Raw genomic sequence first — 57,262 nt, forward strand, 5'->3', positions numbered from 1 at the left:
GTACGGGCTCCTGACACACGTCCGGGCTCACTCGGTGGACGCGCCCAGAATCGTGCCGACCGCGTACGTCACACCCATGGCGATGGCGCCGCCCACCACGTTGCGCAGTACCGCCCGGCGCGGATCCGCGTCACCCAGCCGGGCGCTCTTCCAGCCCGTGAACACCAGCGCGGCCAGCACCGCCACCACGGTGATCCAGATCCGGTACGAGGGCGGCGGCAGCACGATCGCCAGCAGCGGCAGCAGCGCACCCACCGTGAACGCCGCGAAGGACGCCCACGCGGCGTGCCACGGATTGGTCAACTCGTTCGGGTCGATGCCGAGTTCGGCCTCCGCGTGGGCGCCGAGCGCATCGTGCGCGGTGAGCTGCACCGCCACCTGGTGCGCCAGCTGCGGATCCAGGCCCTTCGCCTCGTACAGGCCGGCCAGCTCCACCAGCTCGGCCTCCGGCGTGTGCCGCAGCTCGTGCCGCTCCTTCGTCAGCGCCGCCTGCTCGGTGTCCCGCTGGGTGCTCACCGACACGTACTCGCCCGCAGCCATCGACAGCGAACCCGCCAGCAGGCCCGCCAGACCTGCCGTCAGCAGCTGCGTCGAGGTGGCGTTCGCGCCGGCCACGCCCACCACCAGGCCAGCCGTCGACAGCACACCGTCGTTCGCGCCGAGCACCGCCGCGCGCAGCCAGTTCAGCCGCCCGCCCAGCCCCGGGTCGTGCGCCTCGTCGTGATCGGCCGGGCCGAGCCCGTGAGAAGCGGTCATGCCCCCAGTCTGCCCGCCGATCCCCGGGCGGACCCGTAGCGGCGGCCGGACAGCGGAGAACGCGTCGCCGGCGGGCGGCTCAGGCGGTGGCCGGGCGGAGGCTCAGGCGGTGGCCAGGCGGCGGGTCAGCTCGCGGTGCACCTGCCGGGAGGTCAGGCCCAGCGTGTGCAGGGCGATCCGGCCCGGGCCCTGGTGGTCCTGCTCCAGGACGCTCAGCAGCAGCCGCTCCGTCAGCAGACCCGCCCCGGCCGACGGGTCGGTGAGCCGGCGGTACACCCCCTCCGTACTCGAGGCGAACGGCGGGAACTCGCCGTCCGGCACCGGGAACCGCCACCACTTGTGGCCCTCCCACGCCTGCGCGATCGCCGACTCCAGGGCCTCCTGCGAGACCCCCAGCCCCGCGAGCACCGCCGCCGCCGTGTCGTCCACGGCCGTCAGCGCCAGCAGCAGGTGGCCGGTGTTGGTCTCCCGGTGCCCCAGCTGCCGGGCCCGTTGCAGGGCCCCGTCCAGCAGCGCGTCCGATTCGTCCTCCGCCGCCTGCGCCTCCTCGCAGCCGGCCTCGGTCGGGTCCGCCGCCGCGAGGTAGTGCTCCACCAGGCGGTGGCCCAGCTCGGTCAACTGCCTTGCCAGGCGCTGTGCGTGCGCGATCCGCTGCATGTCCCCGGCGCCCGCCGTCTCGGCGTCGACCCGGGCCACCCACCCCGCAAGATCCAGATCTGTCATGTCCACCAGGCTGCCCGGGGCCCGCCGCCCGGTCAAATCCGCCCGAGGAATGGTCAACGGCGCCCGAGAGCCGTGCTGTTGGAGGTCAGAGCGTGGTCGGGTCCGGGTGGCCCTGCGGGCTGCCGGTCCACCAGTTCCCCGGCGCCTCGGGGTCGCGGCTGCTCCAGTACTCGACGATCGCGGTGACGAACTCCTCGGCGGACAGGGCGCCGTCGCCGTCCCGGTCCAGATGCGCGAACGCGGAGTCCGCGTCGATGCGCCGCAGCTGCGGGAAGTGGCCGTGCTGGAAGGCGAAGAACTCGTCCGCGTCCAGCCGCCCGTCGCCGTCCGCGTCAGCGATCGCCAGGAACGCCCGCGCCAGGCCGCCGAGCACCGCCTCGGCCGCCGCCGGATCGTCCGCCAGCGCCGCCGTGGACTCCAGGAACTGCGCCCGCCCGATCGCTCTTACGCCGGCGGGCAGTTGGGGCAGATGAACCTCGCGCCAGATCGCCAGGTACGCGTCCATGATCCGCTGCTCCTGCGGCGATCCGGCCGGGTGCCCGAGCGAACGTGCCACCGACCGGCCCATCAGGACGTGGTCCTGCTCGGTCAGCAGGCCGTCGCCGTCCGCGTCGAGGTGGTCGAAACCGTGGGCGATCTTGGCGATGAGCAGGTCTTCGGACATTGATGACCCTCCGCTGGCCGGAAATTGACGGAGAGTCAGTTTAGGTGATGGGGTGGGGGCGGGGCTTGACCTCAAGCGCGCTTGAACTTTTAGGGTCGGACGTACCGCAGTGATCGACGAGACGGGGAGGGCCCGGCCATGGAGTACTCGCACAGCGACGCCGAACTGATCAAGCAGCCCATCGGCTACTGGAGTTGGGCGGCCTACAATGCGGTCGTCAGCCGCACCCGGGGCGCGCTGGCCGAACTCGGGCTCACCCAGCCGCAGTGGTGGGTGCTCGCCCAGCTGAACAACCCCGACGGGCCGCGCGTCCGCACCGAGGTGACCGACCTGCTGCACGGCTACCTCGACGCCGGACGGGAGGTCATGGAGGCCGAGATCGAGGGGACCGTCGAACGCGGCTGGACCACCGAGTCCGACGGCCGGCTCGCCCTGACCCCCGAAGGCCTGGCCGTGTTCACCAAGGGCGCCGCCCGCCAGGACGAACTGTGGGCGGAGCGCCACGCCGGTATCTCCGACGAGGAGTACCTGACCACGATCAAGGCCCTGCAGCGGTTCATCCACAACACCGGCGGCCAGGCCTGGCACCACTGACCGGCCGGCTCCCGCGCCGTTCCGGCACCCTGGCGGTAGGCTCGGCCGAACGAGGGTGCCGGACGGGGGAGTTGTCGATGCGTGACGCAGAGGATCCGGCGACGGACGCGCGGATCAGGGCCTACGGGACGGCCGCCACCGCGCTCGCGCTGCTCGGCGACCGGCAGCTCGGCGAACTGCTCGCCGCCGCAGGGGAGTCGGCGCCCGGTGGGTCCGGAGTCGGCGGGCGGACCGGCGCGCTGGAGATCGACGGGATCCGGGTGTTCGTCAAACGGGTGCCGCTCACCGACCTGGAACTCGCGGCGGGCAACGTCCGCAGCACCGCCAACCACTTCGAACTGCCCGGGTTCTACCAGTACGGCATCGGCTCCACCGGCTTCGGCGCCTGGCGCGAACTCGCCGCGCACACCCTCACCACCCACTGGGTGCTCGACCGCGCCCACGAAGGCTTCCCGCTGATGTACCACTGGCGTGTCCTGCCCGACACCCCGGCCGACGGCTTCCTGGACCAGTTCGGCGGACTCGACGCAACTGTTGCCCACTGGGACGGGCACCCGGCCGTGCGCAGGCGGCTGGAGGCGCTCGCCGGCGCCACGCACAGCCTGGTGCTCTTCCTCGAACACTTCCCGCACACCCTCGCCGACTGGCTGCACCACCACCCCGACCGCACCGGCGCCCCGCACCACTGGGCGGCGGGCGAACTCGCCCGCGGCGCACGGTTCATGAACGAACGCGGCTTCCTGCACTTCGACGCGCACTTCACGAACGTGCTCACCGACGGCCGCCTGATCGCCTTCGCCGACTTCGGCCTCGCGCTCAGCGAACGCTTCGACCTCACCCCCGCCGAGCGCCGCTTCCTCGCCGACCACCGCGGCTACGACCGCCACTACACCGCCAACCACCTGCTCCAGCACCACCTGCTGGACCGCTACCGCGGCGACACCGCCCGGACCGACTTCCTGCGCGAGTGGCTCGCCGGACGCCGCCCCGCCACCGTCCCCGCACCCGCCGCCGACCTGCTCGACCGGCACGCCCCGACTGCCGTGGTGCTGGACGGCTTTCACCGCCGCCTGCGGGCCGAGAGCAAACTGACGCCCTACCCGCTCGCCGAACTGGAGCGGGCCTACACCCCCTGACGCGCGTCAAGAAGCAATCGCGGCAGCCGACTTGTCCCAGTTGTCGTGCAGCCGGTCCAGGTACGACCGGGCCTCCGGGCCCGGGTGCGCGCCGCGCGCGAACGCCAGCATGTTGCCGGCGCCCGTGTTGTAGCCGAGCGCCATCAACTCGTTCCGGTTGTACGACGCCGACCACTTCGCGGGCAGCTGCGCCGAGAGGTCGTGCAGGTGCCAGGCGGCCGCCCGGACCGCCAGCGCCGGGTCGTCCGGCAGGTCCTCCCACGGCCGGTCGGCGAACGGGCGGCCCTGGCGGGTGTCCTCGTACGCGGCGCGGTGCATGTTGGCGACGCCGAACGAGGCCTCCGGCTTCATCTTCTGCCAGGCCCGCTCGACGTCCGGCCCGTGCGGCTTGTACGACTCGTTGAACAGGATCGCCATCAGCAACTGGGGGTCGACGCCCGCCTCGGCGGCGTACTTGCGCACCTCCGGGGCGAACCGCGGCGGCGCGTAGTCGGCCGAACCCCGCGGTGTGGACGAGGACTCCGGCGAGGGGTCCTGCGAGGCCGGGCCACTGGCCGAGGCCGCGGGCGGGGTGGCGGACGGGGACGCGGAGTCGTCGCCGCGTTCGTACACCCAGATCGCGAGGACCGCCAGGGCCAGCACCGCCCACGGCCATTTCGCGCCGCGCTCCGCCACCGCCGGGCCTCCTTCTGTTCCGGGCCGCTGCCCGGCCGCCGGTCCGTCGCCGACCGGCGACCGTGTCCTGCCGACGGCCTGCCGCGTTCTGCCAGGTGTCGCTCACGGCGGGTGGCCCGCCGCGACGACCTGGGGGTGAGCTTACGTACCCGGACGGGATTTGTATGCTTCGCTCCAACCTCTACATGCGTGTAGAGGAACCGAACGGCGTCCGGTGCGCGTCTGTCAGGCCGAACCGGCCGAACGTCGCGCCGACGACGCGGCAGTGGACAAGGGGTGACCATGACGGGGCGAAGGCCAGCGGGCTCGCGCAGCGGAACGCCGCTGTGGCGGGACGAGAACGGGCAGCGGGCGGCTGCGCCGACCCCCGAACCGAGCGGGCGCCGGGCGAGCGAGCGTCCGGTACCGGGCCAGCGTGCCGTGCGGCGCACCGCGGAGCAGCGGCGTACTGCGGAGCAGCGGCGCCCGGCCGGCGGACGACCGGCCGGCGGGCGCGGGGCGGCCTCCCGGCGGGCCGACGGCCGCCGGGAGACGGCCGCCGCGCCGAACCGGATGCCCGCGGTGCTGCCGGCGCTCGGCCTGCCCGTACTCGGGGCGCTCGCCGACGAGATGTTCGGCGACGGCCTCGGCTGGCTGTACGCGACGTGCGCGGTGGTCGGTGCGGCGATGGCCGCGCTGGTCGCGACCCGGCGCGGCTGGTGGTGGATCGTCAGCGGGGCGCCGGTCGTCACGCTCACGGTGGCCTGCGCCGTCGACTACCTGGCGCACGGCGACCACTACCAGGGCGCCGGACTCGCCACCCAGGGCCTGAAGCTGGTCAGCGGCCAGTTCTGGCCGATGATCGCCGCCCTGGTCGCGGCGCTGCTGGCCGCCGCCGTCCGCACCCGCCGCACCCGGAAGGTCCACCATGGCTGAGCAGCGCAGCACCCGCCTGTCCCGCACCGCCCCGCTGGTGATCGCCGGCCGCACCGTCGCCTGCGGCGTCTCGCTGGCCGTGCTCGCCGTCAGCGGCTTCGCCTGGTACACCGTCAACAACCTGAACGGCGTCACGCGCTCGCACGCGCTCGACGAGGCGAAGAAGGACGCCCCCAAGCACCTCGACAAGTCCATCAACATCCTGCTGATCGGCCTGGACAGCCGGAAGGACATGGACGGCAACGACCTGCCTAAGGAGTTCGTCCAGGACGAACTGCACGCCGGCTCCAGCGAGATCGGCGGCTACAACACCAACTCGCTGATCGTGCTGCACATCCCGCCCAGCGGAAAGGTTCAGGCGGTGTCCATCCCGCGCGACGACTGGGTGCAGACCTACGGCGCCGACGGCAAGATGCACAAGGTCAAGGAGGCGTACGGGTACGCCAAGGACGCCGCCGAGCAGAAGCTGCGCGCCAAGGGCGTCAAGGGCGCCGACCTGGAGCACCAGAGCCGGGAGGCCGGGCGCTCCGCCACCATCCAGACCGTGCAGAAGCTGCTCGACGTCCCGATCGACCACTTCGCCGAGGTCAACCTGCTCGGCTTCTACGACATCGCCAAGGCACTCCAGCCGATCACCGTCTGCCTGAACAAGCCCGTCAACGACCCGATCGTCTCCCGGGTCACCGACAGCAAGGGCAACGTGATCAAGCCCGGCGGCGGCACCGGCCTGCAACTGCCCGCCGGCGAGAGCCAGTTGGACGCCGCCCAGGCGCTGTCCTTCGTCCGCCAGCGGCACAACCTCACCAACGGCGACCTCGACCGCACCCACCGCCAGCAGGCGTTCATCGCCTCCGTCGAATACAAGCTCAAGCAGCAGGGCGTGATGGACGATCTGGGCAAGATGCAGTCGCTGCTCGACGTGGTCAAGAAGGACATCGTGATAGACGACGACTGGCAGATCCTCGACTTCGCCCAGCAAGCCCCCAACCTCACCGGCGGGAACGTCGAGTTCAACACCCTGCCGATCGACAAGTTCGCGAACATCGGCGGCCAGGAGGTCAACCAGGTCGACCCGGTCAAGCTGCGGCGCATCGTCAAGCAGCTGTTCGGCCAGGCCACCGACCCCGCGCCCGCACCCGCCGCCACCAGCGACGCGCCCACCACCGCGCCGCCCGCCGACGCCGCCAACACCACCGTGGACGTCCTCAACGCCTCGTCCGTCACCGGCGCGGCGGGGGACGAGTCCAAGGCGCTGGTCGCGCTCGGCTACCGGGCCGGGAAGGCCGCCACCGCCGACGCCAAGCCCAAGACCACCACCGTCAAGTACGGCGCCGGGTCCAAGGACGCCGCCGAACAGATCGCCGCCCGCTACGGCGTCACCGCCACCGCCGGGACCGGCGTCGCCGCCGGCCACGTCCAGGTCACCCTCGGCACCGAGTACACCGCCCCCGGCGGAACGGCCACCCCTGCCGACCCCAGCCCCAGCGCGACGCTCCAGATGCAGGGCCCGCCGGTCAAGGCCGGGGGAGTGCCCTGCGTGGACTGACACCCCACCCGAACAGAAGAACGGCCCCCGCCAAGTGGCGGGGGCCGTTCTCGCAGGTCGACCGCCGTCTACCAGGGCGTGGCGGCCTTCACCAGGAGGAGCAGGGCCACCGCCGCGTTCAGGGCGAAGACCGCCGAGGCGGCCGTTCCCGCCGCCGCGACCATCGCGGCCAGCCCGGCCGGGCTGGCCGGCGGCGGCCAGGACAGGCCGAGCGCCGGGCTCAGCAGCGCCGTCACCCGGCGCGGGACCGGGCCCGGCGCGGCAAAGGCCGCGAACGACGGCGACGGACCGGCGGACCGGGTGACGAGGGCCGCCCGGGCCACCGCGCGGGCCGTCAGCCGGCGGTCACCCACCGAACCCGCCGCCTCCTCGTCCGCCCACCGCTCCGTCGCATAGCTGATCGCCTTCTGCAACGGACGCAGGAACGGATTCACACAACTCGCCAACTGCGCCGCCAGAAGGTAGCGGTGATGCCGGTTCGCCAGGTGCGAGCGCTCGTGCGCCAGCAGCGCCCGCTGCTCGTCCAGGTCCAGCGAATCCATCATCGCCGTCGACACCACCACCCGGCCGGGCACCCCCGGCACCGCGTACGCGTACGGCTCGGCGTCCGGCAGCACCACCAGATCCGAATCCAGCGGCATCGGCGCCAGCGCCCGCTGAGCCCGCGCCCGGATCCGCAGATGACGGCGCAGCGAACGCGAACACGCCGTCAACACCGTCACCAGACCGACCACCGCGGCCGTACCCACCTCCTCGTGGAACGGCACCGCCGTACGGATCTCAGGATCCGACCAGTTGTCCGGCAGCGGGTTGCCCGGAATCTGCGCGGTGCCCACCACGAACAGCAACCCCAGCGCCAGCGTGCTGCACACCGCCATCGACACGCCGATCCAGCTCAGCAGCCGCACCGCGTTGCGCGGATGCAGATGATGCTCGGCCAGCCGCGCGATCGGCCACGACGTCAACGGCAGCACCAGCGGAAGGAAGACGAAGAAGCCCATCGATCACCGCCCGCTGCCCGGGCCCGCGCCGTCCTGCGGCGGGTCCGTCGCGTTCAGCAGCGAGCGCAGCAGCTGCTCGTCCTCCGGCGTCAGCGCCGTCACGAAACTCGCCAGCACCGCGTCCCGGTCCGGCTCGGTGTCGAGCAGCCGGCGCATCCGCCGGGCCGTCAGCCCCGCCGCGTCCGCCGCCGCCGACCACACGTACGCCCGGCCCACCCGGCTGCGCGACACCGCCTGCTTCGCCAGCAGCCGCGACAGGATCGTCATCACCGTGGTGTACGCCAGCTCGCCGCCCAGCTGCTCCTGCACCCAGGACGCCGTCACCGGCCCCGGCGCGCCGTGCAGCACCGTCAGCACCTCGGTCGCCAGCTCGCCCTGCCCGCGGCGCCGACGGCCGCCCTCCTCGCCGTCACCGGACTCGCCGCTGTCCGGATCGAGGCCCGCCAACTCCATCGGAGACTCCCTCCGCCGCGGCCGCCCCGCGCTCGACATGGACTTCATCACCCCCATCCTAGGGGCCGCCCGTTCCCGCCCGGGGTTGGGAAAGGATTGGGAAAGCGTTTACCGGCGACCGGTTAGGGTGTGCGCCACCCGTGGTGATCGTTTACCGCCGCGCCCCACCCCCCACCCCGTTCCACCAGGAGAGATCCCGTGTCGCACCGCCGCGCCCGCACCTCACCCCGCCGCCCCCGCGGCCGACGCGCTGTCCTGCTCTCCGCCGCCACCGTCCTGGTGATCGGCAGCGGCGTCGCCGTCCTCGCCGCCACCAGCAAGGACCACCCCGCCCCGCACGCCGCCGAACCCGCCGCGAGCACCCCCACCGGCACCGACACCACGCCCGCGCCCGGCGACAGCGCCTCCGCCTCCGCCTCGGCGTCCGCGTCCGCGTCCGGATCGGCCTCCCCCTCGGCCTCGGCCTCACCGGCGCCCTCCGGATCCGCCGCGGCCTCCGCCGGCGGCTCCGCCCCCGCGCCCACCCGCAACGCCGCACCCGCCGCCAAGCCCGGCACCGCACCCGCCACCTTCACCGGACTCGCCTTCGACACCTGCACCGCCCCCGCCCTCGCCACCATGACCGCCTGGCACGGCACCTCCCCGTACGGCGCCGCCGCCGTCTACATCGGCGGAAAGAACCGCGGCTGCGCCCAGCCCCAGCTCACCGCCGGCTGGGTCAGCTCGGTCAACTCCATCGGCTGGAAGCTCGTCCCGCTGTACGTCGGCGCACAGCCCCCGTGCCAGACCGGCAGCAGCCCCGAGAAGATCACCGCCGACACCGCCACCACACTCGGCGCCAGCGACGGCAACGACGCCGTGGCCAAGGCCGCCGCCCTCGGCATGCGGGCCGGCAGCACCCTCTACCTCGACATCGAGGCGTACAACACCGCCGACACCGGCTGCGCCGACGCCGTCCTCGCCTACACCCAGTCCTGGAACCGCGCCGTGCACAACTCCGGCTACTGGGCCGGGTTCTACGGCTTCGCCTCGTCCAGCGCCGCCGGCATCGCGCAGGCCGCCGGCGCCCCCGACCTGCCCGACGCCCTCTGGTACGCCCGCTACGACGGCGCCGCCGACACCACCGGCAGCTTCCCGTTCGCCGCCGGCCTCTACACCGGCCACCGCCGCGCCCACCAGTACCAGGTCAACCAGAAGGAGAGCTACGGCGGCGCCGCCCTCACCGTGGACCGCAACGCCTGGGACGCGCCCGTCGCCGTCGTCGGATGAGCCTGCGGGGACGGTGAGTTGACGGCACGTCCGGCGCCGTGGACTACCGTCCCCGTATGCACAGTGACACCACGGACCCCGGCCTGCGGGCGATGGCCAGCACCGCCGGATACGCCGACGCCGCCGAAGCCCTGGTCGAACAGTACGAGAGCGTGAGCTTCGCGGAAGTCCACCGCGAAACGCTCCACCTGTACCCGGCCGGGCCCGCCGCCGTCCTCGACATCGGAGCCGGCAGCGGACGCGACGCCGCCGCCCTTGCCGCCGCCGGCCACCGCGTCACCGCCGTCGAACCCACCGCCCCCATGCGCGAACTCGGCCGGGCCCGGCACGACCGGCACCCCATCGACTGGGTCGACGACGCCCTCCCGCACCTGCCCGGCCTCACCGCCCGCGCCGACCGCTACGACCTGATCCTGCTCACCGCCGTCTGGATGCACCTCGACGCCGAACAGCGCGCCACCGCCATGGCCACCCTGGCCGGCCTGCTCGCCGACGACGGCCGGATCGTCCTGTCGCTGCGCCACGGCCCCGTCCCGCCCGGCCGCCGGATGTTCCCGATCGACGCGTCCGAGACCGTCGCCCTCGCCCGCGCGAACGGGCTCGCGCCGCTGCACCTCGCCCGGCGCGAGGACCCGCACGCCAGGGCGGGCGTCAGCTGGACGTACCTCGCGCTGCACGCCGACCGGACGTCAAGTGCCGCCCCCGGGAGGCAGGGTGCGCCGGGCCTGGACGAGGACGGTGTCAGCAGGTCGTAAGGTGGAGACGCCCGGCGCCCGGCGGGTCGGCCGCGCGGCGTCGGCACCCATCACCGGCACGGCCACAACGGCCGAGCACCGAGGGAAGGACGACCTGCGCCATGGCAGCTGACATCCGGGTGGAGTTCCTGGGGGACCGCGAGTACCTGGTCCGGGTCGAGGAGGGGGCGGCCCAGGCCTCCACCCAGATCCGGGTCACCGACACCGTGCTCGAGCGGACCGGACTCCCCGAGGCCGACGAGCGCCGGGTGGTGCACGAGACCGTGGCGTTCCTGATCGAGCGCCAGCCCGTCATCGACATCCCCCCGATGATCGACCTGGACGACCTCGCCGACGCCTACGGCGACAGCTACCTGGAGGAGCTGGAGCGCCGCCTCGGCCGCTGACCGGGAGGAGAGGGCGGCCGGAGCCTTTTGGCCCGGCCGTCCGACTTGGGCGGGTATCCGACGAAGCGTCGGAAAATGGTTCGACAGGGGGCCGGGCGGGCTGGCAGGCTGCGGGCCATGAGCTACCGAATCGAGCCTTCCGTTACCCGGTGAGCGCCACCGACCAGCGCCCGCCGGCCGTCCTTCACGACCACGCCCGGCTGCTGCTGAGCGACGCCCTCCCACCCCGGGGCGGCTACGCCCTGCCCGGCCCCGCGGCCGACAACGACCGGTCGCGGCTCACCAGGGACGAGGCCGAGCACGCCGTCCGCGCCGCCCTCACCCCGCTGCCGGGCGATGCCGGCACCGTGCACCACCGCCTCGCCGAGCTCCGGCTCGCCGCCCGTCACTTGCCCGCCATCATGACGGTCGTCGACCAGCTGGTGTTCGACGATGCGGCGGCAGCCCGTGAGCTGGGGCGGCAACTGGTGCGCACCGCCACGAGCGTGCCCGCAGCCGCCGTCGGCATCACTCTGCTCGGCCGCCTCGGCGACGCCACGGACGTGTCCGGCGTGCGCGCGCTCGGCACCCTCCGCCCGCTCGGCGGTCCGGCCGTCCGCGCCCTCGACCGGCTCGACCGCCCCACCGCCGCCGCTCTCTCGCTCGCCCTCGACAAGCACCCGGAGGACGTGCAGCCGCTGGTCGACGCGCTCTGGACGGGCGACCGACCCGCCGTCCGCACCGCCCTCCGCGCCCTGCCCGCCACCGTCCCGCTCTCCGCCGGCACCGCCCGCCGGATCACCGAAGCCACCCACCTGCCCGACCTGCTCGACCGTCACCCCGACGACAGCGAACTGCTGGCCGTCGCCGCTCACCTGCTGGTCCGGCTCGCCCACTCGCACGACGACCCCACCGAACTGCTCGCCCACCCCGACGCGCCGCGCCTCTACGAAACCGTCATCGCCCGCGCCGCCCAGCTGCCGCACACCCTCGACACCGCGGCCACCCTGCTCTCCCTCGCCCTCGACCTGTCCAGCGGCACCGCCGTCCTGCTCGACTGGTCCCCCGGCCGGCGCGCCGAACTGCTCACCGCACTCGACGCGTTGACCGCCGCGTCCGCCCACGTCGCGTACCGCCGGGAGCGCGACCGCGTACAGCGGCGGCGCGCCATGTGGATCCGCCGCACCGGCCGCCACCCGTTCGAACACCCCGCCGCCCCCGAGCCGATCCGGATCGAAGTGGTGGCCACCGACCCGGTCGAACGGCTGAGCCTCGAGACCCGGGTGCTCATCGACGGCCGCCCGATCGTCCCCGCCCTGTTCCGGGACGGCCCCGCGCTCACCCCCGCCCTGCTGCTCGACGAGGGCCGCCTGCGCGCCCGACCCGAGCCGCACGAAGTCCAACTCGCCGAAGCCACCTGCACCGGAGGCTGCTGCGGCGAACTCTTCGTCACCATCCGGCGGGACGGCGAGCAGGTGGTGTGGGAGAACTGGCGCCGCACCATGGGCGGCCGGGCGGCCTTCGACCCGCCCACCCACCGCTTCAACGCCGCCACCTACGACGCGGCGATCGCCCGGGCCGAGGCCGACGCGTCCTGGATGTGGCACGCCCGCGACATCGCCCGGCTGATCAAGGCCGCCCTGATCTCACGGCCTGAGCTGATGCGCCGCTGGGACGCCGAACGCGGCTGGATCGGCACCAGCCCCGACGAGCCCGACACCGTGGAGATCCTGTTCTGGTACGTCCCCGGGCAGGGCAGCGGAAACCCCGACCGGCCCGACCGCCCGCTGGGATTCCGCTGGACCGTCAAGGACGACGGCTCCCCGCCCGAGTCCCAGGCCGCGACCGTCCTGCGGCGGCTGGCGGCGGAGGACCCGAAGCGCTACGCCAAGGTGGTCGCCGGGAGCAAGGGACGCGCCGAGGAGCTCGGATACGCCTGGCCGTATCCCAATTGACTTTCCGTCAGGGATTCCTGTCCCAGGCATCGGATGAAGTGTCCGGCTCCACCGGGATTGCGGGATTTGCGCAGGTGAGGGCAGGTCCCGCAGGCTCTACACATGAGCACACCCGTGTACCGGGGCCCCGCCCTGCTGCTGGCCGACGGACTGGAGATCCCGGTCCAGGCCGACCTGACCGGAAACGTCCCCGAACTCGGCCTGCCCGGCTGGACCGGCATGCTGGAGAGCGCGGACACCCGGTTCAGCGCGGGCAACGTCCGGTCCGGGCGACTGCGACTGCCCGGCGGCTGGGAAGGCGGCTTCGCGGTGATGCGCCGGCTGCTCGGCGTCTCCACGGTGTGGATCCGGGGCAACGACGTCGAGGCGTCACCGGCGGACTGGCCCACCGCCTGACAGCGCATCGACGGCGTGGCGGCGTGGCGGGGGCGCTCGGGAGGCGCGGGGCGCGCGCGGGCGGCGCACGGCGTGCAAGGCCGGTGCACTGCAAATCCGAGTGGACCAACGGCGAATCGCTGTCGCTCACCGGGGTCGGCACGCTACGGTCTGTGCTCTGGAGGTGGCCGATGACTGAGCAGCAGACCTGCCCGGGCTGCGCCGGGGCTCGCGGCACGGAGAAGACCGAACACTCCGTGGAGACCGACGGACAAGGGTGGCAGCAGCCCGTGCAGCGCACCTTCTGGTCGCCGTGCACGGTGTGTGCGGGCTCGGGGGTGGTGCACCGATGAGGCTGGTCTTCGTCTGCCAGAGCTGCGGCTGCCACTACCTGGTGCCACCCGCCCTGCACTACCCGGACGGCGGCCGGGCCAGCGCCGTCTGGTGCTCCGTCTGCCAGCTCGCCGCGGCCCGCCGCGGCGCCAGCGAACCCACCGAACTCGCCGCCGTTGCCGTCCTCTTGGCCGTCCGCGCCTTCAAGGCCGCACTCGCCGCCCGCCCCACCCGCGACCAGCCCCGCCCCGACCGCCGCCCCACCCGCCCCAGCACAAGCTCCCGCGGCCGCACCCGCCCCACCACCCGCACCCGCCTGGCCTGAACAGGGGCCGGGGAGCGGGAAACCGCTTGGGACGGGCGGAACGTGACGCGTACGCTCTCGGAGCATGTGCTACCACGCGTTCAACGGCGCCTTCCGGCACTACGTGTGCGTCACGTGCCGGCTGGCCTTCAAGGGGAGCACGTGGCCGATCAGGGAACGGGTCTGTCCCGGCTGCCGGGGGCAACTCGTCTTCGCCGGTTACGACTTCGCCGCGCCCCGGCGGCGTGACACGAAAGCCTGGTCCGTCGTGGCGGCCGTGCTCGCGGAGGGGCTGACGTACGACCACCGGCCGGGGTGCGGCTGCTCGCGGCTTCCGTCGTTCCGGCCCCGGACCAGGGCCCAACTGCGGGTCCGGCGGCGCGCGGCCGCGCGGCTCGGGGTGCCGCTCGCGGTGACGCTCGCGCGACGCGACGCGTTCACGCCGGAGGCCCGCGACGAACAGCCGCCGGTGGCGGCGGCCGAGCGCGAGATGCCCTGAGCGGGTCGTGCAGCAAGGCAGCGTCGCGTCATGGTCGGCCGCCGAGCCCCAGTTTCCGCACTCCGAACGGCGAGAAGGTCATGTGGGCGGCCCAGCCGTGCACGATGAGCGCGATCTGCGAAGGCACCGGCGTTACCGGGTAGACGACTCTGCCCCGCGACCAATTCGCCAGCAGGCCCTCGGTGGTGTCGACGGCGGTGACCACCATGGTGACCCGGACATCCTCGTCGCCCCAGGTGTTCCACAGAGCCCAGCCCTCGGTCCTGGCCTCGACGCCGAGGCGGGCGCACGCCTGCTCGTAGGTCTCCGTCATGCCCAGGGGCATCGCCCCGGGGCGCAGCAGGAGGACGCCCGCGACTTTCAGCCCGGGGCGGTCCTCCTCGTCGAGGCAGCCGTCCCCGGGGAAGTGGTAGTGACGACGCGCTCGGGCCAGTGCGTTCACCGCGCGCTGCAGGCGAGTCGCCTCTTCTGCTTCGGGTTCGAAGGACAGCCAGCCTTCGGCCGACGCGGCGTTCGTCACTGCGGCGGCGAGACGCTCGATCTCCCGTAGGTGTTCGAGTTCGGAGAGTTCGGGTCGTGGCACGGTGGTGAGTGTCGCAGCGGCGCACGGCCCTCGCACTCCAATTTCTCCGGACAGGGCAGGAGGTCAGGCCCGGCAGCCGGCAGCCGCCGCCTCGGTGACGAACCGGTCGAGGAGCGCGGTGACGCCGTCGAGCGCGGGCGCCCAGGTCGTCGGGTCGTCGAGGTCGAAGCGGACGTCGCCGCCGGTGCGGGACGCGGTGCGGACGGGCAGGCCGTCGGCGGACAGGCGGCGGGCGATGCGGCGGTCGGTGGTGCCGGTGCCGCCGAGAACCAGGACGTTCTTCATACCCTCAGCCAACCCGGCCGGTGCCGGACGATTTATGGGAGATCGTCGCGAAAACCTTTGTGATCGTCTAACGTGACGTCACATGGACGTCCTGAGCGACCTGCTGCACCGCGCCCGCGTCACCAACGCCCAGGTCCGGCAATTGGTCCGGCGGGCCCCGTGGTCGATGACCTTCGCCGATGCCCCGCCGCTCACCGTCGTCGCCACCCTCGGTGGCCGGGCCGCGGTGCGGCTCGACGACGACCCGCAGGCCGGGCACGTCCAGTTGGCCGCCGGAGACGTCGCGCTGATCAGCGGCACCGCGCAGTACACCATCGCCGACTCGCCGGAGACGCCGCCGCAGGTCGTCGTCCGCGACGCCGATGCCCCCGCTCGGCATCCGCTCGCGCCGCGCACCCGCGGCGACGGGCTGCCCGGCGCCACCACGCTGCTGCGCGGCGCCTACGAACTCCATGGCGACGTCGCCGAACGCCTGCTGGGCACCCTCACCCCGCTCGCCGTCGTCCCCGCCGGGCCGCGCACCCGCGCCGTCCTCGACCTGCTGGCCGCCGAGACCGCGCACGAGGCACCCGGCCAGGACGCCGTGCTCGAACGGATGCTGGACCTCGTCCTGGTGCTCGCCCTGCGCGAGTGGTGCGCCCGCCAGGACACCCGAGTGCCGTCCTGGCACCGGGCGCTGGCCGTCCCCGCGATCGGCGACGCGCTGCGCCTGCTGCACGAGAACCCCGCCCGCCGCTGGACGGTGGCCGAACTCGCCGCGAAGGTCGGCCAGTCCCGGGCCACCTTCGCCGCGCACTTCACCGCCGCCGTCGGCGAACCCCCGCTCGGCTACCTCACCGGCTGGCGGATGACCCTCGCCGCCGACCAACTGCGCGACACCGACCGCACCGTGGCCGCCGTCGCCCGCGACGTCGGCTACGAGGACGCGTTCGCCTTCAGCACCGCCTTCAAACGCGCCCGCGGCGCGAGCCCCGCCAACTGGCGCCGCGCCCAGCGCTCCTCCTGACCGCCGGCTACATGTTCGGCCGGCGGACGGTGCGCGGGCCCAGGGGAGTGGCGCCCAGAGCGGTGACGCGCTCGCGCAGGCCCCGATCGGCGGTGACCACCAGGCAGCGGCGGGACGGCTCCTCGGCGACCAGGTCGACGATCCGGTCGTCACCGCTGCCGGGAGCGGACTCCACCCGCACGCCGGGCACCGACTCCACCCCGCGGGCGGCACCCTCCACCACCAGAACGACCGTCAGCGGGCCCGGCAGCTCCGGCAGCCCGTCGCGGGCGACCATCACCAGTGAGTCGCGCAGCCGCTCCGCCGCCCCGCGCCGATCGCGCCACCAGCCGTCCGGGACCGAGCCGACCACGTTCGCGCCGTCCACGATCAGCAGGGGCGGCGGCTCGGTCTCGTTGTTGTTCTTCACGAGCGTCAAGAGTGCCACGGCGCGGGCAGATGGAGGAGTGGTGCGATCGGGGAAAAGGCGGAGTGAAGGGGCATTTGACTGCTGGTGCGGACCTGTAGTTACCAGGAGGTATTGTCTGTGCGGCAATCCCGCACCAGCATTTCGTTTTTTTGATCGGACCCCCCTCTCATGAATCACGGCACCATGGCCCACCTCGACGGTTTTCAGTACGGGTGGGTGAACCCGGTCGTCGCGTATGTCATCGCGTGCGTGGGCGCCGCCATCGGACTGCGGTGCACGGCCCGGGCCATGACGCTGCCACAGAAGAAGCGGGCCGGCTGGCTGGCGCTGGCGGCCGGTGCGTTCGGGTGCGGAATCTGGTCGATGCACTTCATCGCGATGCTCGGATTCATGGTCGACGCCTCGACACTGGTGTACGACATTCCGCTGACGCTGCTGAGCCTGCTGGTCGCGGTGGTCGTGGTCGGCCTCGGCATCGGCTACGTCGGCTACCGGGGCAGCGGCACCGGCACCCTGCTGATCAGCGGCGTGCTGACGGGGTGCGGCGTCGCGGTGATGCACTACCTCGGCATGGCCGCCATGCAGGTCGAGGGCAAGGTCTCCTACGACACCCTGCTGGTCGTCGCCTCGGTCGCGATCGCGATCGCCGCCGCCACCGCCGCGCTGTGGATGACCCTGCACATCAAGGGCCTGACGGCGGCACTCGGCGCGGCGCTGATCGCCGGCATCGCCGTGGTCGCGATGCACTACACCGCGATGGCCGCCGTCACCGTCACCCTGGACGGCCGGGCCGGCGGCGCCGGCGTCCCCGCCTCGCAGTTCGCCCTGCCCGTGGCCGTCGGCATCGTGGTGGTGCTCGCCGTGGCCGGCCTGGCGATCGCCTTCTCCCCGCAGGACCCCGAGCCCGGTACCGGCCCGGCCGCCGAGCCGATCCGGGTCGACCTGTTCGGCCAGGAGCGCCGCTGAGACGTGCCCTACGGGCGGTCGCGACAGGCTCCGCGACTGCAACGGGGTGCCGCCCCCCGCCTCAACGCCGCCCCGCCTCAACGCCCCCCCGCCTCAACGCCGCCCGCTCCGGGCGGCGTTCGGCGTTCACGTGGTCAGGGCCTTCCAGTCACCGTCCACCGGTCGCCCGGCCGGGCCTCGATCAGCCCCTCGGCCGCCAATGCGCGCAGAACGGCCACGACCGTCGGCCGGGCCGCGCCGTACGTCTCGGCGATGTCGCGCACACGCGGCAACTCCGTCATCGTCGGGTCGGCGGCGATCTCCGCCCGAAGCACATCGCCAAGGACGACCAACACCCCGCTTCGAACTTCCTCCGACATGTCGTCACTCCATTCATCGGCCGGCTCCGGCTGAACCGAACGATGCACTGCCGTGCAGGCCCGCGTCCAGAGCCGCACCGGGGTCGGCAGCGTCTGGTCCGCCGGCGTTCGCCCGCCGCCGTCGGCGACGCGTTCGGGGTGGTGGAGCTCAGCTCGAAGTGACGGACGGCGCGGGCGAGTCGATGGCGACGGTGCTCGCGGTGCCCAGCCGGGCCGCGCTGAAGTGGCGCTGTGCGTACGCGGCGACGGTGGTGGCGGCGCCCAGGGCGAGCCAGCCGAGGGGGCCGGTCGCGAGGACCGCGCCGGTCAGGAGGAGGGGGCCGGCCGCCTTTTCGGTGGACTGGGCCATGCCGGCCACGCCGAGGTATTCGGGGCGGGCCCGTTCCGGGGCCAGGGCCACCGAAAGCTCCCAGGAGACCACCGAGCGGATCAGTTCGGCGAAGGTCACCAGCACCGCCGCGACCAGCAGCAGCGCCGAGGCGAGGACCGGCCCCGTCCCGTACGCCGCGGCGGCCGCCGCGCAGCAGCCGAGCAGCGTGAAGCCGTACACCGGCACCGCGCGCACCGCCTGGCGGGGCGTCCGGACGGCGGCCGAGACGCGGAGTTGGGCAGCCACCACCAGCACGGTGTTGATCGCCAGGAAGGCCGGGACGAGTGCGTGCGGCGCGTGGGTGGCGTGGATCAGCCACAGCGGCAGGCCGACGTTCAGGATCGCGTCGTCGATGGTGAGTGCGCAATCCAGGGCGACGAAGCGCAGGTAGCCGCCGTCGCGCCACGGGCTCGGGCGGGGCCCGGTGCCGGCGTCCGGGGTGGGGTGCCCGGATCCGGCGACCACCCGGCCCTCGTGGCGCGGTTCCCGGATGCCCGCCACCAGGCCGGCCGACAGCAGGAAGGAGAGCACGTCCGCGAGCAGCAGCGCCCGGTACGCGGCCGGGGTGCCGACCGCGAGGCCGATCGCGGCCAGGCCCGCGCCCGCCGCGTAGCCGGCGTTCATCGCCGTCCGGGACAGCGCCCGGTACACCGAACGCCGGTCGCCCGCCGCGTCGGTGGCGAACAGCATCTCCATCGCGCGGGCCGCCCGGTCGCCCAGCGCGGTCACCGCGACCAGGGCCAGCAGCGCGCCGAACGAGGAGCAGAGCAGTATCGCCGCGAGCGCCACCGACCGCAGCAGGTGGCACCCGATCAGCACCGGCCGGCTCCCGAGGCTCGCGGCCAGCCGCCCGGCGAGCGGCGAGCCGGCGATCCCGGCCACCGAGGCGACGCCGAGCAGCAGCCCGACCTGGCCGGCCGTCAGCCGCTCCACCTCGGTGAAGTACAGCACGCAGGCCGCTGCCCACACCCCCGACCCGGTCCGGTCGGTGAACACCGTCAGCAGCATGGTCCGCCCGGCCGCGCCCCCTGGCGGGTTGCGCAACTGGGCCAGCAACCCCGCCCCGCCGTCCCTGCTTCCCGTCGCCATCGCCGCCACCCCGTCCACGCCGTCGTTCTTCCGTACCGGGAGCACTCTGCCGGAGAAGTCTCTCGATATCAAGATGCTTGATGTCGAGATGTTGTGCGACGGGGGTGCGGCGGAAGTGTGGCATTGACGGTGTGTGATGCCTGGGGCGTTCACCCACGCGTGGACCCGCAGGGCGTCGAGGTGGCCCGTTCGGTTCGACGCACCGAGTAGTCGCGCCGGTGCCCCGGACCCGATCGGGTCCGGGGCACCGTATGCGGAGGGTCACTCGGGGAGCAGGTTGTACTCGCTCAGCAGCTCGCCGATCTCCGAGGTCTCCAGCCGCTTGTTCAGCCGCTTGCGCAGCGCGTGCGGGCCGGGCAGTGCCACCGGCTTGCCGTCGCGCAGCCGGCTCGCCGCGTTCAGCAGCGCCCGCACGTCGTACGTCGAGTTGAACACCTCGGGGATGCCGCGCTCCACGCCGAGCAGGCGGTACGCGGCCTCCATGCCGGTGCGCACCGAGTACTCGGTGGTGAAGATGCAGTCCCGGTCGCCGGCCTCCGCGAACTGGCCGATGAAGGCGAAGTTCACCGCGCCCGGCGGCACCACGTCCGGCCGGTCGCCGGCCTGGCGGGGCATGAAGAACGACGTCACGTACGGCATCATCACCGGCACGCACTTGGCCGCCTCCGCCGCCAGCTTGTCGATGTGCTCCACCGGAACGCCCAGGTGGTACAGCCACTCGCGGGTGATCTCCTCGCCGGTGCACTCCTGCATCGGCTTCTTCACGTAGTCGCCGGGCACGTCCACGAACAGCGAGTACAGCCACACCACGATCTGGTCCTTCGGCTGCTGCTTGAAGTGCGGCTGCCGGTTGACCGTCCAGCTCAGCAGCCAGGACGAGTCGCGGGCGGTGACGATGCCGCCGGTCACCACCCGGCCCGAGAACGGGTCGCGCTTGCAGACCTTCTGGATGTACTCCGGGATCCGGTGGTCCAGCGTGGTGACCGTCGCCGACTCCCACTTGGTCTGCGGGACGTGCGCGCCGAACACGTCCGGACGGCCGAAGTCCGGGTGCTTCGCCGCGATCCGCCGCCACAGGTCCCAGGCCGGCGCCGGGCCCTCCTTCAGCTTCGCCGGGGTGTGCTGGTCGCCGTTGTCGGAGTTCTCGGTCAGCGAGCCGATGGTGGTGAACAGCAGGTCGTCGGCGGTCAGTTGAACCCCGCCCGGCTCACCGCCGGAGACCCAGTGCAGCGCCGTCGCCTGCTTCCGGCCGTCCGTGAAGGAGAAGTCGACGTCGGTGACCTCGGTGTCGTACTGGAACACCACACCCTGGTCCATCAGCCACCGCACCAGCGGCAGCACCAGCGATTCGTACTGGTTGTACTTGGTGAACTTCAGCGCCGAGAAGTCTGGCAGACCGCCGATGTGGTGCACGAAACGGTGCAGGTAGAGCTTCATCTCCAGCGCCGAGTGCCACTGCTCGAAGGCGAACATGGTCCGCCAGTACAGCCAGAAGTTCGACGACAGGAAGTCCTCGCCGAACACCTCGTCGATCCGCTTGCCCTCCATCTCCTGACGCGTCGCCAGGAACACCTTCAGCAGGTCCCGCTGCGCCCGGTCATTGAGCGCGAACAGGCCGTTGGTGCCGGCGTCGCGGCCCTGCTGGTGGGTGACGCGCTGGAGGGAGAAGTTCGGGTCGTCCTTGTTCAGCCAGTAGAACTCGTCGAGGACACTGGCCCCCTCGATCTCGATCGACGGGATCGAGCGGAACAGGTCCCACAGGCACTCGAAGTGGTTCTCCATCTCGCGGCCGCCGCGGACCACGAACCCGCGCTCCGGCTCCTTGATGCCGTCCAGCGCGCCGCCCGGAATCCGCTGCTGCTCCAGGATGGTGATCCGCTCGCCCGCCAGTTGTCCGTCCCGGACCAGGAACGCCGCGCCCGCCAACGACGCCAGCCCCGAGCCGACGAACCACGCCCGCTTGCCGTCCACTCCCGCGGGCTTGCGCGGCCGGGCGAACGCCTCGTAGTTGCCGCTGCTGTAGTACATCGACGCACTCCCTCATCCGTTCCACGGGCCGACCAAGATCGCTGGCCCCAGGTCCCACCCAACCCGTCCTTACATCCGCGCGCACGGCGGGTTGCCCGCATTGCGCCGTCTGGGTGAATTTGGCTGCCGCAGGGTTCCGGCGGATCCCGCACCGGGCATTGGCATGCGCCGCACCGCTGCCTAGGGTCGAAGGCAGCCGCACGCGGACAGGGGGACACCGTGACCGGACACCACGACCTCAGCGAACCCATCGGCCACTACCTGCGCCGGACCGCCCTCACCAGCAGCCACGGCGCCCTCTACTTCACCGACCGGCACGGCCACCCGTTCCACCTGCGCTCTGCCCACGACCCCGACCGCTGGCAACTGCCCGGCGGCGACACCCGAACCGGCGAAACCCCCTGGCAGAGCGCCCGGTCGAGGGCCCGCGAGCAACTCGGAATCGACGTCGAAACCGAACGCCGCCTGCTCGCCGTCCTGCACCACGCACCCACCGCCCAGCGGCCACTCGCCGCCACCGACTACGTCTTCGACGGCGGCACCCTCGACGACGACCAACTGCACCGCATCCGCCTCACCACCGCCCACACCGACTGGGCCGTCGACACCCTCTGGCGCTGGCGCAACCGGATGCGACCCCAGGACCACCGCCGGCTGATGCTCGTCGACCGCGCCCGCCGCGCCCGCACCACCCTGTACGCCGAGGACACCGACCCCGGCGCCGACGCCTTCGAAGGCGTCCTCGTCCTCGTCACCACCCCCGCCCGCGACCGCGTCCTGCTCAACCTCCGCGACGACCACCCCGGCATCGCCTGGCCCGGCCACTGGGCCCCCATCGGCGGCTGGCGCGAAGGCCACGAGAACGCCCACGACTGCGCCACCCGCGAAATTCGCGAAGAAGCCGGCATCACCGTCACCGCGCTGCGCCCACTCGACGCGCCGCGCCACCCGCTGATCGCCGACACCACCACCGTCCTGCACGCCGTCTACGACGGACCCGAGGGCGCCCTCGTCCTCGGCGAGGGCCAGGCCGTCCGGCTGGTGCGCCGGGAGGAGATACCCGCCCTGCGCACCCCGCCGTACCTGGCGCACTACCTGGCCCACCTCTGACGCGCCACTACACCTCCTGGACGACCACGCCGTCCGCGTCGCACAACCGGATCCCCAGGCCGAACTCCTCGCGCAGCGCCGCCGCCTGGGCCGGGGTGGCCAGCAGGTGGAGGTCGTCCCCGCAGGTTTCGTCGGCGGGGACGGGGTGGAAGACCCGGGGGTCCGCACCGCCCGGCTCGAGGTCGCCGATGCCCAACTCGATGGCCCCCAGGTCGAGGTAGTCGTCGGACGGCTGGTCGATCCACCACGACTTCGCCACGCCGTTGACCTTGAAACGGAGCTCCCGGGTGTCGCCGATCCCGCCGACCAGTTCCACCCCGGTGACGGTGACCGCGCCGCCGATGATCCGTGCCGCGTTCCTGAGGACGGACTCGTAGGCGCCCTCCGCGAAGTCGACGTCCTCGCCGTGCGCCCGCACCGCGACGCCGCACTCGTCCAGCACCCCGGCCAACTCCTGGGCGCGCCGCTCCGGTCGGGGCTCGCCCCAGGCCGCGGTCGACGCGACCTGCTCGTCCGCCGTCTGACGGTCGATCATGCCGAGTTCGTGCAGGCGCACGACCAGGCGCTGGTAGGTGTTCATCCCCGTGTTGTTCTCCATGCTCGGGATCCTGACATCCCGTTAGGACAGGGCAGGCACATGTTCCGTGGTGGATACGGGAGTTGGCGAAATGTCAATAGTCGGTATCCGGATGTTTGGTGTGATTGGTGCGCCAGGTGGATAGGCTTGCGGGCAGCACGGCCGGAACGGCCGCTTCACCGAGGGGGAATCCACACCGAAATGTCGTACCTGCGCACCTTCCTGCCCTGGATCGTCTTCGCGGTGATCCCGTCCGCCCAGTGGCAGTGGGCCGCCCTGGCCGGTCTGGTCGTCGCCTCGGCCGTCATCCTCCAGCAGCGCAGGGCCGGAGCCGCCTGGGACGCGCTGATCATCGAACTCGGCTCCGCGCTGTACTTCGCCGCGCTCGCCGCACTCGCCTTCGCCGACCCGCACTCCGGCATCCGCGGCTACTCCGCGACGCTCTCCTCCGCCTGCCTCGCCGTCATCGCCGGCACCTCGCTGCTGATCGGCAAGCCGTTCACGCTCGGCATCGCCAAGCGCAGCACCCCGCCCGAGATCTGGCCGCTCAAGCCGTTCATCCGGGTCAACGTGATCATCACCTCGGTGTGGACGGCCGCGTTCGCGATCACCGCCGTCGTCCTGGGCGTGCTCGCCCACGCGGGCCACGGCCACTCGCTGGCCTCGCTGCTGGTCCAGCTAGCCGGGTTCGCCGTGCCGATGGTCTTCACCGTCCGCTACGTCGCCCTGGTGCAGTCACGCCGGCCCGACGGCCCGTCGGGTCAGCCGCAGTCCGGGCGGTAGCCGACGGCAGGCAGCAGCCGCGACCACTCGTCGCGGGGGAGTGGAGCCCGCAGCACCGCGCAGGCCCGCGCCACCGCGGCGTCCGGCGACAGGCTCCACAGCGGGGCGGTGCCGTCGTCGCCGCCGACCAGGGCCCGGCCGTCGGGCAGGAACGCGAGACCGTTCAGCGACTGCGCCGGGCCGGTGAGGGTGGTGGCCGGGGCGTCCGGGTGCGCGGTGTCCCAGCGGCGCAGCCGGCCCTCGCGGCCGACCGCCGCCAGCGCCCGGCCGTCCCGGGCGAACGCCAGCGCCAGCACCGTGTCGTCCAACGAGCGCCGGACGGTGTCCAGTCGCGCACCGGTGCGGGTGTCCCACACATTCACCAGCCGGTCGTTCCCGGCGGTCGCCAGGTAGCGGCCGTCCGGGCTGACGGCCAGCCGGCGCACCTGATCGGCGTGCCCGTAGGCGCTGGCGCGGACCGGCCGCCCCGGATCGGCGACGGTGAGCAGGCGGACGAACTGCGAGTCACCGGCGAACGCCAGCTCGGCGCCGTCACCGAGGAACACCAGGGCGTGGACGCGGTCGTCGTTCGCGGGCCGGCGCTCCTGCAACGGCGAGCCGTCCGGCGGGCCGAGCAGCAGCCGGCCGGATCTGGTGCCCACCGCCAGCTGCGACCCGTCGGGGCTCAGCGCGACCGCCGACACCCGGCCCGTCACCCGCAGCGAGGCCCGCACCGCGCCGTCCGCCGCACCGCGGACCTGCACCGCGCCGCTGTCGGTGCCGCTCGCCAGGGCGCGGCCGCCCCGGTCGAAGGCCAGCGCGGTGACCGCACTGCCCGACGGACCCGTGACATCGATCGGACGCGGCACCGGCCCGCCCACGTCCCACAGCGCGAGCCGGCCGTCGGCTGTGCCGACCGCCGCCCGGTCCCCGGCCGCGGCGACGGCCGTGACCTGTGGATGCTCCGGCCACGGCGCCAGATCCGTGCCCCGCCGCAGATCCCAGACCAGCACACTGCCCGGCGGTGAACCGAACGCGGCCGAGGTGACGACGGTACGGCCGTCCCGGCCGATCGCCGCGCCCAGCACGAACGTCGGATGGCCGTGCAGCTCGGCCGCCACCCGGCCGGTCGCCACGTCCCACACCCGGGCGGCGCCGTCGTCGCCCGCGGACACCAGGGTGGCGCCGTCCGGCGTCAGGTCCAGCGCGTTCACCGAACCGACATGACCGGGCGGCAGGTCAGTGGCCGGCCACTGCTGCGGCCCGGTGTCCGGGGCCGCCGGACGCCACAACCGGATCCCGCCCTGCTCGTCGCCGACCGCCAGCAGCCCGCCGCCCGCCGCGAACGCCAACGACCGGGGCGACGGCGAGCGGCCCGCGAACACCACCGGCGCACCGCCGTCCCGCCGCGGCGGCGCGTCCACGTCCCGCACCAGCACCGCGCCGCCGACATCCGCCGAGGCCAACTGGTGGCCGGCGCCGAACGCCAACCCCTGGATCGCGCCCGCATGGTCCGCCAGCGTCCGCACCGGCGGCGCCGCACCCGCGTCCGTGCGCCACACCCACACCTGGCCCAGCAGCGCCTTGTCGCCGGAGCCCGCCGCCAGCAGCGCGCCGTCCCGGCTGAACGCCAGCCGCTTGGCCTTCGCCGGCCTGCCCTCGCCGTTCACGGGCATCACCGGGGCGGGCAACGGCGTCCGGTCGGCCACCCGCCACAGCAGGATCCGGCGCCGCTCGTCGCCCGTGAGCGCGGCGGCCAGCACCGACCCGTCCGGGCCGAACTCCAGATCCTGCACCGGATGCCCGACCTCCCCCTGGAGCTCGGCGACCCGCGCGGTGGTCGCGGAATCCCACAGCGTCACCCGGCCCTGCGCGTCACCCGTGGCGACCAGCTTCCCGTCCGGGCTCAGCGCCAGCCCGTTCACCCCGTATTCGAAACCCGGGATCCGCCCCGCCAGGTACTGGCCCTGGGTGCTCAGCACCGCGTCGTCCGCCTCCCGGCGCAGCTCCGGAACGCCCGCCTCGGCGATCCGGCGCGCCGCCACCGACTGCCACAGCGCCGCGTACGGGTCACGGGACGAACTGCGCTGCGCCTCGGAGAGCAGCACCAGTGCGCTGCGGCCGCCCGTCGCCGCTTCCGCCCGCTCGTGCTCCTGCCGCAGCAGGTCGCCGGCGAGCGCCGCCGCGACCAGCAACAGGGCCAGGATGCCCGCAAGTTGACGGCGGGTCCGGACCCGGCGGCGCTCCGCCCGGCGCTCCTGGTCGGCGCGGTGCGCGGCGGCGGCCAGGAAGTCCCGCTCCACCGGCGCCAGGCCGCGCCCGCCGTCGGACGCCGCCCAGGCCCGGACCACCTCCAGCCTGCTGCCCCGGGGCAGCAGGGCCTCCTCGCGGCCCGACGCCGCCCAGTTCTCGGCGTCCTGGGTCAGCTGCTGATGCAGTCTCAACTCGTCCCGGCTGTCCTCGATCCAGCCGCGCAGCCGCGGCCAGGCCCGCAGCAGCGCCTCGTGGGAGAGCGTCGCGCCGGCCGCGTCCAGGGTGATCAGCCGGTCGTCCGCGAACGACGCCAGCACCTGCGCCACCTGGCCCGGCTCGGCGTCGGCCGCCGCCAGCTGCGACAGTTCGGCGCGCCGCCGCGACACCTGACCGTCCGGCCCGAGGTGGACCAGCCGCAGCAGCACCCGGCGGGCCGCCACCCGGGCCGGACCGTCCAGCCGCGACCAGGCCCGCTCCGCCGTCAGCGCCACCGAACCGTGCAGGCCGCCGATCGCCCGGTAGCCGGACAGCGACAGCGCCCGCCCGCAGCGCTGCTGCCACACCGCGCGCAGCGCGTGCGCGAGCAGCGGCAGCGCCCCCGGGTCGTAGGCGCCGCCGTCCGGGGCGCCGGACGCGGCGCCGTCCAGGCCCAGATCGGCCAGCAGCACCTCCAGCAGGCCCGGCTCCAGCTCCAGCCGGGCCGTGCGGGCCGGTGCGGTGATCGCCCGGCTCAACTCCTCGGCGCTCATCGGCCCCAGCGCGAGCTGACCGTGGCGCACCGCCGCCAACACGCCCTGGTGCGCCAGCGCGTGCCCGTACAGGTCGGCCCGCAGGCCCAGCACCACCAGCCGGTTGCCGTCCGGTCCGGCCTCCTCGCACAGCCGGTCCAGGAACGCCCGCCGCTCACCCGGATCGGCGCACAGCGTGAACAACTCCTCGGCCTGGTCGACGATCCAGACCGGGCAGGCGCCCCGGGCGAGCGCGTTCAGCCGCGCCATCGGTTCGGCAGTGGGGGAGAAGACCTCGGCGTCGACCGCCCCCAGCGCCGGCAGCGCGCCGCGCCGCAGGGACGGCACCAGCCCCGCCCGCAACAGCGAGGACTTGCCCGCACCCGACGGGCCCACCACCGCGACCGGGCCACCCCGGTCCGCCAGCCGCTCGCCCAGCAGCGCCAGCAACTCCGCGCGCGCCCGGTCCCGCCCGTGGAACCAGCGCTCGTCCTCCGCCCCGAAACTCGCCAGCCCCGGGTACGGGCACTGACCGCGCACCGCCAGCTCCAGCAGCGCGCCACCCGTCCGCAACGCCTGGTCGCAGGCCCGCGCGAACGCCGCCGTGGGTGGCTTGTCGCCGCTCTCCACCTTGCTGATGTGGCTCTTGTCGTAGTGCACCTGACGGGCCAGCTTCTCCTGCGAGAGCCCGGCCGACTGCCGCCGCTCCCGCAGCACCGCCCCGAACCCGGCCCCGCGCCCACCCTGCCCGGGCACCCGCCCGCGATCGCCCTCGGTGCTCACCGCGACCCCGCCTCCCTCGACTCCACCCCACCCAACGAGCCCGCCCGACCCCGGACACGGGGCGCCGCGCCACCCGGGAGGCCGTCAGGAAACGGGCAGGTGGGAGGGGTTGTCGAGGTGCCGGGCCCGGACGACAACCGGCAACCGGTGCGCGGGCGGCATCCGGCGGGCAACGCTGTCACCGGGGCCGCAGCAATCACCGCCGCACTGACGCTCCGTCACCACCGCACCCAGGAGGACCTGCCCATGACGCCCACCCGTCGCGCCGCCTGCTTGCTGGCGCTCGCAGCATTCGGACCGGCCACCCCCGCCGACGCCGCCGACGCCGCCGGCGGCCCGCAGACCTACACCGTCCGCGGCTTCGACAGCTCGCACCACAACCACGAGACCAGGAACGGAGAGAAGGCCTACGACTGGCCCGCGATCGCCCACGACGGCCAGCAGTTCGTCTGGCTCAAGGCCACCGAAGGCACCGGCACCGTCGACAACTGGTTCACCCGGGATCTGGCCGGAGCCCGCTCCGCCAACCTGATCCACGGCGCCTACCACTACTTCCGCCCCGACCAGGACGGCGCCGCCCAGGCCGACCACTTCCTCGCAACCCTCCGCGGCGCCGGCCACACCGGCACCAAGCCGGGCGAACTGCCACCCGCCGTGGACGTCGAGGCGTGCACCCGTGACGGCCACCGGCTGCAACTCGCCCAGCTGGGGGCCTTCCTCCGGCGCGTCGAACACGCCACCGGCAGCGCACCGGCCGTCTACACCCGCCGCGACATCGTCGACGACTGCCTCGGCGGAACGAAGGACCTGGCCGGCCACCCCAGCTGGCTCGCCCGCTACGGCACCACCGAACCCCGCCCGCTGCCCGGCGCCACCACCTGGGACTTCTGGCAGCACAGCGACCACGCCCAACTGCCCGGCACCGCCGGCCTCCCGATGGACGCCGACGTCTTCCACGGCGACCGCGCCGCCCTGCGCCGCCTCGCCCACCTCGGCTGACCGAACCTCAACCCCCCACCCCGAAAAGGAAACACCACCATGAACCGCACCCACCGCCGCAGCATCACCGCCCTCGTCCTGCTCGGCACCCTGGCCCTCGGCACCCCCACCCTCGCCACCGCCGCGGACACCGTCACCACCACCCGGGCCGCCGACGCCCCGAAGACCACCCGCGCCGAGGAGATCCGCCGCGCCAAGGCCTGGCTGACCGCCGACCACGGCAAGCCCGTCCCCTACAGCCAGCACAAGACCTGGTCGGACGGCTACCGCCAGGACTGCTCCGGCTACGCCTCGATGACGCTGCGCCTGCCCAAGTCCGGCCCGAACACCGTCGCGCTGAAGAACGACGGCTGGACCAGGGCGATCAAGATGTCCGAACTGCGGCAGGGCGACCTGGTCATCAAGGCCAACAGCAGCGACCCCGACCACCGCCACGTGGTCATCTTCGACAGCTGGGACAACAGCAAGCACACCTCCTACCACGCCTACGAGCAGGCGGGCGGCGTCGGCACCCGCTACACCACGCACACCTACGGCCTCAAGGACGGCGACGGCTACCACGCCCACCGCCCCGCCAACCTGACGGACTGACAACCCACCGGCCGGGCTTCTTCACTGCGACCGGAATTCAAAAACCTCGCAAAGGGGCGGTACTGAATTCCACCCGAACAGCCAAGAACAGGGATGCCAACTTGAAAACTGTTGACGCCGCCGGAGGGTGAAGCCCCGCACCGGCACGCGTCTCCACCTGCGTGAACAAGGTTCCTGAGTTTTCCCTTAACCGGGTCCATTGACTGTCCATCGGCAGCTCTGCTTTGCTTCAGGCCGCAGACGGACGACCGGCCCCGTACGAGGCTCCGTCAATTCGCCTGCCGCCACCGGAAATACGGAATGCCGCGTATTTCCGTGGGCGGCAATCGTTCCCGGTCGTGCCCCACCGTCCGCTCCCGCCCCCAGGTTTATCGGCCGCACTGCGCCCCACCGAGGTACGGGCGGCCGGAGGAGAGAGGCTCCCCACCCATGGGTATGACCCCCACCGCCATGCGTTCGAGGATGGCGGCGCTGACCGCCGCCGCCTCGCTCGCGCTCGCCGCCGCCGGCCTCGCCGCCACCGCGGCCCCGGCGAACGCCGCCACCCCCGAGCCGGCCGCCGTGCCGTCGGTCTCCGGCCAGGCGCACCACGGCTCCGCCGGAACCGGAGGCGTCTCCAACGAGTTCAACCCGTTCGCCCCGGCGCAGACCAACAGCACCGTCCCGGGCGTCAAGCAGCACGCCAAGCAGAAGCAGGACCAGATAGCCCACCAGCTGCAGGCCGCGGCCACCGGCCAGCAGACCCTGTCCTACGGCGGCGGCGTCGACGGCATCGGCGTGCAGAGCGGCCACTCCAAGGTCTACCTGGTGTTCTACGGCAACCAGTGGGGTTCCCAGGGAACCGACGCCAACGGCAACCTGACGTTCTCCAACGACGCCGCGGGCGCCGCGCAGGCCGCGCAGAACATGTTCAAGGGCATCGGCACCAACGGCGAGACCTGGTCCGCCGACCTCACCCAGTGGTGCGACGGCCCGAACGTCGCCTCCGGCGCGGTCTCCTGCCCGTCGAACGCCGCGTTCATCCCCTACCAGACCGGCGGCGTGCTCTCCGGCGTCTGGTACGACAACGCGGGTGCCTCCCCGGCCTCCTCCACCGGCCACCAGCTCGGCGTGGAAGCCGTCAACGCGGCCGCCCACTTCGGCAACACCACCGCCGCGGCCAACCGCGACGCGTACTACGTGGTGCTGTCGCCGAAGGGCACCAACCCGGACAACTACCAGAGCCCGACCCAGGGTTACTGCGCCTGGCACGACTACAACGGCGACACCACCCTCACCGGCGGCGCCGTCACCTCCAACTACGGCGACATCGCGTTCTCCAACCAGCCGTACAACATCGACATGGGCTCCTCCTGCGGCGTCGGCTTCGTCAACTCGCCCGGAACCCTGGACGGTTGGACGATGACCCTCGGCCACGAGTGGCACGAGATGATGTCCGACCAGAACCCGGCCGGCGGCTGGACCAACCACGTCTCCGGCTCCTCGTACAACGGCCAGGAGAACTCCGACGAGTGCGCCTGGCTCCAGCCCGGCACCGCCGGCGGCGCCGCCAACGTCAGCTTCGGCTCGTACGGCACCTTCGCCGAGCAGGCCAGCTGGTCGAACGACACCAACTCCTGCGCCATCACGCACGCCATCCTCACCCACGGCGGCGGCACCACCAACACCGTCACGGTGACCAACCCCGGCACCCAGAGCGGCACCGTCGGCACCGCCGCCAGCCTGCAGATCCACGCCACCGACTCGGCGTCCGGCCAGACCCTGACCTACGCGGCCACCGGCCTGCCGGCCGGCCTGTCGATCAACTCCTCGACCGGCCTGATCTCCGGCACCCCGACCGCCGCGGGTACCTCCTCGGTGACCGTCAGCGCCACCGACACCACCGGCGCGGCCGGCTCCACCAGCTTCAGCTGGAGCGAGGCCGGCACCGGCGGCGGCACCTGCACCGCCGGCCAGCTGCTCGGCAACGCCGGCTTCGAGACCGGCACCGCCGCGCCGTGGACCACCAGCGCCGGCGTGGTCGACAACTCCACCTCCCAGCCCGCCCACAGCGGCTCCTGGAAGGCCTGGCTGGACGGCTACGGCTCCGCCCACACCGACACCGTCGCCCAGACGGTGACCATCCCGGCCGGCTGCAAGGCCACCTTCAGCTTCTGGCTGCACATCGACACCGCCGAGACCGGCACCACCGCCTACGACAAGCTGACCGTCCAGGCCAACTCCACCACCCTGGCGACCTACTCCAACGTGAACGCCGCCACCGGGTACGTGCAGAAGTCCTTCGACCTGTCCTCCTACGCGGGTCAGAGCGTCACCCTGAAGTTCACCGGCACCGAGGACTCCTCGCAGCAGACCAGCTTCGTGATCGACGACACCGCGCTCAACGTCTCCTGACGCGGTAACAGCCTCCCCCAGGGGGCGCCGGGGCGGGCCCACCACGGGCCCGCCCCGGCGCCGTTGCGCAGGGGATCCAGTAGGGCCGCCGCCGCGTCCCATCACTGCACGCCCGCCGGCCCGACCCGTTCAGAGAGACGAAGCCATGACCCCGAAGCTGATCAAGACCGCCGCAGCCGCCCTGCTCGCCCTCGCCGCACTGAGCGGCTGCGGGTCCGCCACCACCACCGCCACGACCACCGCCGCAGGCCCGACGATCGGCTCCACCGGCGCCACCGCCTCCACCGGCCCCGTCGTGCTCGACGAATCCGCCGACCGCACCCACATCACCGTCGCGCCCGGCACCATCGTCCGCACCGAGCTCCACAGCACCTACTGGTCGCCCGCCACCAGCACCGACCCCGGCCTGCTCGCCCCCACCGGCGAACCCTCCACCACCGCCGCGCCCTCCTGCCGCCCCGGCAGCGGCTGCGGCACCGTCACCACCGCCTTCACCGCCCGCACCGCCGGCACGGTCCGGCTGACCGCCCACCGCAGCAGCTGCGGCGAGGCCAAGCCCTGCCCGCCCGGCCAGCAGGACTTCACCGTCGACGTGGACATCACCCGCTGACGGTTCCTCAGGCCCCGCCCCCGCGCGCGTCGTACGCCGCCCGGGCGGCGGCGATCTCCCGCTGGTGCGCCTCCGTCCAGGTGACCAGCGAACGGATGGTGGAGGCGTTCCGCGCGGCGCTGCTGGTGCCGGTCGCCGCGACGGTGCTCGGCGCCCTGGTCGCCGCCGTCGGCGCGGTGCGACGCCGCGCCTGACGCCCCCACGGCCCCGGCGGGTTGCGGCCCGCCGGGGCCCGGAGATTGCCTCAGAACACCGGGTCGACGGGGGCGAGGATGCCGAGCCGGTCCTCGATCTGCTGGGCGGCGGCGAGGCACAGGTCCTCGCGGAACGGCCGGCCGACGAGCTGGACGCCCGTCGGCAGGCCGCCGCCCACGCCGGTGGGCACCGCGACGGCGGGGACGCCGACGAAACTGGTCACCGAACTCAGCGCCATGGCGGCCGCGACCCGGTCCCGGCCCGCCTGGTCGCGCGACTCCAGGCCGGGCTCGACCGGCGGCTCGGTGAAGACCGGGCCGAGCAGCAGCGGGTACTCCGTCATGAACTCCGCCCAGGACCGGCGGATGTTCGTCCAGGTGCCCATCAGCGCGATCAGCCGGGCGGCGTCGACCGGCGGCACCTTGCGCATCGCGAAGCCGATGTAGCGGTCGCCGCCCTCGCCGAGCACCTGCCGGACGGCGGGCCAGGCGGGCGCGAACTCGGTGTTGGTGAGCTGCTGGTAGGCCTCGAACGCCTCGGCCATCCGGGGCGCGTCGGGCACCTCGCGCACGTCGTACCCCGCGTCCGCCAGCGCCCCGGCGGCCCGCTCGACGGCCCGGCGGACGGTCGGGTGGACACCGAGCCCGCCCGGGTCGGTGACCACGGCGACCTTCGGCGGAGCGTCGAACGGACGGCCGTACAGCGGCGCCGGAACGGCACGCGGATCGCGCGGGTCGGGCCCGGACAGCGCCTCGTACGCGATCCGCAGGTCGGCCACCGTCCGGGCCAACGGGCCGTCGTGGACCAGCAGTTGGGAGGCCGGCCCCGGGTCGTCCGGGCCCAGCGTGCGCTGGTCGGCGGCGAACCGCCCGGCGGACGGCTTGAGCGCCGCGACGCCGCAGAACACGGCGGGGATGCGGACCGAGCCGCCGGAGTCGTTGCCGAGCCCCAGCGCGGCCATCCCGGTGGCCACCGCCACCCCGTCCCCGCCGCTGGTGCCGCCGGGCGTGCGCCCCGGGTCCCACGGGTTGAGGGTCTCGCCGTACAGCTCGCTGCGCGGGTGCATGCCGGACAGGATCAGCGTCGGCATGTTGCTGTGGCCGAGCGGGATCGCCCCGGCCGCCCGCAGCCGGGCCACCGAGATCGCGTCCTCCGGGGCGATCATGTGGGCGAAGCGGGGCGTGCCGAACGTGGTCGCCACCCCCTCGATCCGGATGCACTCCTTGACCGTGAACGGCACCCCGGCCAATGGACCGAGTTCCTCGCCGGCGGCCCGGCGCCGGTCGAGCAGGCGGGCCTCGGCACGGGCCCGGTCGGCGAGCAGCTGGGTGATGGCATTGACCCGCGGGTTCACCTCGGCGATCCGGTCGAGATGGGCGTCCACCACGTCGAGCGCGGACGCCTCGCCGCTGCGGACGGCAGCGGCGAGCTCGGCGGCGGAAAGTTTCCACATGGATCCGGTCCTCCTGGGTTTCTCGGTTGGTTCCGATGCGGTTGCATCGGAACCGAGCCGCACTCTAGCCCGCGAACCGATACACTCGCATCGAATAAAATCGACGGGAGGCCCCAACAGATGCCCAAACAGGTCGACCACGAGGAACGCCGCCGTCAGATCGCCGACGCCGTCTGCGCCCTGATCGACGAACAGGGCATCGAAGCCGCCACCCTCCGCGACGTCGCCGCCCGCGCCCAGGTCTCCATGGGCGCCGTCCAGCGCTGCTTCCGCACCAAGGACGAGATGCTGCACTTCGCTCTCGCCCACATCGGCCACCAGGTCACCGCCCGCGCCCACGCCAGCCTGCTCGCCGCCCCCGCCCAGTCCCCGGCCAGCACCGTCGGCCACCTCGCCCGCGAGATCGCCCTGCTCCAGACCCGGCACCGCGCCCAGGCCCGCACCTGGATCGCCTTCCTCGCCGCCGCCGCCGTCCACCCCACCCTCGCTGCCGCGCTGCGCACCAGCTACACCGACCTGGAGACCTTGCTCACCGGACTCATCGCCGCCGCCGGAGACCACCCCGATCCCGCCCACGAGGCCCGCACCCTGCTCGCCCTCACTGACGGCCTCACCGCCCACGTCCTGATCGGCCACCGCACCCCCGAGGAGGCCGAACACCTCCTGCACGCCCATCTCGCCCGCCTCTGGGACCGCCCCGCCGATTGACGCGGGCTCCTCACCGCCCCGCCGATTGACGCGGGCTCCTCGCCGCCCCGCCGATTGACGCGGGCTCCTCACCGCCGCACCGGAAAACCCGGTGACACCCGCGCGCCGCCCCCACGACACTGTCCGCGGACCCACCGCCCCCCGAAGTCGAAAGGCGCCACCATGGCACTCGCCAAGAAAGGCACCCGCCGCATCGTCGTCGACGGCGCCGAATACCGCTGGCACGCCAGCCGACGACACCTCTGCTGCGACTACGAAGGCGGCACCCTCGGCTACGTCGCCGAGGACGCGAACCGCCCCGGAACCACCCTCGTCGTCGAAACCGGCCGCCGGGCCCGCCTCGAGCCCGACCTCACCCCGACCGACCTGGTCCTGCCGCGCGAAGTCGCCCACGGCATCCGCACCGCCCGCGCCCAGGGCTGGAACCCCACCGCGAACGGCTCACCCTTCATGCTGAGCCTCTCCGCCACGGAGCCGGATCAGGGTTCCTGATACACCGTCAGGACGACAGGCGGCGAACGGCACTCCTCCTCGGAGGCGACGGCCGCCCCTTCTTGGAGGCGACGGAAACCCGCAGAGCCGCATGGTCTTCTGGAGCGGACCGGCACTCCGCCCCGCTCAAGGAGACACCTCGTGAACTCGCCACCCCCGCACCGCCGTTACGCCTTCGCCGTTGCCACCGCGGCCCTCCTGCTCGGCGGACTCGCCCCGTCCGCCCACGCCGCGCCCGCCGAGGCCATGGCGCCCGCCGAGGCCAACGCGGCCGACGTCGTCCAGCAGCGGCTCGACGCGCTGGTCACCGGCGACCACGTGCCCGGCGCGCTGGCGGCCGTCCGGGGCCGGGACGGCCGCACCCGCGACTACACCGCGGGCGTCGGCGACCTGGCGACCGGCGCGAAGGTCCCCGCCGACGGGCAGGTCCGGGTCGGCAGCAACACCAAGACCTTCGTCGCGGTCGTCGTCCTCCAGCTGGTGGCGGAGGGCAAGGTGGACCTGGACGCCTCCCTCGACACCTACCTGCCCGGCCTGATCCACGGCGACGGCATCGACGGGCGGCGCATAACGGTCCGCCAAGTCCTCCAGCACACCAGCGGGTTGGCGAACTACACCGAATTCCTGGAGTTCTCCCGGGCCGACCAGTACCTGGAGCCGCGCGAACTGCTCGACATCGCCCTCGCGCACCGGCCGGACTTCGCCCCCGGCGCCGGCTGGAAGTACAGCAACACCGGATACCTGGTGGCCGGACTGATCGTCCAGAAGGTCACCGGGCGCCCGGTGGGGGAGGAGATCACCAAGCGGGTGATCGACCGCGTCGGCCTGCGCCACACGTACTTCCCCGCCCCGGGCGAGCTGACCATCCGTGAGCGCCACCCCCACGGCTACGTGGTCGAGGAACCCGGCACCCCGCCCCTCGACATCACCGAGATGGACTCGTCCTGGGCCTGGGCGGCCGGCGCGATGATCTCTACCAACACCGACCTGAACCGCTTCTTCTCCGCCCTGATCGGCGGTCGACTGCTGCCACCGGCCCAGCTCGCGCAGATGCGGACCACCGTCCCGGCCGAGTACATGGGCCCCGGCGCACGATACGGCCTGGGCCTAGCCAGCCGCCCGCTGCCCTGCGGCGGCCTGTCCTGGGGCCACGGCGGTAGCCTCCCCGGCTACGTCACCCGCGGCGGCGTCACCGAGGACGGCCGCGCGGCGAACGTCACGGTGACCGAGGCCCCGTCGCCGGAGGTCCAGCAGCGCGTGGCCGACGCCGTCGACGCGGCGCTCTGCCGCTGAGCCGTCCCGGCCCTCCGCGGCCGGGGGGCGCTGCGTTGCTGAGCCGTCCCGGCTGCTGCCCCGGAACACGCATCGACCCGCGGTCGCTCGGCCACGGAGGCCGGGACGCGCGGGTCGATGAGTGTGGGGCGGGCGGTTGTCCGGCGGGCGGGGGCGCGCCCGCCGGACACCTGGCCCGGCTTCTAGAAGTGGGCGCCGGACTCGATGAAGGAGCCGGAGACACCGTGGTCGTCCGCCCAGATCCACCGCTTGCCGTGCTCGACCCCGTCCGGGCCGACGAAGGAGAACGCCTCCGCGAAGCCGGCCCCTTCCTCGTTGGCGATGAACTGGGACTTGCTCCAGTGGGCGCCCGGACCCTCGTGAGGACCCTCGTGGGCGGACGCGAGCCCGGCGCAGCCGATCACGAGGGGGGCGGTGAGAGCGCCGATGGCCAGGACACGCTTGAGAGCACGCATGAAAGTTCTCCTCCGAGAAGTTCGACGGCCGGCGGGGCGCGATGGTGGGCCCTGCCGATTCCAGAACGACATGGGACGCGCGGGCCCGCAATGCGGCCGTGCGTCCATGTGGTCGCTAAGGCGAGCACTCGGTCCTGCGCCCGCAAGGGGAGGGACGGAACGAAGGTTCACCCCTGGGTGCTCGCCCGCGCAGGCGAATGACGCCCGTACCCCCAGCAGTTTCCTTTCTGCTGAACAATCACCGGCGGTCTGCCTCACCATGTCTGACGTCAAGTCAGTCCGAGCTCCTCGGAGAGCCTGACACCAAGTCAGGGTGCTGCCGTTTCCGGCGGCATCCGCTGCTCGAGCATCCGAGCGATTCGATAGGTCCACTGATAGTACAAAGCGATAACTGCGAGTAGTGGCTGCACATAGTCAAGGGCATGACGAGACTCTTCCGCGGACCGGGTCGGCTCAGATCCCGAACGGCCCGCTTCATCAGTGCCGCAGCCACCCTGGGCCTGATCAGCGCAGGCCTGGCCGGCTCATGGGCCCAGGCAGCAGCGCCAACCCGCCACCACGCCGCGCCACCGGAGCGTCTCCGGGCCCTCGGCTCCGCGCTGCTGAACGAGGACTTCACCGGCGCCACCGCGGACTCGAGGTTCGTCGCAGTCGGCGCGGCCTGCCTCACCGGCGGACCCGTCACGAACCCCCTTCCGGGGGGCGGCCACCAGCTGACGGGCTGTCCGACCCCGGAGATCGGGCCGGTGCCGCCGCTGGACGGCTCGCCGTTCGGCTACCTGCGGATCACCGACTCCGCCAACGACGAGAGCGGCGCGGTGCTGTTCGACCAGGCGCTGCCGGCCAACGCCGGTCTGGACGTGCACTTCGACCAGTGGCAGTACGGCAGCACCACGCCCGCCACCCCGGCCGACGGCATCTCGTTCTTCCTGGTCAACGGTGACGTCACACTCACCCACCCGGGAGCGTTCGGTGGCAGCCTCGGCTACGCGCAGAAGCTGCCCGGCGACAATCCGGCCGAACCGTTCCTGCCGGGCGTCGACAGCGGCTACCTGGGCGTCGGACTCGACGTGCTCGGCAACTACTTCGGCGACTGGGAGCACCGCGGCAACGGTTGCCCGCCCGGCGAGCGCTCCCCCTCCGGCACCGGCTTCTACATCCCGGCGCCGGGCGCCAACATGGTCACCGTCCGCGGGCCCGGCGACGGCGTCGAGGGCTACTGCTTCCTGACCGCGACGACCAGCAACTTCACCACCAGCGGCCCGTGGCCGTCCACCCTGCCGGGCACCCTGCAGGGCCCGCTGACCTTCCTCCCGCCGGATGTGACGCCGCCGCAGGCCCAGACGCTGCTCGAGCCGTCCCGCCGCCGGGTGCACGTCCACCTGACCCCGTCGCCGAACCCGCTCCTGACCATCGGAGTCGACTTCAACGACGGCACGGGCGAGCACCAGGTGCTGAGCACCCCCGCACCGCAACCCGTCCCCTCCACCTACAAGTTCGGCTTCGCCGGCTCCACGGGCCTGTTCACCGACGTGCACCTGATCCGCAACGTGGTGATCGCCACCGAGGAGCCGCTGCCGGAACTCAACCTGGTCAAGCAGGCCCACCGGCCGCTGCCCGCCGACCTGACCGTCGGCACCCCGGTCCCGTACGACTTCGTCGTCACCAACTCCGGGAACGTGGACATCGACAACCTGGTGGTCACCGACCCGAAGATCGGCGGAATCACCTGCCCGGTGAGCACGCTGGCGGCCGGCCAGACAGTCACCTGCACAGCGGTCTACGTGGTCACACCCGAAGACGGGGCCGCCGGCCACATCCCCAACACCGCGCAGGCCAGCGGAACCACATCCGGCGGCCCGGTGACCTCGCCACCCTCCTCCGAGGACATCCCGGTGGTGGAACCGCCGGGCCTCGAGGTCATCAAGCAGGTGGACACCCCCGGGCCGTTCAACGTGGGCGACACCATCCCCTACACGTACGTCGTGAACAACACCGGCGGCACCGAGATCACCGACCTCTTCCTGCAGGACGACCGGGTCACCAACATCACCTGTGACTTCACCACCCTCGCCCCACGCGGCAGCCCCGGGGACGTGACCAAGTGTCATGGAACCTACGTGGTCACGCCGGAGGACGCGGACCTGGGAGAAGTCACCAACCACGTGACGGCGCACGGCACAGCCAACGGCGAGCCGGTCGACTCCCCGGAGACAGACGCGACAGTCCCGGTCATCAGCCCCTCCTCGGTCTCCCTGGCCAAGGAAGCGGACACCCCCGGCCCGGTCCACGTCGGTGACACCGTCAACTACACGTACACCGTGACGAACACCGGCCAGACCGTCCTCGACAACGTCTTCGTCACCGACGACCACTCGACGGACATCGTCTGCGACACCACCACCCTCAACCCCACCGAGAGCACCCTCTGCCACGGCACGTACCTCGTCACCGAAGCAGACCTGGCACTCGGCCACCTCACCAACAGAGCCCAGGCCGTGGGCACCAACCCGCTGGGCGAAGAAATCTTCAGCCCACCGGAAGAAGTGACACTGCCCGTCGTGGGCATCGCCGAGCTGACCATCGAGAAGACCGCCGACAGCGCCGGCCCGTTCCACCTCGGTGACACCGTCAACTACACCTACACGGTGACCAACACCGGTACCGCCGTGGTGCACAACGTCAAGGTCGTGGACGACCACGTCCCGGCCGTGACCTGTGACCTGACGACGCTGCTCCCGGAGCAGAGCACGCTCTGCCACGGCTCGTACGTCATCACTGCCGCGGATGTTGCGGCCGGTCACGTGACCAACACGGCCCACGCCGACGGCACCGACCCCGAGGGCCTGCCGGTGCAGAGCCCGCCCGGCGAAGCCACCGTCCCAGTGCTGGGCGAGGCCGAGTTGACCATCCAGAAGACCGCCGACAGCGCGGGCCCGTTCCACCTGGGTGACACCGTCCACTACACGTACACGGTGACCAACATCGGTACGGCGGCCGTGCACAACCTCAACGTCGTGGACGACCACATCACGCCGGTGGGCTGTGTGACGACAACGCTCAACCCTGGTGAGAGCACGCTCTGCCACGGCTCGTACGTCATCACTGCCGCGGATGTTGCGGCCGGTCACGTGACCAACACGGCCCACGCCGACGGCACCGACCCCGAGGGCCTGCCGGTGCAGAGCCCGCCCAGTGAGGCAACCGTCCCCGTTCTGGGCATCGCCGAGCTGTCCATCGAGAAGACCGCCGACAGCGCCGGCCCGTTCCACGTGGGCGAGACCGTCAACTACACGTACACGGTGACCAACAGCGGTACGGCCACCGTTCATGGGCTCACCGTGACCGACGACCATGTCGCGGCGGTGACGTGCGACACGACGACGCTGAACCCCGGTGACAGCACGTTCTGCCACGGTTCGTACGTCATCACTGCCGCGGATGTCGCGGCCGGGCACGTGACCAACACGGCTCACGCGAACGGCACCGACCCCGAGGGCCTGCCGGTGCAGAGTCCTCCCGGTGAGGCCACTGTTCCGGTGGCGGGTATCGCCGAGCTGACCATCGAGAAGGTGGCCGATTCTGCTGGTCCGTTCCATGTGGGTGAGACCGTCAGCTACACGTACACGGTGACCAACACCGGTACGGCGGCCGTGCACGCGCTCACCGTGACCGACGACCACGTTGCGACGGTGACCTGTGACACGACGACGCTGAACCCCGGTGAGAGCACGCTCTGTCACGGTTCGTACGTCGTTACGGCGGCGGATGTCACGGCCGGTCATGTGACCAACACCGCTCACGCGAGCGGCCTCGACCCCGAGGACCAGACGGTGCAGAGCCCGCCTGGTGAAGCGACCGTCCCGGTGGTAGGCGAGGCGCTGCTGACTCTTGAGAAGGAGGCGGATTCCGCTGGCCCGTTCCACGTCGGTGACACGGTTTCGTACACGTACACGGTGACCAACACGGGTACGGCGGCGGTGCACAGCCTGACTGTCGTTGACGACCATGTTGCCTTGGTGACGTGTGACGCGACGACGCTGAACCCCGGTGAGAGCACGCTCTGTCACGGTTCGTACGTCGTTACGGCGGCGGATGTCACGGCCGGTCATGTGACCAACACCGCTCACGCGAACGGTACGGATCCTGAGGGTCAGGAGGTGGTGAGTCCTCCTGGTGAGGCCACTGTTCCGGTGGTGGGTATCGCGGAGCTGACCATCGAGAAGGTGGCGGACAGTGCTGGTCCGTTCCATGTCGGTGACACCGTTGCCTACACGTACACCGTCACCAACACCGGCACCGCCGCGGTGCACAGCCTGTCGGTCGCGGACGACCATGTCGCTGTGGTGACGTGTAACACGACGACGCTGAACCCCGGTCAGAGCACGCTCTGTCACGGTTCGTATGTGGTGACGGCGGCGGATGTCACGGCCGGTCATGTGACGAATACGGCTCATGCTGAGGGTATGGACCCTGAGGGTCAGACGGTGGTGAGTCCGCCCGACGAGGCGACTGTCCCGGTGTTGGGTATTGCGGCGCTGGTCATTCAGAAGGCTGCGGACTCTGCTGGTCCGTTCCATGTGGGTGACACGGTCGACTACACGTACACGGTGACCAACGTCGGTACGGCGACGGTGAACAACCTGGCTGTGTCGGACGATCACATCGCGGGGGTGGACTGTGACAGGACGACGCTGAACCCTGGTGAGAGCACGTTCTGTCACGGTTCGTATGTGGTGACGGCGGCGGATGTGACGGCCGGGCATGTGACGAATACGGCTCACGCGCACGGCACGGACCCCGAGGGTCAGGATGTTCAGAGTCCTCCGGGTGAGGCGATGATCGACATCGCCGGTGACGCCGTCCTGACCATCGAGAAGACGCCGGACAGCGCGGGCCCATTCCACGTGGGCGACACCGTCGCCTACACGTACACGGTGACCAACGCGGGCACCGCTCCCGTGCACGACCTGGACGTGAGCGACAATCTCATCTCGCCCGTGACGTGCGACCGGATGACGCTGCCCGCCGGTGAGAGCACGCTCTGCCATGGCACGTATGTCATTACGGCGGCGGATGTCACGGCCGGGCATGTGACCAACACTGCGCATGTGAGCGGTCTCGACCCGGAGAACGAGCCGGTGGTGAGTCCGCCCACTGAGGCGACTGTGCCGGTGGTGGGCGAGGCCCAGTTGTCCATCGAGAAGGTGGCGGACAGCGCTGGTCCGTTCCATGTGGGTGAGACCGTGAGCTACACGTACACGGTGACCAACACCGGTACGGCGGCGGTGCACAATCTGACTGTCGCAGACGACCACGTTGCTGTGGTGACGTGTGACGCGACGACGCTGAACCCGGGTGCGAGCACGCTGTGCCATGGTTCCTATGTCGTGACGGCGGCGGATGTCGCGGTGGGTCATGTGACGAACACGGCTCACGCGGAGGGCACCGACCCCGAGGGGCAGACGGTGTTGAGTCCTCCTGGTGAGGCGACCGTTCCCGTGGTGGGTATCGCGGAGTTGAGGATCGAGAAGGTGGCGGACTCGGCCGGCCCGTTCCATGTGGGTGAGATTGTCGATTACACGTACACCGTCACGAACACCGGCACCGCCGTTGTCCACAACCTCACCGTCGCGGATGACCACGTCGCCGCGGTCACCTGCAACACCACGACGCTGAACCCGGGTGCCAGCACGTTGTGTCACGGCAGTTACGTGGTCACTGCCGCGGATGTGGCGGCGGGTCATGTGACGAATACGGCGCACGCGAACGGCACCGATCCGGAGGGTCAGGAGGCGGTGAGTCCTCCTGATGAGGCCACTGTTCCGGTGGTGGGCGAGGCTCAGTTGTCGATCGAGAAGACGGCGGATTCCGCTGGTCCGTTCCATGTCGGTGACACGGTGCACTACACGTACACCGTGACCAACACCGGCACCGCTGTTGTCCACAACCTGACCGTCGCGGATGACCACGTTTCGTCGGTCACGTGCAACGCGACGGCTCTGAACCCCGGTGCGAGCACGTTGTGTCACGGTAGTTACGTGATCACCGCTGCGGATGTTCAGGCCGGTCAGGTGACCAACACGGCTCACGCGAACGGTACGGATCCGGATGGTGAGCCGGTGCAGAGCCCGCCTGGTGAGGCGACTGTTCCGGTGGTGGGTGTGGCGTCGCTGTTGATCGAGAAGAAGGCGGATGCGACTGGTCCGTTCCATGTGGGTGACACGGTGCACTACACGTACACCGTGACCAACACCGGCACCGCCGTCATCCACAACCTCACCGTCGCGGATGACCACGTTTCATCGGTCACGTGCAACGCGACCACGCTCAACCCGGGTCAGAGCACGCTCTGTCACGGCAGTTACGTGATCACCGCCGCCGATGCGGCGGCCGGTCACGTGATGAATGTGGCGCATGCGAGTGGCGTCGACCCCAGTGGTGACTCGGTGGAGTCTCCGCCGGGTGAGGTGGATGTTCCGGTGGTGGGTGAGGCCCGGTTGTCCATCGTGAAGGAGGCCGGCGCGGGGGGTCCGTTCCGTGCGGGTGACACTGTCACCTACACGTACACGGTCACGAACACGGGTGCTGTGCCCGTGCACGGTGTCACCGTCACGGACGACCATGTCGCCGTGGTGACCTGTGAGGCGACCACGCTGAACCCGGGTCAGGGCACGGTGTGTCACGGCTGGTACACGATTACCGAGGAGGACGTTCAGGCCGGTCGTGTGACGAACACGGCGACCGCGAACGGTACGGATCCGGAGGGGCATCCGGTGGTGAGCCCGCCGGGTGAGGCGACGGTGGAGACCGTTTCGGGTGCGTCGTCGCTGTCGGTCGTGAAGGAGTCCGACGTGTTGGGTTCCGCGAAGGTGGGTGACACGATCACCTACACGTACACGGTGACGAACACCGGGTCGACGGTGCTGGCGGACGTCTCGGTCAGTGACGACCGGGTGTCCCCGGTGGTGTGTGAGTCGGCCACGCTGGAGCCGGGTCAGAGCACGACGTGCCGCGGTACCTACGTGGTGACCGAGGAGGACGCGAAGGTCGGTCATGTCACGAACGTCGCGACGGCTTCGGCGCGGGATCCGCAGGGGCAGCTGGTGGAGAGCCGGCCGGTGTCGCTGTGTGTCACGGTGTCGGAGTGCCCGGAGAAGGAGAAGGGCGAGGGCTGTGTGAAGGTGCCGCGTCCGGGTGGTCCTTCGAAGCCGCCGCATGCCGGTGGCGGGGGTCATCTGCCGGACACGGGTTCGCCCGCGGGTCTCGCGGCGGCGGGTCTGGCCGGTGGCGGGCTGCTGACGTTGGGCGGTGTGCTGCTGTACCGGGCGCGTCGGCGTTCGGACGCGGACCGGCTCGTGGGATAACAACACCCACCACCTCGCCGCTCGTTCGGTGAAGGGGACCGCCCGCCTCCGGGGCTTTCTGGCTTCGGGGGCGGTCCCGCGTCGTGTGGGGGCGGAGGGCGGGTGTTCGTCCAGTGGTTCCTGGTTCCGTTTCTCCAGGAGTTCTCGCGGGCCGGGGACGGCCCGCGGCGGGACGGTCGGGCTCGGGACGGTCGGCGTGGGCGCTTCGGTGTTCGGGGCGGGGGTGGTCTGTTCGTCGGGTGGGGTGGGGATGTTCTCGACGGGGCGTTCGGACATGTGCGGGGCCAGGGGCCAGGTGGCGCCGGCAAGGCGGCGGTGTCCGGCTTTGCGTGGGGCGGCCGGTGAGCCGGACCGTTCCGGCGGAGCCGGCACTGCGGGGTGGTCGGGCCGTGGTCCTGGCGCTCGCTCGGGGTTCGGGTGGATCTGGGTGAGTAGTCCGCGTAGGCGGTTGGTGATGCGGGTCGCTTCGCCGGCGAGGTTGTCGTCGAAGCCGGTGGTCGTGTCCGGTGCGGCGGTGGTCTCGTCGGTGAGTTCGATGTCGTGCGGGGTGCGGGGTGCGGGGTGCGGGGTGCGGGGTGCGGGTGGGGGGGGGGCTGGTCGTGGATTCTCTGCTGTCGGGTCGCTTGGTACCTCCCGGCACCGGGTCCTGTGACCGCCGTCCGCATGCCATCAGCGCGGTCTTACAGATCACGGGGCATCATCGAGGGTTCACTTACGTTCGCCCGTCCCGTCCGGCCTTCCCCTCGCCTGGGGCTCCTCGATGGCCGAGGTGCTCTTGGGCTTGAACGCTCCGCTTCACACCCCGCCGTTACCAGCGACGCATGGGAGCGCGGGGACGGGCCTTGGACACTGGCCCGAAGTTCAGCCGACCGATACCTCCTTCACGTGGCTGTCCTCACTTATCTGGAGCGACCTCGTGTCGCACACTGTGCTTCGTAGTTGGCCGACGTTTTCCGGGTGGTTGGCCAGGCTGTACGCCGACGGTGCGGTCGGGGTCTGTCGGTTTTTGAAGGTCGCCGACGCGGATTTCGGGCTCGGCTGCGCTCTTTGCCGGAGCGCGTCGCGGAACGGGCTATGCGTCCTCGTTGTCGCTGTGCAGGGAATGGATCATGCTCCGCAGGATCCGGAACGCGTCTGACTGCTCGGTGGCGGTCAGGCCGGCCAGCATTCTGGCCTCGACGGACCGGACGGCTGCGCTCGCCTTCTGGAGGCTTCGTCGGCCGCTCGCTGTGAGCCGCGTGGGAAGCGCCTTCCCGACGGGTGCCTCCGCGGGTCTGGTCACGTAGCCGTCTCGTTCCAGGGCCTGGAGTAGCACGTTCATCGTCTGCCGTGTCACGAACGCGCCCCGCGCGAGCTCGGAGTTCGACAGGCCCGGTCGTTGCGCCAGCAGCTCGAGGCAGGAGTAGTGCGTCACGCTCATCCCGAGCGGCCGCAGTACTTCCTCCATGGCCGCGCGAAGGGCGCTCGACGCTTCTTTCAGCAGGTAGCCCAGTGACGTCTCCAGGTGGACGCCGACACCTTCTTGACTCATGTCAGTATTCTGACATACGTTGATGCATGTCAGAAAACTGACATGAACGAAGGAGTGTCCTCATGCCCGTTACCGGCCCCGACTTCATCTCGCTCCAAGTGCGTGACCTCGATGCTTCGCGGGCGTTCTACGAGCAGTACCTGGGCCTCGTCCGCTCGCCGGCCGGACCCTCGCACGCCGTGGTCTTCGAGACGAAGCCGATCGCGTTCGCACTCCGCGACGTCGTTCCCGGAACCGACCTCGCATCCGTCGCTCGGCCTGGCATCGGTGCCGCGATCTGGCTCCACGCCACCGACGTCCAGGCCATCCACGACGCGCTCGTCGCCGACGGTCGCACCGTCGTCTCCGCGCCGGTCGACGGCCCCTTCGGTCGGACCTTCACCTTCGCCGACCCCGACGGCTACCAGGTCACGCTCCACGACCGCGCTTGATCGACCGAACCGCGCTTGATCGACCGAACGTAACTGGACGATCGCCGGTGGTTGCGTCCCGCCGCCCTCCTCGCCCACCGCCGCTGACCAGTGGCCGACCACCCTGCTCGGACTGGCCGTCAGGGCGAGAAATTTTGGCCAACTGGCCTGCAAAGCGGCCAACTACCGTGCACGGTGTGACTGTGCGGCGTAGTTGGCCGACGTTTTCAGGGTCGTCGGCCAGGCTGTACGCGGGGCTCTGAGCCGGGTGGTGTTCAGCCGTACGTGGCGCCTGGTCCGGGCCGCTGTGGTGGGGGTGCGGCTGGAGGGTCTGCCATGGCCTGCAGGGGAGCGAGCCCTGGGTCTGGTCGGCGTTGTGCGCGGTGGACGGGTCGTTCGTTCCGCTGGAGCTGGGGCCTGACGATGGCTGCGCGCTGGATCTGTCGGACGGGTGGGCCGGTCGGTGGACGGTGGCGTGGAATCCCACCGGTGCCGAGGTGTGGTGTCCGGTCAGTGAGATCACGGGCGCTCCGGTGCAGGCCGTGGGCGTTCCAGTGCAGGCCGCTGAGCCGGTCCGTCCGGCACTTCGGCCGGCATTTTCGCCAGGGTCACCGCGCCGGGCTGGAGCTGCTGGACACAATGGGGAGTCAGCACGGGTTCGAGGGCCTGGAGGAGCGGAAGTTCCTGCGGGTGCCGGATTTCGCGGGGGCGGTACGGGGTGTGGTGTCGCAGTCGTTGCGGCTGCGGTTCACGACGGTGGGTGGCCGGGCCCGCTCGCACATCCCGGACTGCCTGGCGGTGATGCCGGACGGCCGGTGGCTGGTCGATGTCCGCCCGGTCCACTTGGCCGTGAAGGCGGAGGACCGGGCGGCGTTCGCGGCGGCGCGTGAGCTGGCCATCGACCTTCGGGCCATCACTGCGCTGATCTTCATGGCATGGCCCACGACGGGGATCCGCGCGGCCACCCCCGAGCTGGCCCGGGCACTGAGCGAGGAGGCCCGCCAGCGGCAGCTCGACTACGTAGAACGGTCCGCGGCAAGCAGGCCAGCGCGACCAAGTCCTACAGCGACCCGCCGGCCACACCTGGCCGACCGCCTCCTCCGCAGCCCGGATGAGTCCGCCGCCTCGGCAGCACTCGGGCCGCCGGCGGCCGACGCGCGATACGTCAGCCGGAAGGTCGGCTACAGCATCCGCCGAGGGCCGGGCACCTCGACCGCACTCCAGACTGTCCTCCTCGCTCACCACCCCTGACCCCTGGCCAAGAAGCCTGCTCAGACTGGCCAACTAGCCTGAAAACTCTGGCCGACTAGTCTGAAAAGTGGCCAACTACCGTGCAAAGTCACTATTCGACGCCGAGGTCGATGCCGTTGGTGTGGGTGGTGCCCATCCCGGTCACCTGTCGCGGTCGTGGTCGTGGTCACCTGTCGTGGTTGTGGCGGTGGGGTGCGTTCATGTCGCCGGTAGTGGGTGTGCCGGTGGCGGTTTTGTAGCGGAGGAACACGGTGCCGGTGGGGCCGGCTACCGGTGGCTTCAGGAGGGTGAGGTTGGTCGGTACGGTGCCGTGGTCGAAGATTTTTTTGCCGGTGCCGAGGGTGATGGGGTGGAGCCACAGGTCGAGGCGGTCGTAGAGCCGTTCCCGTAGCAGGCTTTGTACCAGGTCGAGACTTCCCACGACTTTCACGTGTTCGTGGCGTTCCCGGATTTCGTGTACGGCGTTGGCCAGGTCCGGTCCGAGCAGTGTGGAGCCTTTCCAGGGGAGGTCGGGTGTGTGGCGTGAGACGACGTACTTCGGGACGCTGTTGAACAGTTCCGCGATCCGTCCGTCCTTCTGACGCGGCCAGTACGCGGCGAAGAGGTCGTAGGTGCGCCGGCCGAGCAGTAGCGCGTCCGTGTCCTCGTACGCGGTGCCGATCTGCGTGCCGGTGTACTCGTCCAGCAGCGGTACCTGCCATCCGCCGAAGGGGAATCCGGCCGGGTCCTCGTCGGGTCCGCCGGGCGCTTGCCCGACGAGGTCGAGGGTCGCGAACAGTTCGATGTGGATCAGGCCCATGTCTGTGCTCCCGGGAAGAGGGGGGTGGTGGTCGTTCCGGTCGAGATGTAGACCGGGCGGGGCGGCGGAACTCGTCGCCACGCCGGGACCCGGTCTTTTCCGCGCCCGCCCGCCTGCCCGCCTGCCCGCCGCCCGCCGGGCAGGGTTTCCGCCGTGCCGCGTGGTGGCTCGGCGTCCCGGCGGGCGCTGCTTGCTTCCCTGCGGACAGGCCGCCGCCGACGCGTTCTACCGCGTGATCGACGCGGCCTACGAGCGTCGCCCGGTGGTGGTGACCGGCAACCTTCATCCGTCGGGATTCGATTCGATCACGCCCAGGACGCCGGCGACAGCAGCCGTCGACCGGCTCCTGCACCACGCGCACATCGTGCTGACCGAGGGCACCGGCCTTCGCCTCGCTCAGGCCACCGCCGGCAAGGGCGTCGTCCCACTCGCACGGGAACGCGGGCCCCGAGAGCCCGGCCAGTGCCCTGGAGGCGGGCTACTTCTGGAGGGGAGGCATTCCGTCGACGAGCTCACCCAGTACCCAGCCCCCGAGCGTCCACAGCAGGGTGAAGAGTGCCACACACGCGGTCGCCGCGGTGGTGAATTGCCCTGTCAGGCTTCTCGTGAACCGCTTCATCCATTGTCCTTGCTGTCCGTCCTGCGCCAGTCATGGTGACGCTGTCCGCGTTCGGGGGGTTCCTCGTCGGCCCGGTGTCGCGGGCTTCGTCGGCAGAGGGTTCCTCCGATGTTCTTGGCTGGTCAGCTTCCTCCGCGTCGATACCGGAGGGCATGGCCGGACCCGAGGGGGTGACGGTAGGTCATACCGCCCGGGGGAGATCGGCTGTCCGCCGGGAAGGACACGAGATATCCATTGAGAGGGATTCGGGGGCGAACGTGGGGAACGGCGGGCCCCCTGCCCTCTGCCTCCTGCCCTCTGTCTTCTGCGGTCTGCCTTCTGCGGTCTGCCGTTGGTGGGGTCGTCAGCCGTGTAGCATGCGGCGGATCGAGGCGGCCATCGCGGTGACGAACGCGTCGCGCCGTGGTGGCGGGACGGTGTCCAGTGACAGGTACGGGTTGAGGTCTTCCAGTTCGACCAGGAGCAGGTCCCCGTCGGTGGTGCGGCAGGCGTCGACCCGCTGGATGCCGTGGTCGAGGGTGTTCCAGTCGATGAACCGGCGGGCGAAGGCCAGGTCGGCCGGTGTGGGCGGGTAGGGCGTCAACTCCCAGCGGCGGGACGGGTCGGGGGCGTGGAGGGCGTACTGGAAGGCGTCGTCGACGAAGTAGAACGACACCTCGTAGCGGAAGTCGACGAGCGGCTGGACGAGCAGGCCGTCCCCGTCCAGGCCGGCCAGGTCCGCGCGGTCCACGACGGACAGGCCGATCGAGTCCGCGCCGGTGGCGGGCTTGACCACGTACCGGCCGGAGCGGGGCAGTAGATCGGCGTCGCGGGGGTGGCCGACGGTGGGGATGACCGGATACCCGGCCGCCGTCAGGTCGAGGAGGTAGTTCTTGCCGGCCATGTCGCCGCGGCCCGTCAGCGGGTTGTAGACGCGGGTGCCGTGCGCGTCCGCCTGCCGCCGGAACTCGTCGAACTGTTCCCGGTAGTGCAGCACCGGCCCGCTGTTGCGGATCACGACCGCGTCGAAGGCGTCCATCAGCGCCACCGCGTCGCGCGGGTGACACAGCGCCAGGTCGAACTCCTCACGCAGCCGCGACGTCAGGAAGACGTCCTCGTCGCCGTACCGGCGCCCCCGCGCCGGATACGCGAGGTCGGTGACGAACAGAATGCCGGAACGCTCACGCACGACGAGCTCCCCTTCTCCCACGGGCGAGCGGCCACTCTACGCGCCGCCCCGAGGGCCGCGCCCGCCCCCGCCCCGCCCCGCCCCCGCCCACGGCGCTCCGCGGTCCTGTGCCACAGTGGCACGGCCGCCGCCCGTCACCGCGGCACGGACCGGGGAACACGGGGGAGCGCGGAGATGCGAGGGGAGCGGGGGAGCGGGGAGATGCGGGGGAGTGACGACTGGGAGCGCCTGTTCGACGGCCTCGAGGAAGCGGCCGCGAACGCCGGAATCCCCTGGGCATGGCTGTCCGGCCTGACCGCGCACCCCTCGAGCGACGTGCGGCTGCGCCTGGCCCGCCACGTACCGTCCATGGCGCTGGACCCGCAGCCGCCCGAGATCGTCGACGCCGCCGTCGCCCGAACCGACTGGTACCTCCGCCGCGCGTGGGCCCAGTACCAGCGGGAGATGAGCCTCGCGCAGTGGGAGCGCCTGCTCGACACCGACCGCACCGGCTGGCAGGACACCGCCCTGCGCTGCTGGTCCCACCAGAACGGGCCACTCCCCCCGGCGGAGCGGTTCGCGGCCTGGGCCGCCGACCCCGACCCCCGCGTCCGCCTGCGCGCCCTGTCCTTCCGCGGCCTGCCCGGCCACGTCGCCGCCACCCTGGCCGCCGACCCCGACCCGCGAGTGCGCCACGCGCTGTGCGCCCACGCCTGGGACCACCTCGACACCCACCACCACGCGGCGCTGCGCACCGACCCCGACCCCACCGTCCGGGACGCCGCCGCGGCCTGGCACGACGACGAACGCCCCCTGTCCACGGCCGAGTTCGACACCCTCGACGACGACGAGGACCGGCGCGACGCCGTCCGGGAACGGCCCCTTCACCCCGACCTCGCCCGCCGCCTCACCCACCACCCCGACACCGAACTGCGCCGCCGCCTCGCCGAGAAACCACACCTGGGCCCGGACCTCCTCGCCACCCTGGCCGGCGACCTAGACCCGGACGTCCGCGCCGAGATCGCCGCCCGCCCCGACACCCCCGAGCACCTGCGCGCCCAAGCCTCCGCCGACCAGCCACCCGACCAGAAGTACGGGGACCTGCGCTGGGTCGAGGACCTGCACGACGACCCCACCGCCATGCGGCGCCTCGCCCGCTCCGCGAGCACCGCCATCCGGCGCTCCGTCGCCCGCGCCCGCACCCTCCCGCCCGACACCCTCGACCTCCTCGCCCACGACCCCGACAGCGGCGTCCGGTCCACCCTCGCCGTTCACAACGACACCCCACCCGCCGACCTGCTGCTCGAGGCCGCCACCACCTGGGCCCACCCCGACAAGGCGCTGCGCCGCCCCGGCTTCCCCCTCCACGCCCTGACCGGCGACCTCGCCGACCACACCGACCCGAAGATCCGCCGCCTCGCCCTGCACGCCCCCGACTGCACCCCCGCCACCGTCGAGCGACTCGCCACCGACCCCGACCCGCTGGTCCACACCCCCGCCGCCGCCGACCCCCGCCTGTCACCCGCCACCGCGCTGCGCCTGCTCGCCGCCACCGAACCGGACCCCGCCGGCGCCGACGAGCGGACGGCGCCGCCCGCCGCGTACGGGCTGCGCCGGGCGGTGATCCGCAACCCCCGGCTGCCGGTGGCCACCCTCGTCGCCCTGCTCCGCGACCGCGCCACGGCCGAGGCCGCCGCCGGCAACCCGGCCATCCCGGCGCCGGTGGCACACCGCCTGATCGACCTCGCCGCCGCCCACCGCTGAACCCGCCGCCCGGCCGCCTCCTGCCCCGGCTGCCTCCTGCCCCGCCCCCTCCTGCCCCGCCCGCCTCCTGCCCCGGCCCGTCTCCTGTCCGGCCCCCGGCTGTCGTCCCGGTTCCCCGCGTCCCCTACCGTGACCGGATGCGCACCGACCACCACCCCTGGGACATCCTGCTGATCGGCGGCGCCTCCGGCGTCGGCAAGAGCACCGCCGCCGCTCACCTCGCCGCCGCCCGCGGCGCGTTCACGGTCGAGTTCGACGACGTGGTCGCCGCCCTCCAGAGTACCACCACACCGGCCACCCACCCCGCACTGCACCACTTCGCGGCCCACCCGGACCCGGAAGAACTGGGCGCCGACCGCCTCCTGGAACTGCAGATCGCCACCGCCCACGCCCTGGACGACGCCGCACTCGGCGTCGTACGCAACCGGCTGAGCGTGGACGTGCCCGCCATCGTCGAGGGCGACTACCTCACCCCCCGCGCCGCCCAACGCGCCGCCACCGAGGCCACCGCCCACCACCGACGCCTGCGCACCGTCTTCCTCCACGAGGGCGACCCCGCACGCATCGGCGCCAACTACGCCCGCCGCGAACCGGACCACGGCCCCCAGCCCCTCCGCGCCCAGGTCAGCGCCGACTACTCCCACTGGCTCGCCACCCAGGCCCGCGCCCACCACCTGCCCGTGGTCGACTGCCACCCCTACGACACCCTCCCGCACCGCCTGGCGGCCGCCCTGACCTGAACGGCCCCACCGCCCCACGGCCCCACCGCCCCACCGCCCCACCGCCCCACGGCCCCACGGCCCCACGGCCCCACGGCCCCGCGTCCCCGGCGCCGCGCCGCGGAGACGCGCAGGCGCCCCCACACCCGGGACCGGCTCGCGCACCGGGCACGTTCGGCGTCCGGCCCGGCCGCGGGGGAGTCCGACGGCCGGGCCGGGTACCGCACTCGAACGCGCGCCCGGCCGGGGCCGCCTGACCCGATCTCACCACCCCGCCGACCCGCAGGCCGCGTGCCAGACGGGTCCACTGCTCGGCACCCGTTCGCCGTCCCGTCCGCCCCGCCAGGGCCGACGACCGGACAACCGCCGCTACCACCACACCCGCCCCGCCCCGCCGCTGCGCCGGCCGAGCAGCCCGCCCCTGCCGTCCGAGGCACCCTCACCGGGCCCGGCGACGACCACGCCCTCCGTCCCGGCACCCGGCCACGTGCCAGACGGGCCCACTGCTCGGCACCCGCCCGCCGTCCCGTCCGCCCCGCCAAGGCCGACGACCGGACAACCGCCGCTACCACCGACGACCCCGCGCTCCGTCCCGGCACTCGGCCGCGCGAACAGCGAAAGGCCCGCGCCGCGCGTCCACCGCCCGACGGCGGGCCGGGCGCACAAACGCCGCCGCCCGCCGCCCCTACGTCCACGCCACACCCACGCCATATCCGAGTCGTGCGCGGCCAACTGCCCCAGGCCGGCGCACTGTTGACGGCACGGAACGCCACGCGGATCACGGAGCCGCCCGTCGGCCGGGGCCCGCGCGTCGCCAAAATGCCCACCGGCCGGCCGGGGTTGGACGGGCGGAACCGACCCGCCGCACCCCCGGAGGCACGCCATGGACCGCTCGTTCCTCTTCCTGCTCGGCAGCTCCCGCACGGGCGGCAACACCGAACTGCTCGCCCGTGCGGCAGCGGACCAGCTCCCGGCCGGCGTGGAACAGCGCTGGCTCGACCTCGCCGCGCTCCGCCTGCCCGACTTCCGGGACGAGCGCCACGACACGGACACCCCACCGGCGGGGGACAGCGACGAGACGCTGCTCTACGAGGCGACGACCGCCGCCACCGACATCGTGATCGCCTCCCCGCTGTACTGGTACTCCGTCTCCGCCCCCACCAAGCGCTACCTCGACTACTGGAGCAAGTGGCTGCGCACCCCCGACCCCGGCTTCCGGGCGAAGATGGCCGGCCGCACCCTGTGGGGCGTCACCGCCATGGCACACGCCGAGGAGGAACTGGCCGATCCGCTGGTCCTCGCCCTCCACCACACTGCGGCCTACATGGGCATGCGTTTCGGCGGCGTCCTGCTCGGCAACGCCACACGCCCCGGCCAGATCCTCACCGACGAGCCCGCCCTCCTGCGCGCCAAGACCTTCTTCACCCCGACCCCGCCCCTCGCCCACTTCCCCCGCACCCCCTGACCCCACCGGCCGCCCCCGGCGCCCCGCGCGCACCACCACCGGGCGCGGCCGGGAGCGCGGTGACGTCCGGGATCCGCGGCTCGGACGCGGTCCGGGCCCGCGACACCCACCCCGACCCCACCGGCGAGCGGGCCGCCGCCCCGGACCTTGCCGGGGACGACAGCGAGGCGCGCCCGGTGATCGGCCGGGCCCTCGCGGACTGCTTCAACGGCGGCCCCTGCGGCGGGTTCCCGGCCGGCGACTCCGCGAGATCGCCGGGTTCCGGGTACACCACCTGGTCAGGCGCGATGGTGACTGGCCGTCAAGGCGAAACCCGCCGCTCCGACAACCCTCTCCTTCCCCTTCCCTGTCCTGCTCCGCGGCTGGCCGGCCGGCGGGGCGGGACGGGCGGCGTCCGGCCGGCGCCGGCCGCACGATCACCAGCCTCGGCCGCGAGCAGGCCGAGCAGGCCGAGCAGGGGAGATGTTCGCCCCGCCGGTGACCCTTCGCCCCCGTAGCACCTCGCGCCGCGGCACGTCCTGCCCCGACCGGCGCGATGCTCCGCCCCCGCGTGGCGCGGATCCGGACCTCCCGGTGCCGCCCGGCCCGCGCACCATCGGCACCGGGTCCGCACCGCCCGCCGTGCCGGCACGGCCGCGGCCCGCGGGGAACCCTCCTGTGCTGTCGTTCACGGCGCCGACCGCCCGGGTTCTTCGACGGCCGCCCGTGTGATCCGCGGGCCTCAACAACCCGTCACCGAGGCCCTCTTGACGGTGGTTCGGGACACCGTGCGGCTACGCACCCCCGGACGGAACCTGCCGGGCGGCACGACGGTAGCCTGCCCTGCCACTTTGTTCGAATGAGAGAACCCCCCGTGACCACTCCGCCCATGTCCGACGCCACCACCGACCCCCTCGAACCCGCCGGGCCGGGGGACAGGACCAGAACCCCGCCCGAGCCCGGAGCCGTGTCCGCGTCCGTGTCCGGGTCCGAGCCCGTGTCCGAGTCCGCGTCCGGGGCAGAGCGGGGATCCGGGACGCGAACCGCGCCGGAGTCCTGGGCCGCGGCCGGAGCCGAGCCCGAGCCCGGAGCCGGGTCCAGGCAGGGCGTCGGGCCGGAGCCGGTCGAACCGGCCGCCGCGCCCAGGGGCCGCCGCTGGATGTCCGGCGTCCTGAAGTACGGGGGCATGCTCGTGCTGATCGTGGCGGCGCTCCTGGGCGCCGCCTACTTCGCGCGTGACACCCCGGCCGCCGCCAAGGCGGGCGACTGCGCGCACAACGCGGGGACCGAGAGCAAGCCCGACGTGAGCCTGGTCGACTGCGGCTCGGCCGATGCCGAGTTCACCGTCCTCAAGGTGGTCCACGGCGCCGACGAGCACGAGTGCGAGACGGAACCGGCGCTCGTGGCCACGTACGTGGAGACACGCCGCAGTTCCGTCCTCGTCCTGTGCCTGGGCATGCGCGAGCGCCCCACCGTCACACCGGGCCCCGGAAACGCCCGCCACCGCAGCCCCGCGCTGGAACCGGCTCCGCCCGGCACCGGCCGGATCACGACCCCGGCGGACGGGGCCGCCACCCCCGGCGAGGACGACCGCGCCGACGCGTAACCGCCCGGGCGGGCGGGCGTCACCGGCGCCCGCGAACACGGCCCGCAACCGGTATGAGACGTGACCGCCGCGGCCGGCACCCCACAGACCCGCCCCGCCCTCCCGTCGCAGACCCCGCCCGCCTGCCCGTCACACGCCGCGCCGCGGTCCGTCCCGGCCGGACCCGAGTACCTGTGCTCAGGTCGGCCGGGACACCCGTCCGTAGCCTCGCGACCGACGCCGGAACGAAGACCGGCCACGAGGCCACGGACGGCACAGATGCGGACCGGCGACCGCCCCACGGCCCGCGGGACACCGGCCGCGGCCGGCGCCCCTCCTGCCGCCGGCCGGCACGGCCGTGACCGGAGCGTGGCTCCACCACAGCCACAGCCACAGCCCGCTCGCCCGGCTCGCCCGGCACGCCCGGCTCGCCCGGCTCGCCCGGCTCGCCCGGCACGCCCGGCTCGCCCGGCTCGCCCGGCACGACCGGCCCGGAACGGGACGCGGGGAAGGTCCGGGACAGCATCCGGAGCGCCCCCGCCGGGCGCCGCCGGCGCCATCACCCCGCAGGCCGCGCACTTCGACGACCGGCACTACGTGGTCCACCGTCCACCGCACATGGCCGCTCCGGGCCCGGACCGACCCGTCGAAGTACCGGCTCCCCACCGACCGGCCCGCCCAGTACGGGAAGGCGCACGGCTGCAGCGCGGGGCCGTTCCAGAACTTCGCCGGCGCCGACACCCACACCTCCGTGACCGACGAACGCCGGATCTCCGCCACCCCACCCGACGGGCGTCCTCCCCACCCCGGAGCCGGACACCCCGGGCTTGAGCCTGCGGGCCACCCTCGACGGCGTCCGGTACGCGGGCACCGAGGCGTCCGGCAAGGACCCCGCCCGGCCCGGCCGCCGGCCGGGCCGGGCACCCACCCGTACCACCCGGGCCCGCCCTCCCCGCCCGCGGAAGACCCGTACTGACCGCTCCGCCCGTGACCGTCCCGCCCGTGGCCGCACCGCTCCGCCCGTGACCGTCCCGCCCACCCCCCCCACAGCAACACCGCCGCGACACACCGGACCTGACGACCGCGAGCCACGGCCCGCCCGGAAAAACACGGCGCCCGCACGGCCGGCGCTGCGGCACAATCCCGGGATGACCGGCAACCGGATCACCCATCGCACAGCGGACGGCGTCCGCATACCCGGAACCTGGCGGCACGCCTTCATCCGCAACGGCGGCCACTACTTCCTCACCGACCTCTTCATCTACGCCGACGGACTCGTCGACTGCTGGGGCCTGGCCACCCTCGAGGAGTTCGAGGAGAAGCTCCGCACCGGCTGGGTCGCCACCAGCTTCCCGGAAGGCGGCGAGGCGTCCGCGCACGATCTGGCGGACTGGAAGTTCAACGAGCCGGAGAGCTGGATCACCCCCGAGCTGCTGGTCGCCGAAGTCCGCGACAGCATCGACCAGTTGAACGGCCGGCCCGACTCCACCGGCCGCTGCCTGGCCGCCGTCGACACCTTCCTCGCCGACCGCACCGAAACCAACCGGGCCGCCGCCCGCGCCGCCTTCCTCGCCGTCCCCGAGTCGCAGCGCCGCTACGCGCTGGGCGACATGGACCGCAAGGACTGGCCGCTGCGCGTCCTGGTGGCAGGACCCGGCGGCCGGACCTACCTGCCGTTCGACCAGGCAGTCACGCAGAAGGACTACGACGGCGCCCTCGCGTACTTCGAGGAGAGGGCCCGCTGGATGGCCGAACGGGCCACCAGCGTCCCCGCCGACGGACCGGCGACACCGCACGCACCGGCCCTCCA

Annotated in this window: 50 protein-coding genes and 1 pseudogene (1 of these 51 running past the window's edge); 32 read left to right on the plus strand and 19 right to left on the minus strand. The window is 72.5% G+C overall.

Annotated features, from left to right (window positions below; all coding sequences use genetic code 11):
* Positions 1-27: 27 nt before the first annotated feature.
* The 3 genes from ACFYST_RS14970 to ACFYST_RS14980 all read right to left on the minus strand — a co-directional run bounded on the left by ACFYST_RS14970 (position 28) and on the right by ACFYST_RS14980 (position 2,143).
* Positions 28-756, minus strand: coding sequence for a VIT family protein (locus ACFYST_RS14970; protein WP_387649502.1), 729 nt, complete (start codon positions 754-756; stop codon positions 28-30).
* Between the two features lie 102 nt (positions 757-858).
* On the minus strand, positions 859-1,479 hold the full coding sequence (locus tag ACFYST_RS14975; protein WP_387862367.1) for a Clp protease N-terminal domain-containing protein: 621 nt from the start codon (positions 1,477-1,479) through the stop codon (positions 859-861).
* 85 nt (positions 1,480-1,564) lie between these two features.
* A complete protein-coding gene (locus tag ACFYST_RS14980; protein WP_387862370.1) occupies positions 1,565-2,143 on the minus strand; it encodes an EF-hand domain-containing protein in 579 nt (192 codons plus the stop codon).
* A gap of 138 nt (positions 2,144-2,281) precedes the next feature.
* On the opposite strand from ACFYST_RS14980, the gene ACFYST_RS14985 reads away from it, so the two are divergent.
* Both ACFYST_RS14985 and ACFYST_RS14990 read left to right on the plus strand, forming a co-directional pair.
* Positions 2,282-2,737, plus strand: coding sequence for a MarR family winged helix-turn-helix transcriptional regulator (locus ACFYST_RS14985; RefSeq protein WP_387862371.1), 456 nt, complete (start codon positions 2,282-2,284; stop codon positions 2,735-2,737).
* Positions 2,738-2,814: 77 nt separating this feature from the next.
* Positions 2,815-3,873, plus strand: coding sequence for a protein kinase family protein (locus ACFYST_RS14990; RefSeq protein WP_387862374.1), 1,059 nt, complete (start codon positions 2,815-2,817; stop codon positions 3,871-3,873).
* A 6-nt stretch (positions 3,874-3,879) separates the two neighbouring features.
* On the opposite strand, the gene ACFYST_RS14995 is transcribed toward ACFYST_RS14990, so the two are convergent.
* Positions 3,880-4,548 carry a transglycosylase SLT domain-containing protein gene (locus tag ACFYST_RS14995; RefSeq protein ID WP_387862377.1) on the minus strand — a complete coding sequence of 223 codons (669 nt, stop codon included), beginning with the start codon at positions 4,546-4,548 and terminating at the stop codon, positions 3,880-3,882.
* Between the two features lie 282 nt (positions 4,549-4,830).
* Here ACFYST_RS14995 and ACFYST_RS15000 point away from each other — a divergent pair, with 282 nt between their 5' ends.
* Both ACFYST_RS15000 and ACFYST_RS15005 read left to right on the plus strand, forming a co-directional pair.
* Positions 4,831-5,463, plus strand: a complete 633-nt coding sequence (locus tag ACFYST_RS15000) for a DUF6542 domain-containing protein (protein WP_387862380.1) — start codon at positions 4,831-4,833, stop codon at positions 5,461-5,463.
* Positions 5,456-7,009 carry an LCP family protein gene (locus ACFYST_RS15005; RefSeq protein WP_387862382.1) on the plus strand — a complete coding sequence of 518 codons (1,554 nt, stop codon included), beginning with the start codon at positions 5,456-5,458 and terminating at the stop codon, positions 7,007-7,009. Before ACFYST_RS15000 ends, ACFYST_RS15005 begins: the two co-directional genes overlap by 8 nt.
* A gap of 68 nt (positions 7,010-7,077) precedes the next feature.
* Here the strand turns inward: ACFYST_RS15005 and ACFYST_RS15010 are convergent, their stop codons facing one another.
* Both ACFYST_RS15010 and ACFYST_RS15015 read right to left on the minus strand, forming a co-directional pair.
* A complete protein-coding gene (locus ACFYST_RS15010; protein WP_387649481.1) occupies positions 7,078-8,010 on the minus strand; it encodes a M56 family metallopeptidase in 933 nt (310 codons plus the stop codon).
* A gap of 3 nt (positions 8,011-8,013) precedes the next feature.
* Positions 8,014-8,463, minus strand: a complete 450-nt coding sequence (locus ACFYST_RS15015) for a BlaI/MecI/CopY family transcriptional regulator (RefSeq protein ID WP_387862385.1) — start codon at positions 8,461-8,463, stop codon at positions 8,014-8,016.
* A gap of 198 nt (positions 8,464-8,661) precedes the next feature.
* Between ACFYST_RS15015 and ACFYST_RS15020 the strand changes: the two genes are divergently transcribed.
* From ACFYST_RS15020 to ACFYST_RS15055, 8 genes are all read left to right on the plus strand, one after another.
* Positions 8,662-9,732, plus strand: coding sequence for a glycoside hydrolase domain-containing protein (locus ACFYST_RS15020; protein WP_387862388.1), 1,071 nt, complete (start codon positions 8,662-8,664; stop codon positions 9,730-9,732).
* Between the two features lie 56 nt (positions 9,733-9,788).
* A complete protein-coding gene (locus ACFYST_RS15025; protein ID WP_387862391.1) occupies positions 9,789-10,487 on the plus strand; it encodes a class I SAM-dependent methyltransferase in 699 nt (232 codons plus the stop codon).
* 101 nt (positions 10,488-10,588) lie between these two features.
* The gene (locus tag ACFYST_RS15030) at positions 10,589-10,873 is read left to right on the plus strand and encodes a hypothetical protein (RefSeq protein ID WP_387649467.1); all 285 of its coding nucleotides are present in this window, start codon (positions 10,589-10,591) and stop codon (positions 10,871-10,873) included.
* 149 nt (positions 10,874-11,022) lie between these two features.
* Positions 11,023-12,807, plus strand: a complete 1,785-nt coding sequence (locus ACFYST_RS15035; RefSeq protein ID WP_387862394.1) for a hypothetical protein — start codon at positions 11,023-11,025, stop codon at positions 12,805-12,807.
* A 102-nt stretch (positions 12,808-12,909) separates the two neighbouring features.
* Positions 12,910-13,203 carry a hypothetical protein gene (locus ACFYST_RS15040; protein ID WP_387649461.1) on the plus strand — a complete coding sequence of 98 codons (294 nt, stop codon included), beginning with the start codon at positions 12,910-12,912 and terminating at the stop codon, positions 13,201-13,203.
* 170 nt (positions 13,204-13,373) lie between these two features.
* On the plus strand, positions 13,374-13,535 hold the full coding sequence (locus ACFYST_RS15045; RefSeq protein ID WP_387649458.1) for a hypothetical protein: 162 nt from the start codon (positions 13,374-13,376) through the stop codon (positions 13,533-13,535).
* The gene (locus ACFYST_RS15050; RefSeq protein WP_387649456.1) at positions 13,532-13,840 is read left to right on the plus strand and encodes a hypothetical protein; all 309 of its coding nucleotides are present in this window, start codon (positions 13,532-13,534) and stop codon (positions 13,838-13,840) included. Before ACFYST_RS15045 ends, ACFYST_RS15050 begins: the two co-directional genes overlap by 4 nt.
* A gap of 64 nt (positions 13,841-13,904) precedes the next feature.
* Positions 13,905-14,318: a hypothetical protein gene (locus tag ACFYST_RS15055; RefSeq protein WP_387862397.1), complete on the plus strand. Its 414-nt coding sequence runs from the start codon at positions 13,905-13,907 to the stop codon at positions 14,316-14,318.
* A 28-nt stretch (positions 14,319-14,346) separates the two neighbouring features.
* Here the strand turns inward: ACFYST_RS15055 and ACFYST_RS15060 are convergent, their stop codons facing one another.
* Positions 14,347-14,901, minus strand: a complete 555-nt coding sequence (locus tag ACFYST_RS15060; RefSeq protein ID WP_387862400.1) for a hypothetical protein — start codon at positions 14,899-14,901, stop codon at positions 14,347-14,349.
* Between the two features lie 63 nt (positions 14,902-14,964).
* Positions 14,965-15,186, minus strand: a complete 222-nt coding sequence (locus tag ACFYST_RS15065) for a hypothetical protein (protein ID WP_387649448.1) — start codon at positions 15,184-15,186, stop codon at positions 14,965-14,967.
* Positions 15,187-15,268: 82 nt separating this feature from the next.
* Here ACFYST_RS15065 and ACFYST_RS15070 point away from each other — a divergent pair, with 82 nt between their 5' ends.
* Entirely contained in the window at positions 15,269-16,192 is a 924-nt protein-coding gene (locus ACFYST_RS15070; protein WP_387862403.1) for an AraC family transcriptional regulator, read from the plus strand.
* Positions 16,193-16,199: 7 nt separating this feature from the next.
* Here the strand turns inward: ACFYST_RS15070 and ACFYST_RS15075 are convergent, their stop codons facing one another.
* Positions 16,200-16,601, minus strand: a complete 402-nt coding sequence (locus ACFYST_RS15075; RefSeq protein WP_387862604.1) for an NTP pyrophosphohydrolase — start codon at positions 16,599-16,601, stop codon at positions 16,200-16,202.
* Positions 16,602-16,769: 168 nt separating this feature from the next.
* On the opposite strand from ACFYST_RS15075, the gene ACFYST_RS15080 reads away from it, so the two are divergent.
* Positions 16,770-17,567, plus strand: coding sequence for an MHYT domain-containing protein (locus ACFYST_RS15080; protein WP_387862406.1), 798 nt, complete (start codon positions 16,770-16,772; stop codon positions 17,565-17,567).
* Positions 17,568-17,701: 134 nt separating this feature from the next.
* On the opposite strand, the gene ACFYST_RS15085 is transcribed toward ACFYST_RS15080, so the two are convergent.
* From ACFYST_RS15085 to ACFYST_RS15095, 3 genes are all read right to left on the minus strand, one after another.
* Positions 17,702-17,926, minus strand: a complete 225-nt coding sequence (locus tag ACFYST_RS15085; RefSeq protein WP_387649438.1) for a GntR family transcriptional regulator — start codon at positions 17,924-17,926, stop codon at positions 17,702-17,704.
* 148 nt (positions 17,927-18,074) lie between these two features.
* Positions 18,075-19,430 carry an MFS transporter gene (locus ACFYST_RS15090; RefSeq protein WP_387862408.1) on the minus strand — a complete coding sequence of 452 codons (1,356 nt, stop codon included), beginning with the start codon at positions 19,428-19,430 and terminating at the stop codon, positions 18,075-18,077.
* Between the two features lie 216 nt (positions 19,431-19,646).
* On the minus strand, positions 19,647-21,413 hold the full coding sequence (locus ACFYST_RS15095) for an oleate hydratase (RefSeq protein ID WP_387649434.1): 1,767 nt from the start codon (positions 21,411-21,413) through the stop codon (positions 19,647-19,649).
* A gap of 219 nt (positions 21,414-21,632) precedes the next feature.
* Here ACFYST_RS15095 and ACFYST_RS15100 point away from each other — a divergent pair, with 219 nt between their 5' ends.
* A complete protein-coding gene (locus tag ACFYST_RS15100; RefSeq protein ID WP_387862411.1) occupies positions 21,633-22,523 on the plus strand; it encodes an NUDIX domain-containing protein in 891 nt (296 codons plus the stop codon).
* Between the two features lie 7 nt (positions 22,524-22,530).
* Here ACFYST_RS15100 and ACFYST_RS15105 read toward each other — a convergent pair whose 3' ends face one another.
* Positions 22,531-23,121: a hypothetical protein gene (locus ACFYST_RS15105; RefSeq protein WP_387862414.1), complete on the minus strand. Its 591-nt coding sequence runs from the start codon at positions 23,119-23,121 to the stop codon at positions 22,531-22,533.
* 180 nt (positions 23,122-23,301) lie between these two features.
* Between ACFYST_RS15105 and ACFYST_RS15110 the strand changes: the two genes are divergently transcribed.
* A complete protein-coding gene (locus ACFYST_RS15110; RefSeq protein ID WP_387862417.1) occupies positions 23,302-23,883 on the plus strand; it encodes a hypothetical protein in 582 nt (193 codons plus the stop codon).
* Here ACFYST_RS15110 and ACFYST_RS15115 read toward each other — a convergent pair.
* Positions 23,862-27,626, minus strand: a complete 3,765-nt coding sequence (locus ACFYST_RS15115; RefSeq protein ID WP_387862420.1) for a helix-turn-helix domain-containing protein — start codon at positions 27,624-27,626, stop codon at positions 23,862-23,864. The genes ACFYST_RS15110 and ACFYST_RS15115 overlap by 22 nt on opposite strands.
* Positions 27,627-27,725: 99 nt before the next feature.
* Between ACFYST_RS15115 and ACFYST_RS15120 the strand changes: the two genes are divergently transcribed.
* From ACFYST_RS15120 to ACFYST_RS15135, 4 genes are all read left to right on the plus strand, one after another.
* Positions 27,726-28,625, plus strand: coding sequence for a glycoside hydrolase family 25 protein (locus ACFYST_RS15120; protein WP_387862423.1), 900 nt, complete (start codon positions 27,726-27,728; stop codon positions 28,623-28,625).
* Positions 28,626-28,664: 39 nt separating this feature from the next.
* On the plus strand, positions 28,665-29,216 hold the full coding sequence (locus tag ACFYST_RS15125; protein ID WP_387649417.1) for a hypothetical protein: 552 nt from the start codon (positions 28,665-28,667) through the stop codon (positions 29,214-29,216).
* A gap of 429 nt (positions 29,217-29,645) precedes the next feature.
* The gene (locus ACFYST_RS15130; RefSeq protein ID WP_387649414.1) at positions 29,646-31,610 is read left to right on the plus strand and encodes a putative Ig domain-containing protein; all 1,965 of its coding nucleotides are present in this window, start codon (positions 29,646-29,648) and stop codon (positions 31,608-31,610) included.
* Between the two features lie 145 nt (positions 31,611-31,755).
* Positions 31,756-32,220: a hypothetical protein gene (locus ACFYST_RS15135; RefSeq protein WP_387862425.1), complete on the plus strand. Its 465-nt coding sequence runs from the start codon at positions 31,756-31,758 to the stop codon at positions 32,218-32,220.
* Between the two features lie 244 nt (positions 32,221-32,464).
* On the opposite strand, the gene ACFYST_RS15140 is transcribed toward ACFYST_RS15135, so the two are convergent.
* Complete coding sequence (locus tag ACFYST_RS15140; protein WP_387862428.1) at positions 32,465-33,868, minus strand: amidase; 1,404 nt, start codon at positions 33,866-33,868, stop codon at positions 32,465-32,467.
* Positions 33,869-33,988: 120 nt separating this feature from the next.
* On the opposite strand from ACFYST_RS15140, the gene ACFYST_RS15145 reads away from it, so the two are divergent.
* The 3 genes from ACFYST_RS15145 (at position 33,989) to ACFYST_RS15155 (ending at position 36,361) form a co-directional block, all read left to right on the plus strand.
* A complete protein-coding gene (locus tag ACFYST_RS15145; RefSeq protein WP_387862431.1) occupies positions 33,989-34,576 on the plus strand; it encodes a TetR/AcrR family transcriptional regulator in 588 nt (195 codons plus the stop codon).
* A gap of 162 nt (positions 34,577-34,738) precedes the next feature.
* The gene (locus tag ACFYST_RS15150) at positions 34,739-35,068 is read left to right on the plus strand and encodes a hypothetical protein (RefSeq protein WP_387862433.1); all 330 of its coding nucleotides are present in this window, start codon (positions 34,739-34,741) and stop codon (positions 35,066-35,068) included.
* 141 nt (positions 35,069-35,209) lie between these two features.
* Positions 35,210-36,361 carry a serine hydrolase domain-containing protein gene (locus ACFYST_RS15155; protein ID WP_387862436.1) on the plus strand — a complete coding sequence of 384 codons (1,152 nt, stop codon included), beginning with the start codon at positions 35,210-35,212 and terminating at the stop codon, positions 36,359-36,361.
* A 182-nt stretch (positions 36,362-36,543) separates the two neighbouring features.
* On the opposite strand, the gene ACFYST_RS15160 is transcribed toward ACFYST_RS15155, so the two are convergent.
* A complete protein-coding gene (locus ACFYST_RS15160) occupies positions 36,544-36,816 on the minus strand; it encodes a hypothetical protein (RefSeq protein ID WP_387649402.1) in 273 nt (90 codons plus the stop codon).
* 422 nt (positions 36,817-37,238) lie between these two features.
* Here ACFYST_RS15160 and ACFYST_RS15165 point away from each other — a divergent pair, with 422 nt between their 5' ends.
* Positions 37,239-44,183, plus strand: coding sequence for an LPXTG cell wall anchor domain-containing protein (locus tag ACFYST_RS15165; protein WP_387862439.1), 6,945 nt, complete (start codon positions 37,239-37,241; stop codon positions 44,181-44,183).
* 1,072 nt (positions 44,184-45,255) lie between these two features.
* Here ACFYST_RS15165 and ACFYST_RS15170 read toward each other — a convergent pair.
* Positions 45,256-45,714: a MarR family winged helix-turn-helix transcriptional regulator gene (locus ACFYST_RS15170; protein ID WP_387649397.1), complete on the minus strand. Its 459-nt coding sequence runs from the start codon at positions 45,712-45,714 to the stop codon at positions 45,256-45,258.
* Between the two features lie 62 nt (positions 45,715-45,776).
* Here ACFYST_RS15170 and ACFYST_RS15175 point away from each other — a divergent pair, with 62 nt between their 5' ends.
* The gene (locus ACFYST_RS15175) at positions 45,777-46,145 is read left to right on the plus strand and encodes a VOC family protein (protein WP_387862442.1); all 369 of its coding nucleotides are present in this window, start codon (positions 45,777-45,779) and stop codon (positions 46,143-46,145) included.
* A 618-nt stretch (positions 46,146-46,763) separates the two neighbouring features.
* The gene (locus ACFYST_RS15180; protein WP_387862444.1) at positions 46,764-47,375 is read left to right on the plus strand and encodes a hypothetical protein; all 612 of its coding nucleotides are present in this window, start codon (positions 46,764-46,766) and stop codon (positions 47,373-47,375) included.
* Between the two features lie 166 nt (positions 47,376-47,541).
* On the opposite strand, the gene ACFYST_RS15185 is transcribed toward ACFYST_RS15180, so the two are convergent.
* Positions 47,542-48,174 (minus strand): dihydrofolate reductase family protein, encoded by a 633-nt coding sequence (locus ACFYST_RS15185; protein WP_387862447.1) that lies wholly within the window; start codon positions 48,172-48,174, stop codon positions 47,542-47,544.
* 190 nt (positions 48,175-48,364) lie between these two features.
* Here ACFYST_RS15185 and ACFYST_RS15190 point away from each other — a divergent pair.
* A pseudogene (locus tag ACFYST_RS15190) lies at positions 48,365-48,604 on the plus strand (ATP-binding protein); the annotation flags it as partial.
* A 532-nt stretch (positions 48,605-49,136) separates the two neighbouring features.
* Here ACFYST_RS15190 and ACFYST_RS15195 read toward each other — a convergent pair.
* Positions 49,137-49,961, minus strand: coding sequence for a hypothetical protein (locus ACFYST_RS15195; RefSeq protein ID WP_387862450.1), 825 nt, complete (start codon positions 49,959-49,961; stop codon positions 49,137-49,139).
* A 201-nt stretch (positions 49,962-50,162) separates the two neighbouring features.
* Between ACFYST_RS15195 and ACFYST_RS15200 the strand changes: the two genes are divergently transcribed.
* The 5 genes from ACFYST_RS15200 to ACFYST_RS15220 form a co-directional block, all read left to right on the plus strand.
* Positions 50,163-51,704, plus strand: coding sequence for a hypothetical protein (locus ACFYST_RS15200; protein WP_387862453.1), 1,542 nt, complete (start codon positions 50,163-50,165; stop codon positions 51,702-51,704).
* 137 nt (positions 51,705-51,841) lie between these two features.
* Positions 51,842-52,444 carry an AAA family ATPase gene (locus ACFYST_RS15205; RefSeq protein ID WP_387862455.1) on the plus strand — a complete coding sequence of 201 codons (603 nt, stop codon included), beginning with the start codon at positions 51,842-51,844 and terminating at the stop codon, positions 52,442-52,444.
* Positions 52,445-53,306: 862 nt separating this feature from the next.
* Positions 53,307-53,888 carry a flavodoxin family protein gene (locus tag ACFYST_RS15210; protein WP_387862458.1) on the plus strand — a complete coding sequence of 194 codons (582 nt, stop codon included), beginning with the start codon at positions 53,307-53,309 and terminating at the stop codon, positions 53,886-53,888.
* 1,138 nt (positions 53,889-55,026) lie between these two features.
* Entirely contained in the window at positions 55,027-55,473 is a 447-nt protein-coding gene (locus ACFYST_RS15215; protein WP_387862461.1) for a hypothetical protein, read from the plus strand.
* A 1,127-nt stretch (positions 55,474-56,600) separates the two neighbouring features.
* Positions 56,601-57,262: the 5' portion of an NADAR domain-containing protein gene (locus tag ACFYST_RS15220; RefSeq protein WP_387862463.1), read on the plus strand. It continues 460 nt past the right edge of the window; the window shows 662 of its 1,122 coding nt (coding positions 1-662); it begins with the start codon at positions 56,601-56,603; the stop codon falls past the right edge of the window.

The sequence above is a fragment of the Kitasatospora sp. NPDC004614 genome (assembly GCF_042873675.1).
GTDB lineage: Bacteria > Actinomycetota > Actinomycetes > Streptomycetales > Streptomycetaceae > Kitasatospora.

Bases quoted from the DNA above. Each gene is read 5' to 3' on its own strand.
- ACFYST_RS14970 (WP_387649502.1), bottom strand. From the start codon at position 756: ATGACCGCTTCTCACGGGCTCGGCCCGGCCGATCACGACGAGGCGCAC.
- ACFYST_RS14975 (WP_387862367.1), bottom strand. From the start codon at position 1,479: ATGACAGATCTGGATCTTGCGGGGTGGGTGGCCCGGGTCGACGCCGAG.
- ACFYST_RS14980 (WP_387862370.1), bottom strand. From the start codon at position 2,143: ATGTCCGAAGACCTGCTCATCGCCAAGATCGCCCACGGTTTCGACCAC.
- ACFYST_RS14985 (WP_387862371.1), top strand. From the start codon at position 2,282: ATGGAGTACTCGCACAGCGACGCCGAACTGATCAAGCAGCCCATCGGC.
- ACFYST_RS14990 (WP_387862374.1), top strand. From the start codon at position 2,815: ATGCGTGACGCAGAGGATCCGGCGACGGACGCGCGGATCAGGGCCTAC.
- ACFYST_RS15000 (WP_387862380.1), top strand. From the start codon at position 4,831: ATGACGGGGCGAAGGCCAGCGGGCTCGCGCAGCGGAACGCCGCTGTGG.
- ACFYST_RS15005 (WP_387862382.1), top strand. From the start codon at position 5,456: ATGGCTGAGCAGCGCAGCACCCGCCTGTCCCGCACCGCCCCGCTGGTG.
- ACFYST_RS15010 (WP_387649481.1), bottom strand. From the start codon at position 8,010: ATGGGCTTCTTCGTCTTCCTTCCGCTGGTGCTGCCGTTGACGTCGTGG.
- ACFYST_RS15015 (WP_387862385.1), bottom strand. From the start codon at position 8,463: ATGGAGTTGGCGGGCCTCGATCCGGACAGCGGCGAGTCCGGTGACGGC.
- ACFYST_RS15025 (WP_387862391.1), top strand. From the start codon at position 9,789: ATGCACAGTGACACCACGGACCCCGGCCTGCGGGCGATGGCCAGCACC.
- ACFYST_RS15030 (WP_387649467.1), top strand. From the start codon at position 10,589: ATGGCAGCTGACATCCGGGTGGAGTTCCTGGGGGACCGCGAGTACCTG.
- ACFYST_RS15040 (WP_387649461.1), top strand. From the start codon at position 12,910: ATGAGCACACCCGTGTACCGGGGCCCCGCCCTGCTGCTGGCCGACGGA.
- ACFYST_RS15045 (WP_387649458.1), top strand. From the start codon at position 13,374: ATGACTGAGCAGCAGACCTGCCCGGGCTGCGCCGGGGCTCGCGGCACG.
- ACFYST_RS15050 (WP_387649456.1), top strand. From the start codon at position 13,532: ATGAGGCTGGTCTTCGTCTGCCAGAGCTGCGGCTGCCACTACCTGGTG.
- ACFYST_RS15055 (WP_387862397.1), top strand. From the start codon at position 13,905: ATGTGCTACCACGCGTTCAACGGCGCCTTCCGGCACTACGTGTGCGTC.
- ACFYST_RS15065 (WP_387649448.1), bottom strand. From the start codon at position 15,186: ATGAAGAACGTCCTGGTTCTCGGCGGCACCGGCACCACCGACCGCCGC.
- ACFYST_RS15070 (WP_387862403.1), top strand. From the start codon at position 15,269: ATGGACGTCCTGAGCGACCTGCTGCACCGCGCCCGCGTCACCAACGCC.
- ACFYST_RS15080 (WP_387862406.1), top strand. From the start codon at position 16,770: ATGAATCACGGCACCATGGCCCACCTCGACGGTTTTCAGTACGGGTGG.
- ACFYST_RS15085 (WP_387649438.1), bottom strand. From the start codon at position 17,926: ATGTCGGAGGAAGTTCGAAGCGGGGTGTTGGTCGTCCTTGGCGATGTG.
- ACFYST_RS15095 (WP_387649434.1), bottom strand. From the start codon at position 21,413: ATGTACTACAGCAGCGGCAACTACGAGGCGTTCGCCCGGCCGCGCAAG.
- ACFYST_RS15105 (WP_387862414.1), bottom strand. From the start codon at position 23,121: ATGGAGAACAACACGGGGATGAACACCTACCAGCGCCTGGTCGTGCGC.
- ACFYST_RS15110 (WP_387862417.1), top strand. From the start codon at position 23,302: ATGTCGTACCTGCGCACCTTCCTGCCCTGGATCGTCTTCGCGGTGATC.
- ACFYST_RS15125 (WP_387649417.1), top strand. From the start codon at position 28,665: ATGAACCGCACCCACCGCCGCAGCATCACCGCCCTCGTCCTGCTCGGC.
- ACFYST_RS15130 (WP_387649414.1), top strand. From the start codon at position 29,646: ATGGGTATGACCCCCACCGCCATGCGTTCGAGGATGGCGGCGCTGACC.
- ACFYST_RS15135 (WP_387862425.1), top strand. From the start codon at position 31,756: ATGACCCCGAAGCTGATCAAGACCGCCGCAGCCGCCCTGCTCGCCCTC.
- ACFYST_RS15140 (WP_387862428.1), bottom strand. From the start codon at position 33,868: ATGTGGAAACTTTCCGCCGCCGAGCTCGCCGCTGCCGTCCGCAGCGGC.
- ACFYST_RS15145 (WP_387862431.1), top strand. From the start codon at position 33,989: ATGCCCAAACAGGTCGACCACGAGGAACGCCGCCGTCAGATCGCCGAC.
- ACFYST_RS15150 (WP_387862433.1), top strand. From the start codon at position 34,739: ATGGCACTCGCCAAGAAAGGCACCCGCCGCATCGTCGTCGACGGCGCC.
- ACFYST_RS15160 (WP_387649402.1), bottom strand. From the start codon at position 36,816: ATGCGTGCTCTCAAGCGTGTCCTGGCCATCGGCGCTCTCACCGCCCCC.
- ACFYST_RS15165 (WP_387862439.1), top strand. From the start codon at position 37,239: ATGACGAGACTCTTCCGCGGACCGGGTCGGCTCAGATCCCGAACGGCC.
- ACFYST_RS15170 (WP_387649397.1), bottom strand. From the start codon at position 45,714: ATGAGTCAAGAAGGTGTCGGCGTCCACCTGGAGACGTCACTGGGCTAC.
- ACFYST_RS15175 (WP_387862442.1), top strand. From the start codon at position 45,777: ATGCCCGTTACCGGCCCCGACTTCATCTCGCTCCAAGTGCGTGACCTC.
- ACFYST_RS15180 (WP_387862444.1), top strand. From the start codon at position 46,764: ATGGGGAGTCAGCACGGGTTCGAGGGCCTGGAGGAGCGGAAGTTCCTG.
- ACFYST_RS15185 (WP_387862447.1), bottom strand. From the start codon at position 48,174: ATGGGCCTGATCCACATCGAACTGTTCGCGACCCTCGACCTCGTCGGG.
- ACFYST_RS15200 (WP_387862453.1), top strand. From the start codon at position 50,163: ATGCGGGGGAGTGACGACTGGGAGCGCCTGTTCGACGGCCTCGAGGAA.
- ACFYST_RS15205 (WP_387862455.1), top strand. From the start codon at position 51,842: ATGCGCACCGACCACCACCCCTGGGACATCCTGCTGATCGGCGGCGCC.
- ACFYST_RS15210 (WP_387862458.1), top strand. From the start codon at position 53,307: ATGGACCGCTCGTTCCTCTTCCTGCTCGGCAGCTCCCGCACGGGCGGC.
- ACFYST_RS15215 (WP_387862461.1), top strand. From the start codon at position 55,027: ATGTCCGGCGTCCTGAAGTACGGGGGCATGCTCGTGCTGATCGTGGCG.